This is a genomic window from Nonomuraea sp. NPDC050153 (genome assembly GCF_044460125.1).
Lineage (GTDB): Bacteria > Actinomycetota > Actinomycetes > Streptosporangiales > Streptosporangiaceae > Nonomuraea.
The window spans coordinates 341,860-398,863 of sequence record NZ_JBITJQ010000005.1 but is presented as its reverse complement, the minus strand read 5'-3'; the positions used below and the strand labels follow the sequence as shown (position 1 = coordinate 398,863).

Here is a 57,004-nt window from a genome sequence, read left to right as displayed (position 1 = left end):
ACCTTGAGCACGGCCGCCTGCTGCCCGGCCGTGACGGCCCGCAGGGTGTGGTAGCCGTGGCCGTTCGCCTTCCAGGTGGCGGCGAGCTTGTCCACGCGGTCGGCCACCTCGGCCGGGCTGTCGCCGAAGAACTCGACGAACAGCAGCGCCTCGGGGTCGCCGGACAGGATGTCGCCGAGCCCGGCGTAGTCCACACGCCGCCGGGACAGGTCGAGGATGGCCTTGTCGATCAGCTCCACCGAGGCGGCCTCGAAGGAGAGCGCGTCCGCGGTGGCCGCGATGGCCGACGGCGTCGAGGTGAAGTGGCCGACGGCGATGGCCTTGGACCGCGGCCGGTCCACCAGCCCGACGGTGGCCTCGGTCACCACGGCCAGCGTGCCCTCCGAGCCGACGACCAGCTTGGTGAGGTCGGGCAGGTCCTGGGCGGCCAGGTCCAGGCGGTAGCCGCCCGAGTGCCGCCAGAACCGCGGGAACCCGGACAGGTCCACCCCCTGGAGCGCCTGGGCCACGGCCGCGCCCAGGCGGGCGTCGGAGCGCAGGTCGGGCGTGGTGGCGTCGGCGAGCACCACCCGCAGCGACTCGACGTGGTCCACGGTGGACCCGTAGAGCACGGAGTGGCTGCCCGCCGAGTTGTTGCCGATCATGCCGCCGATCGTGGCCCGGTTGCTGGTCGAGGTGTCGGGCCCGAACATCAGCCCGTGCCTGCGGGCCGCCCGGTTGAGCTGGTCCTGCACGACGCCCGGCTGCACGCGGGCGGTCCGGCCGTCGATCTCCAGGATGCGGTTCATGTGCCGGGAGAAGTCGACGATCACCGCGGCCCCGACCGTCTGCCCGGCGAGGCTGGTGCCCGCCCCGCGCGGCAGCACCGGCGCCCCCAGCTCGCCGCAGGCCGCGACCAGCGCCTGGACGTCGCCGGCGTGCCGGGGGAAGGCGACGGCGAGCGGCTCGATGGCGTACATGCTGGCGTCGGAGGCGTACAGGTGCCTGGTGTACGGATCGTCCCTGACCTCCCCTTCGAGCAGCCGGGACAGGGTCCGGGCCAGGGTCATTCGGCCCCCTCCAGGTACGCCAGCGCCGCGCGCGTCCCGCCCTCCTTGATCGGCACGCCGGCCGCGCTCAGCCCCATCTCGACGCCGCTCAGCGTGCCCGCCAGCGTCAGGTCGTTGAAGTGGCCGAGGTGCCCGATCCGGAACACGCGCCCCGCGAGCCGCCCGAGCCCGGTGCCGAGCGACATGTCGTACCGGTCGAGGATGAGCTTCCTGACCGCGTCGGCGTCGTGCCCGTCCGGCATCACCACCGCGGTCAGCGAGCTCGAATGTTCCCGCTCGTCGGCGCAGAGCACCTCCAGCCCCCACGCCCGCACGGCGCGCCGCGTCGCCTCGGCGTGCCGGTCGTGGCGGCGGAAGACCTCGGCCGGCCCTTCCTCCTCCAGCAGCATGACCAGCGCCTCGCGCAGCCCGTAGAGCAGGTTGGTCGGCGGCGTGTACGGGTAGAAGCCGCCGCGGTTGGCCGCGATGATCGGCTCCCAGTCCCAGTACGAGCGGGGCAGCCGCCCCCGGTGGGCCAGCGCCTTCGGGCTGACCGCGTTGAGCCCGATGCCGGGCGGCAGCATGAGCCCCTTCTGCGAGCAGCCGACGGTCACGTCCACGCCCCATTCGTCGTGGCGGTAGTCCATCGAGCCCAGCGACGAGATCGTGTCCACCAGCAGCAGCGGGGAGTGCCCGGTCCGGTCGACGGCCGCGCGGATCTCCGGGACCCGGCTGCGCACGCCGGTCGAGGTCTCGTTGTGCACGACCATGACGGCGGCGTGCTCGGCGGTGAGGTGGCCGGCGACGGCGTCGGGGTCGGCGCCGTGCCGCCAGTCGCCGGGCACCAGGTCGACGACCAGCCCCAGCCGGGCGGCCATCTCGCACCACAGCGTGGAGAAGTGCCCGGTCTCGAACGCCAGCACCCGGTCACCGGGCGAGAGCGTGTTGACCAGCGCCGCCTCCCACGCGCCCGTCCCCGACGACGGGTAGACGATCACGTGGTGGCGGGTCCGGAAGACCGCCCTCAGCCGCTCCAGCACCTCGCCGGCCAGGCGGGCGAAGGCGGGGCCGCGATGATCGACGGTGGGCTGGGCGATGGCGCGCAGCACCCGGTCGGGAACGTTGGTCGGTCCTGGGATCTGCAGGAAATGACGGCCCACTGACGCTCCTCATGTACCGTGTCACGGCACGGCGTGCCGTGTTGCGGTTCACTAACATTAAAATCGGTCCGCAGAGGAGTCAATGGATGCAGAACGTGATCAACGCCCTCCGGGTGCTCGAAGAGGTCGCCGCCCGCCAGCCCGCCGGAGTCGGGGAGCTGGCCCGGGTGCTCGGCCTGCCCAAGAGCACGGTGCAGCGCTCGCTGCGGACGCTGCACGAGGCCGGGTGGATCAGGCCCGCCGCGGGCGAGATCACGCGCTGGCAGGTGACGAGCAAGGCGCTGCAGGTCGGCCGCAGGACGGAGCTGGGCCTGCGGGACGCGGCGATGCCGGTCATGGAGCAGCTGAGGCAGCGCACCGGGGAGACGATCCACCTGATGGTGCCGGAGGGCGACGCGGTCGTCCTGATCGAGCGGCTGGAGACCGACAAGCCGCTGCGCATCGTGCTGCCGCTCGGCATCAGGCTGCCGCTGCACGCCTCGGCCAACGGCAAGGCCGTGCTCGCGCACAGGTCCACCCCGCTGCCCGAGCTCGCCTCGTACACGGACACCACGATCACCGACCCCGAGGCGCTGGCCGCCGAGCTGGCGGCGGTCCGCGCGCGGGGTTACGCGGACAACCGCGGTGAGTGGCGCTCCGACATCGCGGCCGTCGCCGCCGCCGTGCTGGGCCCGGACGGCCCCGTCGCCAGCCTCAGCGTCTCCACCCCCGCCAGCCGCATGCCGGAGGAACTCCGCGAGGAGTACGGCAAGCTCGTCACCCGGGCGGCGCGCACTCTGACGGAGTCCCTGACCTGACGGTGGCCGAACGGCAACTTGTCAGCTGAGTGTCCAGAAACTTTCTGGAAATGTGGCACCGGATGCTGGCCTGACCCCTGCGGTGATCAGCCCGAATATAGCAGTTTGCACCCTCTTGACACGCCGAAACCCGGACCCTTAAGTTGCCGCAATATTAACGGGAATTCTTCGAAAGTTTCGGCAGCAGGCCGGCGATGAGCCGAAAGGGTGGCATGAGGGGCCAGGTACCAATCGACAAGTGGCGGGACGAGCGGCTGTCTGCCGCCGAGCGGGCCGAGGCGCTCATCCCGCTCATGACGCTGGAAGAGAAGGTCGCCCAGCTCGTCGGCGTCTGGGTCGGCGCCGACGCATCGGGGGGAGGCGTCGCCCCGCACCAGGCCGACATGGCGGGAGTGGAGTGGAGCGACGTCATCGCCCACGGGCTGGGCCAGCTGACCCGCCCGTTCGGCACCGCGCCGGTCGACCCCGTCGCCGGCGCTCGCTCGCTGGCCGCCTCGCAGGCCCAGATCGTGGCCGTCAGCAGGTTCGGGATCCCGGCCCAGGTCCACGAGGAGTGCCTGACCGGCTTCGCCGCCTGGCGGGCGACGGTGTACCCGGCGCCGCTGAGCTGGGGCGCCTCCTTCGACCCCGAGCTGATCGAGGAGGTGGCCGGGCGGATCGGCCGGTCCCTGCGGGCCGCCGGCGTCCACCAGGGCCTGGCCCCGGTCCTCGACGTCACCCGCGACTACCGCTGGGGCCGCACCGAGGAGACCATCGGCGAGGACCCCTACCTGGTCGGCACGGTCGGCGCGGCCTACGTGCGCGGGATCGAGGGCGCGGGCGTCGTCGCCACCCTGAAGCACTTCGCCGGCTACTCCGCCTCCAGGGGAGGCCGCAACCACGCGCCCGCCCACATGGGAGGCAGGGAACTGGCCGACGTGATCCTGCCGCCGTTCGAGATGGCCCTGCGCCTGGGCGGCGCCCGGTCGGTGATGAACTCCTACGCCGAGATCGACGGCCTTCCCGCCGCGGCGGACGAGGGCCTGCTGACCCGGCTGCTGCGCGAGGAATGGGGGTTCGCGGGCACGGTGGTCGCCGACTACTTCTCCATCCGGTTCCTGCACAAGCTGCACGGCGTCGCGGCGGAGGCCGCGGACGCGGCCGGGCTCGCGCTGCGGGCCGGGATCGACGTCGAGCTGCCCACGGTGGACACCTTCGGCGCCCCCCTGATCGAGGCCGTGAAGTCCGGGCAGGTCGACGAGGCGCTGGTCGACCGCGCGCTGGCCCGGGTGCTGGCGCAGAAGGCCGAGCTCGGGCTGCTCGACGAGGACTGGAAGCCCCTGCCCGGCGAGGCCGCCGACGTGCGGCTCGACGACGAGGAGAGCCAGGAGCTCGCCCTGCGCCTGGCACGCGAGTCGATCGTCCTGGTGCGGAACACCGGTGTCCTGCCCCTGGCCCCGGGCCGGCGGGTGGCGCTGGTGGGCCCGGTGGCCGACGACCCGATGGCGATGCTCGGCTGCTACGCCTTCCCCGCGCACGTGGGCCCGCATCCCGAGCACGGGCTCGGGCTCGACCTCCCGTCGCTGCGCGAGGCGCTCGGCGCGCTGATCCCCGATCTCACGTACGAGCCGGGCTGCGGCATCACCGGCGACGACACCTCCGGCTTCGCGGCGGCCGTCGCCGCGGCGGCGGAGAGCGACGTGTGCGTGCTCGCCGTCGGCGACCGGGCGGGGCTGTTCGGGCGCGGCACCTCCGGCGAGGGCTGCGACGCGACCGACCTGCGCCTGCCGGGCGTGCAGTCCGAGCTGGTCCGGGCGGTGCTCGCGACCGGCACCCCGGTGGTCCTGGTGCTGCTGGCCGGGCGGCCGTACGCGCTGGGCCCGGAGTTCGACGCGGCCGAGGCGGTCGTCCACGGCTTCTTCCCCGGCCAGCGGGGCGGCCAGGCGCTGGCGGAGGTGCTCACCGGCGCCGTCAACCCGTCCGGCCGCCTGCCGGTCAGCGTGCCGCGCGACGCCGGCGGCCTGCCCGCCACCTATCTGTCGCCGTGGCTGGGCCGCCGTACGGAGGTGTCGTCGGTGGACCCGACGCCCGCGTACCCGTTCGGGCACGGGCTGAGCTACACCACCTTCGCGTGGGAGCCACTCGACACCGGAGCCGCCGAGTGGCCGGTGGACGGCGAGGTCACCGTCGGGGTGAGCGTCCGCAACACCGGAGCGCGGGCCGGCGCCGAGGTCGTCCAGCTCTACCTGCACGACCCGGTCGCGCAGACCACCAGGCCGGTCGTGCGGCTGGTCGGCTACGCCCGCGTCCCGCTGGAGGCCGGGCAGGCCGCACGCGTGGAGTTCACCGTCCCGGCCGACGCCGCGTCGTTCACCGGCGTGCGCGGCCGGCGCATCGTCGAGCCCGGCGACGTCGAGCTGCGTTTCGGGCGCTCCAGCGGGGAGGCGACGACGGACGCTCCGGCGACCGTGCCGCTGCGCCTCACGGGCGCCGAGCGCGAGGTCGGGCACGACAGGCACCTGCTGGTCACGGCTCGTATCACTCGGGAAGGAGCGGGATGAGCACGACGTCGTTGGACGATCCGCCGCGGGGCGCGCGGGCGGAGAAACCGGCGCCCAGCCGGCGCAGGCGGGCCAAACCGGGCACGTGGCGGCACGCGATCCGCCGCGACTGGCAGCTGTACTCGCTGGCGATCCTGCCGCTGCTGTTCTTCGCGATCTTCCGGTACCTGCCGATGCTCGGCAACGTGATCGCCTTCCGCAAGTTCGAGCCCGGCGGCAGCATCTTCGGCGAGAGCTGGGTGGGCCTGCGGTACGTGAAGATGTTCCTGAACGACCCGTCGTTCTGGACCGTGTTCGCCAACACGCTCATCCTCGGCGCGCTGACCCTGCTGTTCTGCTTCCCGCTGCCGATCGTGCTGGCGCTGCTGCTCAACGAGGTGCGCAACCGGCGCCTGAAGCGGTTCCTGCAGTCGGTGTCCTACCTGCCGCACTTCCTGTCGATGGTCATCGTGGCCGGCATCGTCATGCAGATGACGGCCATCGACGGGCCGATCAACCAGATCGTGAAGACGTTCGGCGGGGAGCCCACCGCGTTCATCCAGAAACCGGAGTGGTTCCGCACGATCTTCGTCTCGTCGGAGGTCTGGCAGACCGTCGGCTGGGGGACCATCCTCTACCTGGCCGCGCTGACCACCATCGACGAGCAGCTCTACGAGGCGGCCCGGATGGACGGCGCCGGCCGGTGGCGGCAGATCTGGCACGTCACGCTGCCGGGCATCCGGCCGACGGCGATCACGCTGCTGATCCTCAACATCGGCACGTTCATGGCCGTGGGCTTCGAGAAGGTCCTGCTGCTGTACAACCCGCTGACGTATCCGACCGCCGACGTGATCTCCACCTACCTGTACCGCATGGGCGTCGAGTCCAGCAACCTGAGCTACGCCGCCGCGATCGGCCTGTTCGAGGCCCTGGTCGGAGTTGTGCTGATCCTCTCGGCGAACCTGATCTCCCGTCGCACAGTAGGGACGAGCCTGTGGTGACCGTCGAGAAGACCCGTGGCTACCGCGCGTTCCAGGTGGTCAACGCCGTCATCCTGACCGGCGTCGTGATCGTGACGCTGTATCCCTTCCTCAACATCCTCGCCCGCTCGCTCAGCGAGGAGCGCTACATCGTCGGCGGGCAGGTCAACCTCATCCCGCGCGGGTTCAACATCGAGACCTACAAGCTCGTGGTGTCGGACTCGATGTTCTGGACGAACTACGGCAACACGATTGTCTACACCGTCGTCGCCACGGCCATCTCCATGCTGCTGACGACGTGCTACGCGTACGTGCTGTCCAAGAAGAACCTCAAGGGCCGCACGTTCCTGATCTGGGTCGCCGTCTTCACCATGATCTTCTCCGGCGGCCTGATCCCCAACTACGTGCTGGTCAACGGCCTCGGGCTGACCAACTCCATCTGGGCCATCGTCCTGCCGAACGCCATCAGCGTCTTCAACCTCCTGGTCATGAAGGCGTTCTTCGAGGGCCTGCCGCACGAGCTGGAGGAGGCCGCCGCCATCGACGGCCTGAACACCTACGGCGTCCTGTGGCGGGTGGTGCTGCCGCTGTCGAAGGCGGTCCTCGCCACGATGGTGCTGTTCTACGCCGTCTCGTTCTGGAACTCGTGGTTCACGGCGTTCCTCTACCTGAACAAGACGGACCTGTTCCCGGTGACCATCTACCTGCGCAACCTCATCGCGGGCGCCACGGGCGCCGAGTCCGCGGGCGCGTCGCTCAGCGAGGCGTCGGCCGCGGCGGCCAACATCCAGTCGGTGACGATCATGCTTACCGTCCTTCCCATCCTGGCGGTCTACCCCTTCGTGCAGAGGTACTTCGTCTCGGGCGTCATGCTCGGCGCGGTCAAGGGCTGACCACTGTCCCCCCGAAAGGATCCCCCCATGCAGCACATCTCCCGCCGGCAGGCGCTCCTCGGGCTGGGTGCGCTCACTTTCGTCGTCGCCGGCTGCGGCGAGGACGAGGCCCCGAAGAAGGCCGCCGACGTGTCCGCGAACAAGGCGGGCTCGATGGCCGGCTATGGCGTCAACCAGCAGTTCAAGGCCACCGAGCCGGTCTCGTTCGACGTGCTCTACAACAACCACCCGTTCTACCCGGACAAGAGCGACTGGCTGTTCTGGCAGGAGCTGACCAAGCGGACCAACGTGACGGTCAAGCCGCTGGAGGTGCCGCTCAGCGACTACGAGAAGAAGCGCGGCCTGCTGGTGGGCTCCGGACAGGCCCCGCTCATCATCCCGAAGACCTACCACCCGGCCGAGGAGGCGTTCGTCTCCTCCGGCGCCATCCTGCCGGTCAGCGACTACTTCGACCTGATGCCGAACTTCAAGGACAAGGTCGCCAAGTGGAAGATGGAGCCGGAGCTGGACACGCTGCGCCAGGCCGACGGCCGCATCTACCTGCTGCCGGGGCTCCACGAGGAGGTCTGGGTCGACTACTCCCTGGCGGTGCGGACCGACATCCTGGAGAAGCACAAGCTGGCGGTCCCGAAGACCTGGGACGAGCTGTACGAGGTGCTCAAGGCGCTGAAGAAGGAGTACCCGGACCTCTACCCGATGACCGACCGGTTCGGCGTCCCCACGCCCGGCGGCAACCTGTTCAAGCTCGTCGCCCAGGCCTACGGCGCCAAGGGCGGCTGGGAGTACCAGCACGCGACCTTCGACACCACGGCCGGCAAGTTCGTCTACACCGGCGCGATGCCGCAGTACAAGCAGATGCTTGAGTACCTGGCCAAGCTGGTGAAGGAGAAGCTGCTCGACCCGGAGAGCTTCACCCAGCAGGACGAGCAGGCCAAGCAGAAGTTCAACTCCGGCAAGTCGTTCGTGATCAGCGCGAACGCGCAGTCGATCGTCAACGACTACCGCCCGACGCTGACCAAGCTCGTGCCGGGCGCGAAGGTCGCCAAGATCCCGGTGCCGATGGGCCCGGTCGGCGACTACAAGATCGGCACCCGGCTCGAGAACGGCGTCATGATCTCCAAGAAGGCGCTGGAGAACAAGAACTTCGTCGCCATGATGCAGTTCGTCGACTGGCTCTGGTACTCCGACCAGGGCGAGGAGTTCGCCAAGTGGGGCGTCGAGGGCACGACGTACAGCAAGGACGGCTCCGGCAAGTTCACGATCGCCAAGGACGTCGACTTCGTCGGCCTCAACCCCGGCGCGCCCAAGCACCTGCAGAAGGACTTCGGCTTCTCCAACGGCGTGTTCGCCTACGGCGGCACCACCAAGCTGCTGAACTCCACCTTCTCCGAGGAGGAGGTGGCCTTCCAGGACGTGATGAACGCCAGGAAGGCCTGGCCGGTCGAGCCGCCGCACCCGTTCAACGACGAGGAGCGCGAGCAGGCCACGCTGTGGGAGACGCCGCTGAAGGACTACGTCACCCAGCAGACGCTCAAGTTCGTGCTCGGCGAGCGTGACCTGGGCGAGTGGGACGCCTACGTCAAGGAGCTGGAGGCCAAGAACCTGACCTCCTACATGAACCTCGTCAACTCCGCCTACGAGCGGTTCAAGAAGGACCACGGCTGATGCGGGTGCCCGTCGCGGACGGGCGCGCGGAGCCGATGAGCGAGGTGTCGGCGCGGCGGCGGTTCGGCGAGGGGCCGCTCTCGCGGGCCGCCACGCTGATCTACAGCCTGCTGGTGGTCGAGGGCCTGTTCCTGGTCGCGACCGCCCCCGGCCTGGTCGCGCTGACCCTGCTCGGCGGCGACGCCGCCAACGTGCCGCTGGTGGCGGCCTGCGCGCTGCCGCTCGGCCCCGCGCTGTCCGCCGCCCTCTACGCGCTGCGTCACCGCGGCCGGGACCTGACGGACCTGCATCCGGCGGCGGCGTTCTGGCGCGGTTACCGGGCCAACGTGCGCGGCGTGCTGAAGATCTGGGTCCCGTGGCTCGCGGCGCTGGCCGTCGTGGGGACGAACCTGACGAACTTCGCCGCCGCCGGCGTCCCGGGGTGGTGGGCGGTGCTGCTCGTGCTCGTCGCGCTGGCGGCGATGTCGTGGGTCGCGAACGCCCTGGTGATCACGTCGTTGTTCGCGTTCCGGGCGGTGGACGTGGCGCGGCTGGCGTCGTACTTCCTCCTGCGCCACCCGAAGGCCGCCCTGGGCAACGCGTCCCTGCTGGTCGTCGCGGGCGGCGTCACGATGCTCGCCACCGAGCTGGCGCCCGCGCTGCTGGCCTCGGCGTTCGCCGCGGCGCTGCTGTGGCACAGCCGCCCGATGATCGCCGAGGTCGAGCGGGACTTCACCGCCTGAAGCGAAGCACCCGGCGCCCGCCGCAGGCGGGCGCCGGGAGCGCTTCAGTGGATGCGCCGTCCGCGCGCGTCGGGCACGCCCGACTTGCGGAAGAAGTAGGCGTTGATCTGGTCGCGCCACTCCTCGGCGCAACGGACCTGCTCGTCGAGCCGCTCCTTGACCCGGGCGTACACGTCCGGGGCCACCGCGCCGGTGTCGGCGAGCTTCTCCCAGAGCAGCCGGGTCTCGGCCGCCTCCTCGGCGCCCGCGAAGTGCGTGTCGTAGATGTGCTGGATGACCGTCGAGCCGCTGTGCAGCACGTGCCCGTACGGGACGTGGTGGAAGAACAGCAGCAGCTCGTCGGGGCAGTGGTCGAGCGATTCGTACAGGTCCGACCACGGCTGCGGATATTGGCCGGTGAAGCCGGTGCCGGTGGCGCGCGTGCGATCCACGCCCACGCCGTCGCGGTCGGCGAAATGGTAGGTGCCCCACGGCGTGTACTCGTACCCGTCCACGTCCGGGCCGTAGTGGTGGCCGGGGCGGACCATGAAGCCGACGCCGAGCGGCGCGGTGTAGCGCTCGTAGGTGCGCCACGACCCGTCCATCATGGCGTGCAGGGTGCTCCGCAGCGGCTCCCCGGGCCACGCGAACGTGAGGTCCATCCACTCGTCGAGGACGGCGGCCGGGTCGAGGCGCGGGTCCCAGGCGAGGCGGCCGAACGCGTACAGGTTGGCCTGGGCGAGCGGGTGGCCGGTCCAGTAGCGGTCGTCGCCCACGTTGGAGACCGCGACCAGGTCGCCGGCCTCGGCGACGTTCTCGAACGCGAGGATCTCGCCCCACATGGGGGCCAGGTAGCAGACGTGCCGCTGCTGGCCGGTGTACTCCTGCGTCACCTGCAGCTCCACCGCCAGCCGGGTGCCCCGCATGTCCAGGATCACCGGGGAGACCGGCTCGCGCGTCTGGAAGTCCATGGGGCCGTGCTTGACCTGGAGGATCGCGTTGTCGCGGAACCGGCCGTCGAGCGGGGCGAAGTGGTCGTGCGCGGCGCGGGCCCGGTCGGTCGAGCGGTCGCGCCAGTCCTGCCGGTGGTTGTAGACGAAGGCCCGCCAGTGCACGACCCCGCCGAAGGGGGCCAGGGCGTCGGCCAGCATGTTCGCGCCGTCGGCGTGGGTGCGCCCGTACGCGAACGGGCCCGGCTGGCCCTCCGAGTCGGCCTTCACCACGTACCCGCCGAAGTCGGGGATCATCGCGTAGACCCGCTCGGTGGTGCGCGCCCACCAGGCCCGCACGTCCTCGTCGAGCGGGTCGGCGGTGCCCAGGCCGCCGAGGGCGATCGGGGAGGCGAAGTTGACCGACAGGTGCACGCGGATCCCGTACGGGCGCAGCTCGGCCGCGATTGCGGCCACCTCGCCGAGCCGGTCGGTCAGCAGGTGGGCCTCGGTGGCGTGCACGTTCACGTTGTTGATCGCGACCGCGTTGACGCCGGAGGCGGCCAGCAGCCGCGCGTAGGCCCGCACCCGGGTCAGGTCCGCGCGCGGCGCGCCGTTGTCCCAGAAGATCGACCCGCCCGAGTAACCGCGCTCGACCTGGCCCATCACCGGGTGCACGTCGATGTTGTCCCAGTGGTCGAGCATGCGCCTGCGCATCGCGGGCCGGTGGTGCTCGGTCTCCCGGTCGGGCCCGAACGCGGCCTCGCCGAGCCGTACGACGTGGAAGAACCCGTAGAGCAGCCCGGCCGGGTCCCCGCCGGCCACGGTCGTCACGCCGTCCCGCCGCTCGATCGCGTACCCGTCCGCGCCCTCGGCCTCGTCCAGGCTCAGCACGAGGTCGTACGGGCCCGTGCCGCCGCCGCCGTACCGGGCGCCGGCCTGCGCGACCTCGTCCCGGATGGTCTCGGCGAGCGGCCCGTCGGCCCGCACGAGCGTACGGCGGGAACCGATCGCCCGGAACGCCTCCGGTGGCAGCCACGCGGCGTGGACGTCGGTCAGTTCAGGAATGGTCACGAGGCTCCTTCGGTAGGGCACCGAGGGATGAATCTATCGAAATGGTGCTGGTTGCGAGCGATCAGGGGTGTCGCTTGTCAGGCGCCGCGGGGGGCTGGCAGGCTCGCCGCGGCGAAGTGCGGCTCGGCGGGGGAACCGGGGGCATCCCGGCAGATCAGGGGGTTCGCGGGGATGCGTCTGATCGGTCGCCCGCCCCGGCGCGCGGGGCGGGCGACCGGATGTCTAGCGGACCTTCACCTGCGAGGCCGTGGTCCCTCCGCCGGGCGCCTCCCAGCCCGCCACCACCGCCGGGTTTCCGGCCAGGGCGCGGGTCAGGGGCACGGTGACGGTGGTGACGCCCTCGCGGGGCACCGTGACGACGCGGCTGCCCGCCGTCCCCTGGGCGTCGCGGACGAACAGGTGGGCCTTGCCGGCCGCGTTCGCCCGCAACCTCACCTTCACTCCGTCCTGGCCGGCGACGGCGGAGACGGCCCGGCCGCTGTCGGACTCCATGGCCGCCGGCCCGCCCGCGAGCGGGACGTGCACGCGGACCGCCTGCTCCAGCGACTGCGGGGAGTCCAGGCTGGACAGGGCGGTGTCGGGGATCACCGGGTCGGGGACCGGCCGGTCCGCGGGCGGCCGGTAGCCGGTCAGGGCGGCCACGCCCCACCGGTACGGGTCGCCCTGCACGCCGCCCCACGTCGACCAGCCGATCCGGGTCTGGCCGGTCTTGTCCTGGGTGTCGGAGTCGTACACGAGGATGTTCAGCCCGAGGTGATCGGGGTCGACGGAGCCGGGGAGGAGCTCCAGGGGGATCGACATCTCCACGGTGTATCCGCCCGAGGCGACCTTCGAGGCCACCCGCATGCCGGGCGCGGTCTGCTCACCGGGGCCCTGGCGGTTGTCGGCGTCCCGCAGGAAGCAGGGCGGGCCTTCCACGGTCGCCGGCAGCACCGCCGTCTTGAAGGTGGTCGAGGTGTTCTCGGAGGTGCCGCGCGGGTCGAGCGTGACCTCCACCGAGTCGGTACGCCAGTGCCGCTTGCAGTCGGCGGCGGCCAGCCGGGTGCCGAGCACGTCGTCCTGCACCTGCACCAGCAGGTAGAGGGTGTCGTCGTGCCAGGCGAGCCGGGCCGTGCCCGAGCAGTCGGCCGCCGACGAGCACGCCGTGCCCTCCCACAGGCGCGAGATGTCGAGGGCGGGCCCCGGATACTCGCCGTCGCCCGCCACGCCGTCCACGGTGGGCGTCGCCTGCGGGACGGCGGCTGTCGGCACCAGTTCGAGCGCCGGCCGGCTGACGACGGCGCCGTCCACGCTGATGGTGTAGGCGTAGTCGCCGCCCTGGTTGGACGTCTTCAGCGACGGGTCGGAGTTCGTGACGGTGAACGGCACCGTCGTCGAGGCCCCGGCGGCCAGGCCCTGGTAGGGCGCCTCCGCGCGGTCCGCGGTGAACCCGGCGGGCAGGTCCACGCGCACGGTCCCCGACCTGGCGGCGTCGCTGACGTTGGTCACCACGACGCCGACCTGCCGGGAGCCGCCGGAGGGCAGGGTGAGCACGGGGGTGACGATGCCGCGCAGCTGCGGCACGCCGACCTCGGAGGTCCACTTCTCGTACTGGGCGACCTGGGGGAGGAGCTGCTGGCCGGCCCGTACGGGCGGGCTGACCTCGACCTGCCGGTCGGTGTAGCCGCGGCCCCGCTCGGTGGTCAGCGTGGCGGAGACGCGCGCCCGCCCGGTGCCCGCGGCGGTGGCGGGGGTGCCCGTGGTGGGGGTGACGGTGAACGTGGCGGTCCCGGCGCGCCCGGCGGAGAGCCTGCCCAGCTCGCCCGAGCCGCTGACCTGCCAGCCCGCGGGCACGCCCAGCGTCACCGACGACCGGCCCAGCGGCTCACGGGACGGCGCGGTCGCGCTGACCTTGACGGTGAACGGCGTCCCTGGCCGGACGTCGAACGTGCTCGTGCGCAGCCCGAACAGGGTCCCCAGCGGGACCGTCCCGTTCGCCCTGGTCAGCGCCCCGTCGAGGATCGCCGTGGGCGCCGCCGCGGCCGCGCTGCCCGGCTCGGGGAACGGCACCCGCGAGTCCACCTGGGTGAAGAAGTCGCAGCCGAGCTGGGCGGGGTCCGAGGGCACGTCGGGGAAGACGGCCCAGCCCTGGGAGGCGTACGCGCGCTGGGCCTCGCGCTCGATCGCGGCCCACGTCCTGCCCTGGGCCTGGGAGGCGCGCCCGCCCCACACGCCGTACACGTTCTGGGCGGGGTTGTTCGGGCGGAAGGTGGAGGCGCAGGCCGGGCCGTTCTGGGAGGTGCCGCGCCCGCCGCCGAGCAGCAGCCGGGCCGGCGCGAAGGGGCGCAGCCCCTCGCGGGTGATCTGCTCGGGGAACACCTTGGGGTCGGCCGCCGCGTAGAACGCCTGCACGGCCAGCCGCGCCGCCTGCTGGTGGTTGCCGTGGTTGCCGGGGGAGGGCGCCGGGTCCATGGTCAGGATGACCTCGGGCCTGGTCTGGCGGACCACCCGCACGACCTTCTCCAGGGTGTCCGCGCCCCAGATCTGGTCGGTCAGCGGGGCGCTCACCGTGTAGTAGAAGTCGACGTCGTCGAGGTTGAACACCTCGCCCACGCCCGCCTTGCCGACCGCGGTCCGCTCCTCGGACTCGCGCAGCAGCCCGAGCGCCGGGCCCTCCTCGGGCCCGACCGCGTTGCCGCCGCCCTCGCCGCGGGTGACGGTGACGACGCCGGTGCGCACGCGGTGGTCCTCGTTCCACTGGCCGAGCGTGGACAGGCTGAACGCCTCGTCGTCCGGGTGGGCCCCGACGAACAGCGCGTCGAGGTCCACGGGAGCGCCGGAGGAGGCTGCCGAGGAGGCTGCGGAGGGGACGGCGGGTGAGAGGGCGAGCGCGACCGTGGCGGCCAGCACCAGTGACAGGCGTTTACGCATGGGACCTCCGGAACAGTTACTCGCGGACCGCCCCTTGGAGCAGCCCGCGGACGAAGTGGCGCTGGAGGAACAGGTAGAAGATCACGACCGGGGTCGCGACGATGACGGAGCCGGCGGCCAGCAGGGTGAAGCCGGAGGTGTACTGGCCCTGGAAGAAGGCCAGCCCCAGCGGCGCGGTCCGCAGCGACTCGCTGGTGACCATGATCAGCGGGATGAGGAACTCGTTCCACGTCCACATGAAGACCAGCACGGTCAGGGTGACGACGGCGGGCCGGGCCGGCGGCACCAGCACCTGCCACAGGATGCGCCACGTCGAGGCGCCGTCGATGCGGGCGGCCTCGACGATGGCCCGGTTGGAGGCCCGGAAGTAGGCCCGCATCCAGAACGTGCCGAACGCCACCGACAGCGCCACCTGCGGCAGCGCCACCGACCAGAACGTGTCGATCAGGCCGAGCGAGCGCAGGTCGAAGTAGAGCGGCACCGCGATGGCCTCGCTCGGCATCATGATCCCGAGCATGAACAGGTAGAACAGCACCGACTGGCCGCGGAAGCGCATGGTGCCGAACGCGTACCCGCTCAGGATCGACAGCACCACGCTCACGACCACGACGAACGACGACACCGCCAGGCTGGTGCGCAGGTACGTACCGAATCGCCCGATCTCCCACGCCGCCGCGAAGTTCCCCAGCCCGGACGTGCCGCCGCTGTCGGCGGGGCCGAGCGCGGCGGCCAGGATCGTCACGATGGGGAAGAGCGCGAAGGCGGCGAACACCGACAGGATCACGTAGTTGGCCACCCGCTCGCCCCGCGAGATCACGACACCCTCCTGTCGGCGAACCGGTTGATCCCGAACGAGATCACGAAGATGACCACGGTGAGCGTGACGCCGATGGCCGCGGCCGAGCCGATCTGGCTGAGCCCGAAGGCCCGGTGGTAGACCTCGTACGACGGCACCGACGTCGAGTCGCCGGGCCCGCCGCGCGTCGTGACGTAGACCAGGTCGAACGTGCGCAGCGCGGCGATCACGGTCAGCGTCAGCGCGACGGCGATCTCCCCGCGCACCGACGGCAGCGTGACCGCGAAGAACTCCCTGACCGCGCCCGCCCCGTCCAGCCGCGCCGCCTCGTACAGCTCGCCGGGGATGCGGCTCATGCCGGCCAGCAGCAGCACGGTCACCAGCCCGCTCTCGAACCACGTGCCCACCACCCCGACCGCGGGCAGCGCGAACGTGTAGTCGCCCAGCCAGCCCCGCGTCAGCGAGTCGAGCCCGAGCGCGCTCAGCAGCGTGTTGAGCGTGCCGTCGGGCGCGTAGACCCGCCGCCAGGCCACGGCCACCACGACCATGGCCACCACCTGCGGCAGGAACACGACGGTGCGGAAGAAGCCGAGGCCGCGCACCTTGGCGTGGTTGAGGATCGCGGCCAGCCCCAGCCCGATGACCAGCGGCGCGGCCGCGTAGAACACGACCAGCACCAGTGCGTGGCCGAAGGCCGCGCGCAGCCCCTCGTCGGCGACGATCGCGAGGTAGTTGTCCAGGCCGACCCAGCGGCCGAGCGACAGGCCGTCCCAGTCGTACAGCGACAACTGCACCGCGCGCCCGATCGGGTAGAGCAGGAACGCCGCGTAGACGGCGAACGCCGGCAGCAGGTAGAGGTAGGCGACGCGGCGCGGTTCCCCGGGAGGCCCCGCGCTCTTTGCTGCCCGGCTCACCCGTTGCTCTCGACGAAGGTCTTGTAGTCCTTCTCCAGCGTGGCCAGGAACTCCTGCGGGGTCTGCTTCTTGGCCAGCAGGTCCTGCAGCGCCGCGCCCAGCGTGTCGGCGAACGTCGGGGTGGCGTAGTCGAGGTACGGCACCAGCCCGTCCTTCGCCGTGACCGTGCCGAACGCGGTGAAGACGTCCTGCTGCGGCCCGGCCGGGACGCTCTGCTGCGCGGTGTCGGCGACGGGCAGGTTGCCGGTGGTGGTGAGCACCTTCATCGCGTCGGCGTTGGTGATGAAGTCGATGTAGGCCGCCGCCGCGTCCGGGTTGGGGCTCTTGGCGGTGATCGCGAACGGCAGCCCGGTCCCGCCGGTCGCGACGGGCGGCGCGCCGGCCGCGGCGCCCGGCGGCAGCAGGAAGCCCAGGTCCTGGCCCAGCGCCTTCTGCAGGTCGGCGAGCAGCCAGGTGCCCCCGATCAGGAAGACGCCCTCGCCCTTGCCGAACGCCTGCCAGGCCGGGTCGTAGCCCTGGCCGTTGAAGCCCTTGTTGAAGTAGCCCTTGTCGACCCAGCCGACGAGCTCCTCGGCGGCCTTGGTGTTCTCGGGCGTGTTCCACGAGGCGCCCTTGCGGCCGAAGGCCAGCGTGCTGATCTGGTCGGCGGGCACGCCGCGGCTCTGCACGGTGCCGAACACGTGGATGGCCGGCCACTTGTCGAGGTTGCCCAGCTGCATCGGCACCTCGCCGGCGGTCTTGGCCTTGGCCAGCGCGGCGTCGAAGTCGGCCCACGTCGCCGGCGGCTGCAGGCCGAGCTTGGTCAGCTTGGCCTTGTTGTAGAAGATGCCGACGACCTCGCCGACCTGCGGCAGGCCGTACAGGTTGCCCTCGCCGAAGATCTTGCCGTCGGCGCTGTAGCTGGAGTAGCGCAGCACCGACTGCGGGTAGCGCTTCTTCCACCCGTACGCCTCGGCGTAGGCGTCCAGCGGGCGCAGCTGCCCGGCCTTGACGAACGCGCCCATCGACGAGCGGCCGTTGTTGGCCTCCACGATGTCGGGCGGCTCGTTGCCGCTCAGGGCCAGGCGCAGGGTCGTGTTGAGGTCGTCGAAGGAGCGGCTCACCCTGTTGATCTTGATGTTCGGGTATTTCGCCTGGAAGGCGTCGTTGAGCTGCTTCATCTGGGCGGCCTGCCCGCCGCGTACCTCCTGGTCCCAGATCGTGAGGGTGACGTTGCCGAGCGCCGCGGCGTCGGTGCGCACGGCGGAGGCGGAGGGCTGCGCGGAGGTGGCTGAGGGCGGGGCGGAGGAGCCGGGGGCACACGCGGTCACGGCGAGGGCGCTGGCGGCGAGCACGGCGAGCGCTCGGAGTGGGGGGTTCATGGTGTTACTCCTTATGCGCGGGCACGCGAGGCGTGTCGGGGCCCTCGTCCTCGGGTGGGTTCGGCCGCGTGCTGGGAATCTTGGGGCCGACGTCGGCGTACCGGGCGATGGTGGCGGCCGCGCGGCGCACGGCGCCCACCGGGACGGCGGGCACCAGCTTGTCGAGGAAGGCGTAGCGGCGGGCCAGCGAGTTGCTGTAGGCGCCGCCGTGGTCGGCAGAGTCGCGTACCTCGTGCCACCAGTCGGCGATGTCGCCCCAGCCCGGTGCGGCGAGCGAGCCGCCGAACTGCTGCACCGCCAGCGCCGCGCACAGCTGCGCGAACGCCAGGCGGTCGGACAGCGGCCAGCGCGACAGCGTGCCGAGCACGAACCCCGCGCCGAACACGTCGCCGGCGCCGGTCGGGTCGAGCGCCGTCACCCGCGGAGCGGGCACGAACGCCTCCTCGCCGTTCACGGAGTCGATGGCCATGGCGCCGTTGGCCCCGTCGGTCACCACCGCCACGGGGACCTTGTCGGCGATCGAGTAGAGCGCGTCGCGCGGGGTGTCGGCGCCGGTGTAGGCCATCGCCTCGACCGCGTTGGGCATGAAGGCGTGGCAGAGCGCGAGCTGGTCCAGCAGGGAGGCCGACCAGGAGCCCGACGGGTCCCAGCCGACGTCGGCGAAGATGAGCGAGCCGTCGCGGCGCGCCAGCTCGGCCCAGTTGCACGGGCTGTCCGGCGAGTCGAGCGGATCGTCGGTGGACAGCGTCACGATCACCGCCTTGGACCGCGGCGGCTTGCCGATCATCTCCGCGGCCGGCAAGGGGGAGGGGTGGCCGTGCGTCACCATGCTGCGGTCGCGGTCCACCGCCATGGAGATCGTCACCGGCGAGTGCCAGTGCTCGAACCGCCGTGACCTGGACAGGTCCACCGACTCCTGCTCCTCCAGCGTGCGCCAGCAGAAGTCGCCGTAGTCGTCGTCGCCGAACGCGGCGGCCAGCGAGGTGCGCAGGCCCAGCCGGCTGGTCGCGATGGCGAGGTTGGCGATGCCGCCGGGGCACGAGCCCATGCCCTCGGCCCAGATCTCGGTTCCGGCCGCGGGCATGGCGGGCAGACCGGTGAAGATGATGTCCAGAAAGACCGTGCCCGCCAGGAAGACGTCGAACTGCGGCCCCTCCGGGGTGCGCTCGGCGGCGAGAGGGTCGTACGCCTGATTAGACACGGGAATGAGTCCTCCCCGACACACATCGAGATGTGGCGAATCTTGCACGTTTACTCGCGCACTTCAAGTCCTTCCCTGGGAGTTTTTGGTCAAAGCTGCTTACTTCTGCGCGATTTTGACTGATACACTCGCGCCGTGCTTCCGCGCCTCAGGCATGCCGAGATCATGCGCCGGGTCCGACTTTCGGGTGCCACCAGCGTGAGCGATCTCGCCAGCCAGCTCGGCGTGAGCCCGTCCACCATCCGCAGGGACCTCGAGGTGCTCGACCGCGACGGCACGCTGCGGCGCGTCCGCGGCGGCGCCCTGCTCCTGGATGGCGGGCTCCTGGACGGCGGGCTCCTCGGCGGCGGGGTCAGCGTCGACGCCGACGCCGACCGGCCGTTCGCCGAGGTGGCCGCGGTCGACGAGCAGGACAAGGAGGCGGTCGCGGTCCGCGCCGCCGAGCTGGTCCGCGACGGCGACGTGGTCCTGCTCGACATCGGCACGACGACGATGCGGCTGGCCCGGCGGCTGCGCGGGCGCCGCGTCACCGTGGTCACCTCCAGCCTCGCCGTGCTCGACGCGCTGCGCTCCGACCCCGAGGTCGAGCTGCTGCTGCTCGGCGGCATGGTGCGCCGGCCGTACCACTCGCTGGTCGGGGTGCTGACCGAGGCGGCGCTGAGCCAGGTGGTCGCCGACCGGGTGTTCCTGGGCGCCAGCGGCGTGCGTCCGGACGGGCAGCTCGTGGACACCACGCTCGCCGAGGTGCCGCTGAAGCGCGCCATGATCGCGGCGGCGGGGCAGGTGGTGCTGCTCGTCGACCGGCACAAGTTCCCGGGCACCGGCGCGCTGCGCGTGTGCGGGCCCGACGACATCGACGTGATCGTCACCAATGAGGGCGCCGACGAGGCGACGCTGCGCAACTGCGCCGCCGCCGGGGCCGAGGTCCTGCTCACGTGAAAGGGTATCGATGAGACTGGCCGTTCTCGGGGGCGGCGGCTTCCGGGTCCCGCTCGTGTACGGCGCGCTGCTGCGCGAGACCGCGAAGCCGCGCGTGGAGCAGGTGGTTCTCCACGACGTGTCGCAGGACCGGCTGGAGGCCGTCCGGCACGTGCTGGATCAGCTCGCCGCCGGGCACGACGACCCGCCGGAGATCCTGACCACCACCGACCTGGACACCGCGCTGCGCGACTCCGCGTTCGTCTTCTCCGCCATCCGGGTCGGCGGCCTGGCCGGGCGCACCGCCGACGAGCGGGTCGCGCTCGATCTGGGCCTGCTCGGCCAGGAGACGACCGGCCCCGGCGGCATCTCCTACGGCCTGCGCACCATCCCGGTCGCGGTCCACGTGGCCGAGCGGGTGGCCGCGCTCGCGCCCAAGGCGTGGGTCATCAACTTCACCAACCCCGCCGGCATGATCACCGAGGCCATGCGCCACGTGCTCGGCGAGCGCGTCATCGGCATCTGCGACTCGCCGATCGGCCTGATCCGCCGGGCCGCCGTCGCGCTCGGGCTCGACCCGGCGCGCGTGTCGCCCGACTACGTGGGCCTCAACCATCTCGGCTGGCTGCGCGGCCTCACCTACCAGGGGCGCGACGTGCTGCCCGGCCTGCTGGCCGACGACGCGGCGCTGCGGCAGGTCGAGGAGGCGCGCATCTTCGGCGCCGACTGGGTGCGCACGCTGGGCGCGCTGCCCAACGAATACCTGTACTACTACTACTTCACCCGGGAGTCCGTGGCCGCGATCTCCGGGCAGAGCCGCGGGGAGTCGTTGCTGCGGCAGCAGGACGACTTCTACACCGCCGTGCGGGCGCGTCCGGAGGAGGCGCTGGCGGAGTGGGTCAGGGCGCGCAGGCTGCGCGACGAGTCGTACATGGCCGAGGCCCGCGAGCCCACCGCCGCGGGCGCGCGCGACGCCGCCGACCTGGAGGCCGGCGGCTACGAGGGCATCGCCCTGGCGCTCATGGCCGCCATCGCCCGCGGCGAGCCCACGTCCATGATCCTCAACGTGCGCAACGGCGCCGCGGTGCCCGGCCTGCCCGCGGACGCCGTCGTCGAGATCCCGTGCGCGGTGGACGGGGCGGGCGTCCGGCCGCTGGCCACCCGCCCCTTGCCCGGCCGCTTCCTCGGCCTCGTGCAGCAGGTGAAGGCGGTGGAGCAGGCCGCCATCGAGGCCGCCACGTCCGGCTCGGCCCGGCTGGCGGTCGAGGCGTTCGCGCTGCACCCGCTGGTCGACTCGGTCGTGACGGCCCGCAAGCTGCTCGACGGCTACCGGGCGCGCATCCCCGAGCTGGCCGCCGTCATCCCGGGCTCCTCCGAAGGGGCGGGCTAGCCCGCCCAGCTCGCCGGGTCGGCCTCGGCGTACGTGGTCGCGATCCGCAGGCTGTCGTGGTACACGGACAGGTCGGACTGGCCCTCGGGCGGCACCTACACCGTGACCGCCCGCTCCGCTGACCAGCCGCGCGCGAGCCGGGGGTGGCCGCCTCAGGCCGCCAGGGTGCCGGCCGCCTCGAAGAGCCGCAGCTCGCGCCCGGGGCGGCACACCAGCTGCAGCCCCACCGGCAGGCCGTCCACCGTGCCCGCGGGCACGGTGAGCGCGGGCAGGCCCAGCACGTTCCACGGGCTGGTCATGGCCAGCAGGGCAGGCCGTACGGCGATCTTCCGGCCGTCCACCACCGTCTCGCGCTCCAGGAGCGGCGGGGCGGTGATCGGCACGGTGGGCAGCGCCAGCACGTCGTGCCGCTCGAACAGCGCCGCCGCGGTCTCGGCGAGCCGGGACCGCGCGGCCACGGCCTCGACGTACCGCCAGCCGGGCACCTCGGCGGCCACGCGCAGGCGATCGAGCAGCTCGGGGTCGAACAGCTCGGGCGCCCGCGCCAGCCGGGCGGCGTGCACGGCCGCGGCCTCGCAGCTCTGGATCACCGTGTACGTCTCGTGCAGCTCCTCGCCCAGCCCCGCCCGCAGCCGCACCTCCTCCAGCTTCGAGCGGCCCAGGCGGGACTCCGCGCTCGCGCGCACCGCGTCCGCCACGCGCGGATCCCCGGTGAACAGCCCGGACGGATCGAGCCAGGCCACCCGCGCGGCGCCGGTGTCCTCGCGCAACTGGGCCGAGGCCAGGCAGCGGTAGGCGAGCAGGCAGTCCCGGGCGTCACCGGCCAGGATGCCGACGTGGTCGAAGCTCCGCGACAGGGGGAACACGCCTTCGGCGGGGATCGCCCCGTATCCGGGCTTGAACCCGGCGATCCCGCACAGGGCCGCCGGGATGCGGACGGATCCGCCCGTGTCGGTGCCGAGCGCGAGCGGCACCAGGCCCGCCGCCACGGCCGCCGCGCTGCCGCCGCTGGAGCCGCCCGACATGCGCGCCGGGTCCCAGGGGTTGCGGGAGGGGCCGTTGGCCGAGCGGTCGCCCGTGGGGCCGTACGCGAACTCGTGGGTGGTCGTCTTGCCCACGATGACGGCGCCCGCGCGGCGCAGCCGGGTCACGGACTCGGCGTCCGCGCCCGCCACGTGCCCGGCGAAATGCCGCGAACCCATCGTCGCGGGCAGCCCCGCCACCTCGATGAGGTCCTTCACACCCACCGGCACGCCGTGCAGCAGGCCCCGGTCGGTGCCCGCGGCCAGCTCGGCGTCCGCTCGCCGCGCCGCCGCCAGCGCCCCGTCGGCGTCCACGGTGACGAACGCGCCGAGCGCGGGGTCCCGTTCGGCGATGGCCGCGAGCGCCTGTTCGACGAGCCCGGCGGAGGTGGTCCGGCCTTCGCGCAGGTCCTGGGCGAGGGTCGTGATGGTACGGCCGGTGAAGGGGCCGGGGGAGAGCGGCATGGGATCCTTTCGAACGGTCGTCGGCTGACGGATCCCACCCAACACCACATACTTCGGACATTCCATGCCGGGTCACCTCACACAGGGCTAAGATCGGCGGATGCCTCAGGCCCCGTCGCGAGCGCGCCGCGGGTGGCGCTGGGCGCGGACGGCCCTCGCCGTCGTGGTGAACGCGTGCGCGCTGGCCGGCGTCGTACGGCTGACCGTCCCCGCGGTGGCGGGCACGGCCGGCGAGCCACCGGGGGTGCGGCGGCAGCTGGCGTTCCTGCGCGCGGCCCTGGGCGCGGGCGCGGGCGACGAGGCGCAGGCGCTGTTCCCCGAGGGGTACTTCTTCGCGCACGTCCTGTACGGCCTCAGCTGGGTGGAGCTCGGTCTGCGCGAGCCCGCGGGTGAACGGTCGCGGGCGCTGCGCGAGGCGCGCTGGGCGCTGGAACGGCTGGACTCGCCCTCCGGGCAGGCCCCGTTCAGCCCCGGCCTCACCCCTCCCTACGGCGTCTTCTACCGGGGATGGTCCAACTGGCTGCGCGGCGGGACGCTGAGCCTGCAACCTGCGGGGCGGCGCGACCCGGCCGAGGCGCGCCGGTTCGCCGAGGACTCCGCCGCGATCGGGGCGGCGTTCGACGCCGGCGCCTCGCCGTACCTGGCGGCGTACCCGGGCCAGGCCTGGCCGGTGGACTCGACCGTGGCGGTCGCGTCGCTGCGGCTGCACGACGCGCTGCTCCCGCCCCGGTTCGGCGGGACCGTCGAACGGTGGCTGCGGGAGGTCGGGCGGCGGCTCGACCCGCGTACGGGGCTGCTGCCGCACCGCGCCGACCCCGGCGGCGAGCCGGCCGAGGTGGCGAGGGGCAGCTCGCAGAGCATGATCCAGCGGTTCCTGGTGGACGTGGATCCGGCCTTCGCCGCCGAGCAGTACGCGCGCTTCCGCGACCTGTACGTCGTCACCCCGCTCGGGCTCGGGCCGGCCGTGCGCGAGTACCCGGAGGGCATGGACGGCCCGGCCGACGTGGACTCCGGGCCGCTCCCGCTCGGGGTGAGCCTGTCGGCGACCGTGGTCACCCTCGGCGCGGCCCAGGCACACGGCGACGCGCCGCTGGCCTCGGCGCTGGCCGCCTACGGGGAGCTGGCCGGGCTGCCCGTCGACACCCCCTGGACCAAGCGGTACGCCTTCGGGCTGCTGCCTATCGGGGACGCGTTCCTGGCCTGGGCGAAGACGGCCCGGCCGTGGGTGTCGCGGCCGCCGGTCCCGCCGCCCGCGACCGTCTCGTGGTGGTGGCGGACGCCGCTGCTGGTGCTGCTCGCCGCATCCGCCGCCGCCCCCTGGCTCCCGGCCCTGCGCCGCCGCCTCCGTTCCCGGCGCCCGTGACCTCGCCGCCCCGTTCGTGGCTCAGGTTCCTGAGGGTTCCTGAGGTGACGAAGGACCGTGGCCCGGGCGGTGGTCCACCGCCCGGGCCACGGGTCCCTGGGAGGCCGGGCCTGGTGGTGGCTCGGCGGATGGTGTCGCGGCCGGTGAGCCGCGTCGGTGTACCGCGCCCGGCGGTGGGTGTGCCGGGTGTGGTGGGCGCCGCGCGCTCCGCGGGTGGGCGGCGTGCGCGACGGGCGCCTGCCCCGCACGGCGAGGGGATGGGCCGTGCACGGGCTGAGCTGAGCGGGCCGGGCCGGGATGGCCGGGCTGAGCAGGCTGGGCTGGGCCGGGATGACCGGGCCGGGTCAGCGGGCCGGGTCAGCGGGCGGTGCCGAGGCTGGCCGAGAGGCGGTGGGCCAGGCGGTCGAGCGAGAGGTTGATCAGGATGAAGATGGCCGCGATGAGGATCGCCGCGGGGATGGTGTTCTTGAAGTTGGCGGCGATGCCGTTCAACCCCCGGTTCACCAGCTCGTCGTAGCCCACGATGAGCCCCAGCGCCGAGTCCTTCAGCAGCACCACGAACTGGCTGACGATGGCCGGCATCATGACCCGGAACGCCTGCGGCAGCAGGACGAGCCGCATCACCTGCCCCTTGCGCATGCCTACCGCGTACGCCGCCTCGGACTGCCCCCGAGGCAGGCTCTGCACCCCGGCCCGGATGACCTCCGCGATCACCGAGCCGTTGTAGAGCGTGAGCCCGAAGACGACGGCGGCGAAGGCCGAGATGTTCACGCCGATGAGCATGTACGCGCCGAAGAAGGCGAAGAAGATCAGCAGCAGCAGCGGGACGGATCTGAAGAACTCCACCACCGCGGCCGCGGGCACCCTGATCCACCGGTGGTCGGACATGCGGGCGGTGGCGAAGACGAGGCCGAACAGGCCCGCCAGCACCACCCCCGCCACCGCCGCGCCGATGGTCCCGGCCAGCCCCGGCAGGATGAACGTGGTCCAGACGTCCCCGCGCAGCAGTGGCGTCCACTTGTCGGCCGCCCACTCGCCCTTGGCGTCGAAGCGCGCGTAGACCACGTACGCCAGCGCCAGCAGCACGAGCGCGACGACCCCCGCCAGCAGCCGGTTGCGCCGGATCCCGCGCGGGCCGGGCACCTCGTACAGGTTCGCGTAGCTCATCGCGCCACCGCCATCCGCCGCGACAGCCAGCCGAACAGCAGCCCCATCGGCAGGCACAGCAGCACGAACCCGGCGGCGAAGCCGAGGAAGATCTCAAGGACCTGGTCGCCGTACGTCTCGATCATCTCCCGCATCCGCACGGACGCCTCGCCCACGCCGACGACGAGTGCGATCGTGGTGTTCTTGGTCAGCGCGATCATGATGCTGCCCAGCGGCGCCACCACGGCGCGGAACGCCTGCGGCAGCGTGATCAGCCCTAGCGTCTTGGTGAAGCCCAGCCCGAGCGACCGGGCCGCCTCCGCCTGCCCGACCGGCACGGTGTTGAGCCCCGAGCGCAGGGCCTCACAGACGAACGCCGAGGTGTAGGCGGTCAGCCCGACGACGGCGAGCCAGAAGTTGTTGGTCGCGATGTCGTCCGACAGCTCGACACCGAGCTGGGCCCCGATGCCGAGGCCGGTGAACATCAGCACCAGGGTGAGCGGCGTGTTGCGCATCATGGTCACGTAGACGTTGGCGGCGCCCCGCAGGGAGGTCAGCGGGGACACCCGCATGGCGGTCAGCAGCGTCCCCAGCACGATGGAGCCGAGCGCGCTGACCGCCGTGAGGCGAATCGTCATCCAGAACGCGGCGAAGATCGTGTCGCGTTCGAACAGCAGCGCTTCCATGGATCAGTAGCGCTCCAGCTGCGGGGCCTGCGGGAGGGCGAAGCCCGAGGCGCCGACGCTGACCTGCAGCGCCTTCGTCCAGCTGCCGTCGGAGAACATCTTCTCCAGCGCGTCGTTGACCGCCTTGCGCCCGGCCGTGTCGTCCTTCTTCAGGCCGATGCCGTACTTCTCGGTGCTGAACGACTTGCCGACCACCTTGAGCTTGCCCTGGTGCTGGGCGGCGTAGCCGGCGAGGATGACGTTGTCGGTGGTGAGCGCGTCGAGCTGGCCGCCGAGGACGCGGTCCACGCACGCCGAGTACGTCCGCTCCTCCTGCAGCTGCACCTCCTTGGCGTACTCCGTCTTGACCTTCTGCGCCGGGGTCGAGCCGGCGACCGAGCAGAGCTTCTTGCCGTTCAGCGCCTCAGGCCCGGTCAGCTTCGTGTCGTCGGCCCTGACCAGCAGGTCCTGCCCGGCCACGAAGTACGGCCCGGCGAAGGACACCTTCTGCTTCCTGGCGTCGGTGATCGAGTACGTGGCGATCACCATGTCCACCTGGCCCTGCTCGATGAACGCCTCGCGGTTGGCCGACACGGTCTCCTTGAAGGTGATGTCCTTGGCCTCCACACCGAGCTGCTTGGCCACGTACTTGCCGACCTCGATGTCGAAGCCGGCGAAGCTGCCGTCAGGCGTGCGCAACCCCAGCCCCGGCTGGTCGGCCTTCACACCGATGACCAGCTTCTTGTCGTTCTTGGCCTTGTCCACAAGGGAGGCGTTGCTGGCCTCGGCGCTGCCGCAGGCCGTGGCGCCGGCAGCGAGCGCGATCACGGCGAACGTCGCATAAAGGGATCTGCCGAACATGACGGCTCCTTAGTGAGTGAGAATCTTGGCAAGGAAGGACTGGGCGCGCTCGCTGTTCGGGGCTCCGAAGAACGCGTCGGGGGTGTTCTGCTCGACGATCTCGCCCTCGGCCATGAAGACGACCCGGTCGGCCGCGCGCCGGGCGAAGCCCATCTCGTGGGTGACGACCACCATGGTCATGCCCTCGCGGGCCAGCGAGGTCATGACATCGAGCACCTCGTTGACCATCTCGGGGTCGAGCGCCGAGGTGGGCTCGTCGAAGAGGATCGCCTTGGGGTCCATGGCCAGGGCGCGGGCGATGGCCACCCGCTGCTGCTGCCCGCCGGAGAGCTGGGCGGGGAACTTGGCGGCCTGGCCGCCGATGCCGACCCGGTCGAGCAGTTCCTGGGCCTTGCGCACGGCCTCCGCCTTCGGCCGCTTCAGCACGTGGACCTGCCCGAGGACGACGTTGTCCAGGACGGTCTTGTGCGCGAAGAGGTTGAAGGACTGGAACACCATGCCCACCTCGGCGCGAAGTTTGGCCAGCGCCTTGCCCTCAGCGGGCAGCGGCGTCCCATCCAGGGTGATCGTGCCGGAGTCGATGGTCTCCAAGCGGTTGATCGCCCGGCACAGGGTCGACTTCCCGGCGCCGGACGGGCCGATGATCACGACGACCTCGCCCTGTCTGACGTTCAGGTTGACGTCCCTGAGCACATGATGGTCGCCGTAGCGCTTGTTGACCTGGTCCAGGACGATCAGGTCGGCCTCGGTCATGCGTCACGCTCCTTGTCTCGGTCAGCGATGGCGTAACCGTAGGAGTCGTATGTGTCACCGAAAGGCTTGTGCGCGTTCTGCTCAGTGATTGGCTGATCTGAATTCGATCAGGGCCGGTGGTCGCCTGGCCTGGAGGAGTCGGACGTCGCGCCGGAGACGCCGATGGTGTCCTTGTAGGCGCGGTCCCACTGCCCGTCGCGCAGCCAGCGGGCGATCAGCCCGTTGAGGTAGTCGCGGAAGGCGATGTCGTCCTTGCGCACGCCCATCCCGTACGGCTCGCGCCCGAACGGCTTGAGCACCAGCCGGAACTGGTCCGGATGCTGGTCGAGCAGGCCGAGCAGGATCGTGTCGTCGGTGCTGATCGCGTCGACGCGCCCGTTCGTGAGCGCGGGCACGCAGATGCTGTAGGCGTCGACGATCTCCAGGGTGGCCCGGGGCACCAGGGAACGCAGCCGCTCGACGGACGTCGAGCCCGTGGCGGTGCACACGGTCTTGCCGTTGAGGTCCGGCACGCCGTTGATGGTGGTGTCGGCGGCCCTGACGAGCAGGTCCTGCCCGGCGTAGTAGTACGGGTCGGTGAAGGCGACGAGCTTCGCGCGGACCGGGGTGATCGAGTACGTGGCGATGACGAGGTCCACCACGTTCTGGGAGATGAAGTTCTCGCGCTCGCGCGAGACGGTCTCGACGAAGCGGATGTTGCGCTCGCTGCCGGTGAGGTCCTTCGCGATGAGCCTGGCGATCTCCGCGTCGAAGCCGGTGATCCGCCCGCTGGTGGGATCCTTGAAGCCGAACATCGGCTGGTCGAACTTGGTGCCCACGACCAGGATGCCCCGATCCCTGATCCGCGCCATCGTGGAGCCCTCGGGGAAGGGGTTGCCGCCGCCGCACCCGGCGGCGGCCAGGCAGAACAGGACCGCGAGCAGCCCCCTGAGCGTTCTCATCGCACTCGGTACCGGTGCTGGGGACGCCCGGTCGGCCCGTACTTCGGCCGCCCTTCGAGCAGCCCGCGATCGGCCAGATGCTCCAGGTAGCGGCGGGCGGTGGCGCGGCTGACGCCGATCATCCCGGCCAGCTCGTTCGCCGACACGTCCTCCGGGACGGCGGCCAGCGCGTCCAGCACGGCCTGCTCGGTCGCCGCCGAGATGGACTTCGGCCGGGCGCCCTGGTCGAGGTGGAGCGTGCGGAAGATGCGGTCGATCTCCTGCTGCTCGGCGAACCGGTCGCCCGACTCCAGCTGCTCGGCCGTGGCCGCGTAGCGCAGCAGCGTCTGCTCCAACGTGCCCGCCCTCGTCGGCTTGACCAGGTAGTAGAGGGCGCCGCGCTGCATGGCCGCGCGTACCGTGGCCGACTCCTTGCGGCCCGAGATCACGATGATGTCGATGGGCGGCTGCTCGGGCCGGCGCAGCCGGTGCGCGACCTCCAGCCCCGGCAGGTCCGGCAGGTGCAGGTCGAGCAGCACGAGCCGGGGCGCGAAGCGGCCGGCGGCGGCCAGCGCGGCCTGCCCGGTGTGCGCGATCCCGACCACTCTGAACCCGAGTACTCTGTTCACCTGCGCGTGCAGGGCCGCCGTGACGACCGGGTCGTCGTCCACGATGAGAACGGTGATGTCCCGTGACTCAGGCACCGCCACTCCTCGTCCAGGTGCAGGTCTTACAAATTAGAGTGAGCTTAGGCGGCTTTTGTTACAAAAGCTCAAGTTTTGCGCGTTCTGCTCACCGTGATCCGCCGCAGATGCCCTCTTCCTCTTACTCTGTAGCCCAACCGACAGGGGGAGAGGACGGACGCCGGTGAGATGGGTGCTCGCGGTGACTGCCCTGTGGACGCTGCTCGGCCTGTTGCCCCTGGCGCTGCTGACCTCCTCCAGTATCTCCCTGTCCGAGGACACCGTGCGCGACGAGGTCGACGACCGGGTCAGGATCACCGCCTCGGTGAGCCGGGTCGTGGTGGAGCAGCAGATGGGCTCGCTGGAGCAGCTCGTCACCGCGTTCGCGCAGCGGCCCGCGGTGCGCGACACGGTGGGGCACGCCACACCCGCGGCCATGCGCGACCACCTCGGCGAGCTCAAGCAGCTGCGCGACGGCATCAGCGGGCTGATCCTGGTCTCCTCGGACGGGCGGATGCTCGGCGCGGAGCCGAAGACCGTGCTGCCCCAGGACATCGCCGCCGCCGACTGGTACCGCGCCGTGCGCGACCGGCGGGCGGCCCACATCTCCCAGGCGTACACGCCCACGATGGTCGACGTGTCCAGGGCCGTCGCGGTGGCCGCGCCGGTGCTGAGCGCCGACGGCAGGCGCATGCTCGGCATCCTCGCCGTCGTCTACAGCCTGGACGCCATCCAGGAGTTCGCCAAGGAGGCCGCCGAGGCGCAGGACATCCGGCTGCTGATCACCGACCGGGCCGGCGTGCTCGTCGCCGACCCCGGCAGGAAGCTGCTCGCGCTCACCTCGCTGCGTGAGGACCCGCGGGTGGACGCCGCGCTCGCCGGGCGCACCTGGAACGGCCCGTTCCAGGGCATCGACGGCACCGTGCTGTCGGCCTCCGAGCCGATCCCGGGCATCGGCTGGACGGTCACCGCCGAGGTGTCCGCCTCCGAGGCGCTGGCCTCGGCTGAGCGGCTCAGGACGAACGTCATGACCGTCGCGGCCCTGCTGGCGCTGCTCATCCTCATCGGCCTGGGCCTGCAGATCCACTCCACGCGCGGCCGCCGTCGCGCGCAGGCCACGCTGGCCAGGTACGCGGCCGAGCTGGCCGCGGCCAGGGACGAGGCGGTCAGCGCCTCCAGCGCGAAGTCCGAGTTCCTGGCCAAGATCAGCCATGAGATCCGCACCCCGATCAACGGCGTGCTCGGCATGAACTCCCTGCTCATGGGCACCCGCCTGGACGACGAGCAGCGCCACTACGCGAGCACGGCCCAGGAGTCGGCCCAGAACGTGCTGCGCCTGCTCGACGACTTCCTCGACCTGTCCAGGATCGAGGCGGGCCACCTCCAGGTCGACGCGGTGCCGTTCGACCTGCCCCGGCTGTGCGACGAGGTCGTCGCGCCGTTCGCGCCGCACGCGTACGAGCAGGGGCTCTGGCTCACCCTGCGGCTCGACGACGGCGTGCCCCGCCAGGTGGCGGGCGATCCGGCGCGGCTGCGCCAGATCCTCACGAACCTGGTGGGCAACGCGCTGAAGTTCACCGTCCAGGGCGGGGTCGACCTGCACGTCGCCCTGGAGGAGGGCGAGCCCGGCGACGCGCGGGCGGTGCTCAGGTTCGCGGTCGCCGACACCGGGATCGGGGTGGGGCCCGACGACCGGGAGCGGGTGTTCGGCGTCTTCCGGCAGGTCGACTCGCCGATCACGCGCAGGACCGGCGGCAGCGGCCTGGGGCTGGCCATCGGCCGGCAGCTCACCGAGCTCATGGGCGGGGAGATCGGGCTCGACAGCGTGGAGGGCGTGGGCAGCCGGTTCTGGGTGCGGCTGCCGGTGGACGTGCTCACCTGGTCGGAGCCGTCGGTCGAGGCCCTGCAGGGCAGGCGCGCGCTCGTCGCCGACCCGCGGCCCGAGGACCGCGCGCTGGCCGCGCGGTTCCTGGCGGGCGCGGGGCTCGACGTGGCGGAGACCGGCGACTCCGCCCTGGAGCTGCTGCGGGCCGCCGCGACGGGCGGGCGGCCGTACGACCTCGCGGTCGTCGCCCTCGACCTCGGCACCGAGGCCGAGTCGACCGCCCAGGTGATCCTCACGGACCCGCTGCTCCAGGCCACCAGCGTGGTCATGGTCGTCACGCCCGGCCGGGCGGGCTTCGCCTGGCCCGGCGCCGTGGGGGAGCGGGCCGTGCAGTCGATCACCCGGCCGCTGAGCCGCCGCCGCCTGCTGGCCGCCGTGGAGAACGCCCTGGTCACCGCCGAGTGCCCCGGCGAGCCGCGCGAAGGCGTGGAGCTCGCGGGCCGGGACGGCGGCGCGCGGATCCTGGTGGCGGAGGACGACGAGGTCAGCCGCCAGGTGGCGATGCTCGTGCTGCGTCAGGCGGGGCACGAGGTCGAGGTGGTCGACGACGGGGAGCAGGCCGTGCGCGCCGTGCTGACCGGGGGCTACGACCTGGTGTTCATGGACTGCCAGCTGCCCGTGCTCGACGGCCTGGCCGCGACCGAGGAGATCCGGCGGCGCGAGGACGCGCACACCCCGATCATCGCGATGACCGCGGCGGCGATGCCCGACGACCGGATCCGCTGCCTGGCGGCCGGGATGGACGACCACCTGGCCAAGCCCGTGGACTGGCCGCGCGTGCTCGCCAGCATCCCGGAGTGGGCCGCGTACTCCGGGCTCCCGCCCGAGCTGGCGGGCCTGTCGCCGGAGGCGCTCGCCGACGTGGCGGAGGCGTACCTGGCCACCGCGGCGCGGACGTTCGAGGAGCTGCGGCAGGCGGCGCAGGCCGGCGACGCGCCGGAGGTGGCCGCGCTCGCGCACCGGCTCAAGGGCAGCTGCGCGACGGTCGGGGCGGTCCGCGAGGCCGAGCTGTGCCGGCGCGTCGAGGACCGGGCGCGTACGGGCGCCGTCGATCGCGAGCCGCTCGACGAGCTGGGCGAACTTCTCAAAGTCACGCCGGCGTGGATGAACATTCCGTAGCCGCCTGTTAACACCTGTGATATTTGTCGACGTTAGTGTCGCACTGTTACTAATCGTGTTTGTTTGTAGTGATAGGAGGGGCGATGGCTGATTTGTCTGGTGAACCCAGTCCAACGACCACCCCTGGCCCGACGGCCGGCCCGACGTCCTCCCCGACGCCGACCTCTTCCCCGACGCCGACGTCCTCCCCGACCCCCACCCCCACGGGCTCACCGACCCCGACGGGCTCGCCGACCCCGACGCCCACCGGCTCGCCGACGCCGACCCCCACGCCGACCCCGACGCCGTCAGGGACGCCCACGCCCACGCCGACGCCCACGCCGACTCCGACGCCCACGCCGACGCCGACTCCGACGCCCACCCCGACCCCGTCGGGCACGCCCACCCCCACTCCCCCGCCCACCTGGTTCCCCACGCCGACGCCCACCTGGTCGGTCACCCCTCCGGAGCCGTACCCCACCCCCACGCCCACCCCCACCCCGCCCCGGCCCCCGAACGCCCCCGGCGACGGGTTGAAGATCGAGTGGAGCTCGATCCGCCGCCTGGCCACGCTCTTCGACAAGACCGGCGACGACGTCGTGGCGCTCTACGGCGGCTGCACCTCGCTGGCCGGCACCTCCGACCTGGTCGGCGGCGACGAGGACGGGCGCGCGTTCGCCGAGTGGTACAACGACGGCTACGACTCGCTCACCGACGCGTTGAGCCGCATCGCCGAGCGGAACTTCAGCGCGGCGGGCGACTTCCGCGACTTCGAGAAGTTCTGGGACTTCCTGGAGCAGGAGCTCATCGCCACGCTCCCCAAGATCCCCGACCTCCCCGAGCCGCCGATCCCGCAGGCTCCGCCGCGCAAGGAAGGCGCCTGATGTTCGACCCCTTCCAGGCACTGGCCTGGTTCGCCGGCGTGTACGTGCCCGTGGCCGACGTGAGCAACCTGCGGGAACGTGCCAAGGCGCTGCGCGCGCTGGCCACGTCCATCGGGAAGGTCGCCCACGAGACCGGCGTCGGCGTCGCCGAGTCGCGCAAGGCGAACGACAGCCGCTCCGTCGACCGCTTCGCCGACGTGTGGCCGAAGGAGCTCGCCCCCCGCTACACCGCGCTCCAGGAGGAGCTGCTGGACCTGGCGGCGGGCTGCGAGGAGTACGCCGACGCCGTGGAGGAGCACCGCGAGCAGCTGCGGATCATCGGCACGTACCTCGCCGCCATGGCCTTCACGATGATGTTCGGCTTCGTCTACCCGGCGGCCAGGGTCGCGGCCGAGCGGGCGTTCAAGTGGCTGGTGGCCAGGGCCAAGCTGGAGCGCACGATCTTCCAGAAGATCACCAAGATGATCCTGGAGATGCGGATGGGCAAGCGCCGCGTCGGCAACTACGTCGTCCGCGAGGGGCTCGACGCGCTGGCCGACTCCGTCCTTTGGACCGTGCTCAAGACCGGCGTGCACGCGGGCAGCTCGGCGGCCACGGGGCAGCCGATGGGCAACCTCGGGGAGTACGCCGCCAAGCACTTCGCCGCCGAGATGGCCTACAACGGCGGCATCAAGGCGCTGAACGACGTGCGCAGGTTCTTCCCCGCCACGAAGGTCACCGACACGCTGCTGGGCTCGGGCCCGACGGGCAAGTTCGTCCGCCGCACGATCTCGGCCGCCACCATCTACCCCCTGGTCGCCGGCGGCTCGATGACGACGCAGGGCGCCCTGCGCTCGGCGCTGGCGCACGCGCCCAGGGCCTTCATCTTCAAGCGTTGAGATCTTCGAGCGTTGAGCAAGTGAGGAACACGATGACGACACCCCCTACCGGAGACCCGGAGCTCGACCGCGCGCTGGCCGAGATGGCCGCGCGGACGGCCCAGTTCGAGGAGGTGAGCCGGCTGCTGGAGGAGACCCGGGGGCGCGGGGAGAGCGCCGGCGGGCAGGTCGTCGTCGAGCTCAAGCCCACCGGCTCGCTGGCCGCACTGCGCATCGACCCGCGGGCGATGCGGCTGGGCTCGCAGGCGCTGACGGACGCCATCGTGGAGGCCTTCCGGCAGGCGGAGGAGGACGTGACCGGCCAGTCGTTCGACCTTGCCAAGACCGTCTTCGACGCCTGACCGCCGCGCGGTTGGCGCGATATGGGGTGAATGGCAAGCTTGGTGCCGTGCGTGTGATGTTGCTCGGCCCGTTCGAGGTGCGTGACGGGGAGGGGCGCCGGGTCGAGATCTCCGGCGCCAGGTTGTGCGCGCTGGTGGCCAGGCTCGCGCTGGAGCCGGGCCGGGTCGTGTCGTTCGAGGTGCTCACCGCCGCCATCTGGGGCGAGCGCCCGCCGGCCGGCAGCGCCAACGCCCTGCAGTCGCTGGTCTCCCGCACCCGGCGGCTGGTCGGCCACGCCGCGATCGAGTCGCATCCGGCCGGCTACCGGCTCGCGATCGACGCCGACGACGTGGACGTCTCCCGGTTCGAGCGGCTGGCCGGCGCGGGGAGCCTCGCCGCGCTGCGCCAGGCCGAGGGGCTGTGGCGGGGGCCGGCGCTGGCGGACCTGGCCGGGCTGCCGTTCGCGGACAACGCCGCCGTACGGCTGGACGAGCTGCGCCTGTCCGCCGCCGAGGACCGGCTGGAGCTGGAGCTGGGCGCGGGCAACGACGTGCTGGCGGAGCTGGGCCCGCTGGCGGCCGCGCACCCGCTGCGCGAACGCCTGCAGGGCCTGCTCATGCGGGCCCTGTACGCGGCCGGCCGCCAGGCCGACGCGCTCGACGCCTACGAGCGGACCCGGCGGACGCTGTCGGAAGAGCTGGGCGTCGACCCGTCCGCCGGGCTGGCCGAGCTGCACCTGTCGATACTCCGCCACGACCCGCAGCACCAGGACCGCCGCCGCGCCCGCAGGTCGAACCTGCGCGCCCAGGTGACCAGCTTCGTCGGCCGCGAGCAGGAGCTGGCCCAGCTCGCCAAGGCGCTGGAGACCGGCCGGCTCGTCACCGTCGTCGGCCCCGGGGGCGCGGGCAAGACCAGGCTCGCCGTCGAGGTCGCGCAGCGCTCGGCCGACCTGGCGCCCGACGGCGTCTGGCTGGCCGAGCTGGCACCCGTCACCGACCCCCACGACGTCGCCAACGCGGTGCTCACGGCGGTCGGCGGCAGGGACGGCGCCTGGTCCGAGGCCGGGGAGGGCGGCGCCGCCGAGCGGCTGGCGGAGGTCTTCGCCCAGCAGAGCGCGCTGCTCCTGCTCGACAACTGCGAGCACGTCGTGTCGGCCGTCGCCGAGCTGGTGGACCGGCTGCTGGGCGCCTGCCCCGACCTGCGCGTCCTCGCCACCAGCCGGGAGTCGCTGGCCGTGGCGGGCGAGAGCCTCTACCCCATCCCGCCTCTGGAGTGGCCCGCCGGTGCGGCCGAGGACGCCCGCGGCTACTCCGCGGTCCGCCTCTTCGCCGAACGAGCCGTCTCGGTACGCCCCGACTTCACCCTGGACGAGACCACCGCCGGGGCGGTCGTCGAGATCTGCCGGCGGCTCGACGGCATGCCGCTGGCCATCGAGCTGGCCGCGGCCAGGATGCGCGCGCTGAGCGTGGAGCAGATCGCGGCCAAGCTCGACGACCGCTTCCGCCTGCTCAGCAGCGGCAGCCGGACGGCCCTGCCCCGGCACCGCACCCTGCAGGCGGTGGTCGACTGGAGCTGGGACCCGCTGCCGGGGGAGGAGCGGGAGCTGGCCATGACGCTGGCGGCGTTCCCCGGCGGGGCCACGCTGGAGGCGCTGGAGGCGGTCAGCGGGCTCGACCCGCTCGACGCGCTCACGGCGCTGGTGGACAAGTCCCTGGTCGAGCTGTCCGGCGGGCGCTACCGCATGCAGGAGACGGTCAGGTCGTACGGGATGGCCAGGCTGGCGGAGTCCGGGCAGGACGCGGCCGTGCGGGACGGGCACGTGCGCTATTTCCTGCGGCTCGCCGAGGCGGCCGACCCCGAGCTGCGCGGCGCCGGCCAGCTCGACTGGCTGGCCAGGCTGCGGGCCGAGCAGGACAACCTCCTGGCCGCACTGCGGTTCGCGGCCAACGCGGGGGACGCCGAACTGGGCGTGCGGCTGCTGGCCGCCCTCTGGTGGTTCTGGTTCCTGCAGGGCATGCGGGTCGAGAGCGTGCACTGGACGCGTGGCGTGCTCGACCTGCCGGGCGAGGTGCCGGAGCGGCTCCGGCCCGTACGGCTGGCGTTCCAGGGGCTCGTCCGCCAGCAGCTCGGCGACCCGGTGGCGGCCCAGCGGGCGGTCCAGGAGGCGCTGGACCTCGGCGACCGGCTGGGCGGCCCCGCCGGCGTGCCGCTGCTCTGCGCGCCGATGGTGCTGGGAGACCTGGTGCTGGCCGCACGGGCCGCCGAACGGTCGCTGCCGGGCCTCACCGGATGGGAACGGGCGTTCGCGCTGATGACGCTGTCCATGGCGGCCGAGAGCAAGGGGGACGTCAGCGGGGCGTTCACCCTCGCCGACGAGACGCGGCGGGAGATGGAGGCCCTCGGCGAGCGGTGGGGGCTGTCCTCCGCGCTGCGCGTGCTGGCCGAGCACCACGACCGCGAGGGTGATCTCACCGCCGGGATCGAGGCCAGGTCGCGGGCGCTGCGCCTGGCCGGTGAGCTGGGTGTCGTGGAGGACCAGGCCGCCATCCTGGCCAAGATCGCGATCTCGTACGCGCGGTCGGGCGAGCACGACCGGGCCCGGTCGTACATGGACGCGTGCTGGGACTGCGTGCAGCGGTTGCGGCGGCCGGAGGGCGTCGAGTACGTCCGGCTGTCGCACGTCGAGGTGCTGCTCCGGAGCGGCGCCCTGGAGGAGGCGCGGCGCGAGCTGCCGGCGCTCGAAGATCCGTCCTGCCCTCCCGAGGTGCGGGCCTGGGCCGCCTGCTTCCGCGCGATGGCCGCGCTGCTCGACGGCGACCGGCCGGGCGCGGGGCCGCCGCTGGACGCGGCGATGGAGCTGGGGGACCTGCCGATCCTGGCCGCCGCCGCGCACGTGCGGGCGGCCGCGCTGGCCGACGACGAGCCGGCGCGGGCGGCGTACCTGCTGGGGGCGGCGACCGCGCTGCTCGGGACGGAGGACCGCAGCGGGTTCGGCGACCTGCTGCGGCCCGCGGAGCGGGCGCGGGCGGCGCTGGGGGACGAGGGGTTCGCCGCGGCGTACGAGAGCGGCGCCGCGCTCACCCGCGACGCCGCGATCAGCGCCGTCCGGCCGGTGTAGCGGCCTTCGCGGGCGGTCAGCAGGAGCAGTCACAGCAGTCCAGATGCCGCAGGAAACAGCGGTCCTCGCAGGCCCGGCCCGCCTTTCTGCTCCACAATACGACCTCGCAGGATTCGTTGATGATCGAGGGAATCGTACGAGTTTTGGATCCGCAATGCCCGGCGGCACAGGCGAACCAGGCATTTCCGTGCGGTCCGCACCTGATTCGAGGCGGTACATTGTGCCGACCGGGCCGGAGGCGTCCCCGTTCGCCTCCGGCCTGGTCTTTTACGGTTTCCCGCCATCGAAGTCGGCGGCCCGCCCCCATACCCGCCGGGCCCGGCGCTGCCTAGCGTGGGGCGGCGTGATCAGTCTGAAGAGTTTGAGCAAGCGGTACGGCGACCGCCCGGCGGTCGACGACCTGACACTGGAGCTGAAACCGGGCACGGTGACCGGTTTCCTCGGCCCCAACGGGGCGGGCAAGTCGACCACGATGCGCCTGATCCTCGGCCTCGACCGGCCCACCTCCGGCACCGCGCTGATCGGCGGCGTGCCGTACCACCGGATCAGGGACCCGCTGCGCACGGTCGGCGCGCTCCTCGACGCCCGCGCGCTGCACCCGGGGCGCAGCTGCCACGCGCACCTGGTGGCGCTGGCCCGTGCCAACGGCATCCCCCGGCGGCGGGTGGGCGAGGTGCTGGAGACGGTCGGCATGGCCGCGGCGGCACGCAAGCGAGCCGGGGCGCTGTCGCTGGGCATGAGCCAGCGGCTCGGCATCGCGGCGGCACTGCTGGGGGATCCGGAGGTGCTGATGTTCGACGAACCGGTCAACGGGCTCGACCCGGACGGGGTGCGCTGGGTACGCGGGCTCATGCGCTCGCTGGCCGGGGAGGGCCGGACGGTGTTCGTCTCCAGCCACCTCATGACCGAGATGCAGCTCACCGCCGACCACCTCGTCGTGATCGGCAAGGGCCGGCTCATCGCGGACGCGCCGCTGTCCGACGTCATCGCGGGCAGCTCCCTGACGGCCGTGCTCGTCCGCACCCCGCACGCCGGCGATCTCGCGGTACGGCTGCGCGCCGCCGGGATCGCGGTGGACCGGCACGGCGAGAACGAGCTGGAGGCCACCGGCGCCACCCTCGAAACGGTCGGCGACCTGGCGTACGAGGCCGGGATCAGGCTGCACGGGCTGCGCGCCCGGGAGGCCTCGCTCGAACAGGCATACCAGGAGCTGACGGCGGGAAGCGTCGAGTACGGGGTGGGATCATGAGGACGTTGTGGCAGGCGATGGGGGCCGAGTGGGCGAAGCTGTGGTCGGTCAGGTCCACGTGGTGGTGCCTGGCCGGCGCCGCGGCGCTCATGGTGGTGACGGCGCTCACGCTGGGCGGCGCGAGCGCCACCGACGCCCTGCGTGAGGGGCGGACCGGCGTGCGGGTGACGGCGAGCGAGCCGGTGGTGTCGGCGACGTCGTTCGTCCAGTTCGCGCTGGTGGCGCTGGCGATGCTGGCGATCACCTCGGAATACTCGTCCGGGAGCATCCGGGCCACGTTGCAGGCCACGCCCGTCCGAGGGGTGGTGCTGGCGGCGAAAGCGCTGGTGGTGGCGCCGGTGATGGCCGTGACGGGCGTGCTGTCGGGGGCGGTGGCGACGGCGGTCGTCCAGGGGGTGCTGTCCGGCGACCTGTTCGGCGGGCTCGTCGTGTCGCCGATCGGCGAGGTCGTGCCGGACCTGCTCGGGGTCGGGGCGTTCTTCGCGCTGGTGTCGGTGATGACGCTCGGCGTCGGCGCGGCGATGCGCAGCGCGGCGGGCACGCTGACCGTGGTGTTCATGCTGCTCATGGGGCTGCCGTTGATGTTGTTGATGACGGGGAGCCAGGTGGCGCTGGACGCCTCGCTGCGGATGCCGACGTTCGCGGGGCTGGCGTTCATGGGGAGCGCGGACAACCTGGCCGGCGGGCCGATGCCGTACCCGGCGGGGGAGGGGCTGGCCTGGCTCCTCGCCTGGACGGCGGCGGCCCTGGCGGCGGGCCACGCGGTGCTGCGCCGCCGTGACGCCTAGCGCGGCGCGCATGGTCCGGGGGCGCATGGTCCGGGGGCGCATGGTCCGGGGGCGCGTGATCCGGGGGCGCGTGATTCGGGGGCTGGGCCTAGAATTCACGCCCGTGTCAGGCAGCAGGGCGGCGCGGGTGCTGGCCGGGGTCGTTCTCGGGATGGTCCTCGGCCTCGTCGAGCTGGCCTTCCTGTGCGTGGCGGGGCCCGCGTGCCTGGTCCCCGCCGCCCGGCCGGCCGCCGTACGGGGGCTGGACAGGCTCATGGCGCTGGAGCGGGCCAGGCTGTCCAGCTGGCTCGGGCACGAGGTGACGCGGCGGGACGGCGGGTTCGGGTTCCTCGCCGCGCGCGCCGTCCTGGGGGTCCTGGGCGGGTACCTGTGCGCGGCGGGCCTGTTCCTCAGCGGGCTCCTGCTGGCCGGCGGCCTGTGGGAGCTCGCATGGGGGCCGGCCCACCCGGTGCCGGTGAAGCTGCCCGGCGTCAGGATCGTCACCAGCAGCGGCGTGCTCGGCCTGACCGGCGGCGCCGCGCTGCTCGTCCTGGTCGCCCTCGCGGCCCTGGCCGTCGGATCGCTCGAACGGCGGCTGGCCGACCACTTCCTCGGCCCCGGCAGCCACGAGCTGATGCGCCGCCGGATCGCCGAGCTGACCGCCACCCGCTCCGGGATCGTCCGGGCCGTGGACGACGAGCGGCGCAGGATCGAACGCGACCTCCACGACGGCGTCCAGCAGCGCGGCGTCGCGCTCGCCATGCTGCTGGGCCGCGCCCGGCACAGCGCCGACGGGGGGAGGACCGCCGAACTGGTCGCCCAGGCTTACACCGAGTCGCGCCAGCTCCTCGACGAGCTGCGCAGCGTGGCCTGGCGCATCTACCCGACCGCGCTGGACGAGCTGGGGCTGCGCGCCGCGCTGGCGGGCGTCGCCGAGCGGTCGAGCGTGCCGGTGACCGTGCACGACGGGCTGGCCGGGCGGCCGGTGTCGGAGGTGGAGACCGCGCTCTACTTCGTGGCCCGCGAGGCGATCACCAACGCGGTCAAGCACGCCGGGGCGCGTGACATCCTGGTCGTGCTGACGGAGGACGAGCGGACGGTGGGCGTGGCGATCTCGGACGACGGCACGGGCGGGGCCGACCCGTCGGGCGGCGGGTTGTCGGGGCTGGCGCGGCGCGTGCTGGCGCTCGACGGGGAGTTCACCGTCCGGAGCCCGCCTGGCGGCCCCACCAAGATCGCCGCCATGCTCCCGAAGATCCCGCCCGGCGACCCCTCCGGAGCGGCGTCCGGCGGCTCTCCCGGGACGTCTCGGGGCTCTTCCTGGACGTCCGGGGACGCGCTGTCCGGGGGCATCTCCAGGACGTCCGAGGACGTCTCTGAGGAGCGGCCTAGCGGGCCCGGGGCGTCGCCGAGCGGGCCCGGACCCGGGTCGGGGGCGGGCGCGTGCGGGTGATCCTGGCCGACGACTCCGTGCTGCTGCGCGAAGGGCTCACCCGGCTGCTCGACGACGCCGGCCACGAGGTGGTCGCCGCCGTCGGCGACGCCCCCGCGCTGCTCGCCGCCGTCGAGCGGCACCACCCCGACGTGGCCGTGATCGACGTACGCATGCCGCCCGGCCACAAGGACGAGGGGCTGCGGGCGGCCCTGGAGATCCGCGAACGCCACCCCGGCGTCGGCGTGCTGGTCCTGTCGCAGTACGTCGAGCAGCACTACGCGGCCAGACTCCTGGCCGGCTCCACGCGGGGCCTCGGCTACCTCCTCAAGGACCGGGTCTCGGAGGTGGCCGACTTCCTCGACTCGCTCGAACGCGTACGCGCCGGCGGGGCCGCGTTCGACCCCGAGGTGGTGCGGCAGCTCATGGCCCGCACCACCCACGCCGACCCGCTGAGCGGCCTGAGCCCGCGCGAGGGCGAGGTGCTGCGGCACCTCGCCCAGGGCTTCGTGAACGCGGCCATCGCCGAGCGCCTGCACGTCTCGCTCAGCACGGTCGAGAAGCACGTCAACGCCATCGTGGAGAAGCTCGACCTGCCCCGCGACCCCGACTACAGCCGCCGCGTCCTGGCCATCCTCCGCTACCTGGACACGTGAGACCCGGGCGGCGCGCGGGCCTCACGCCCGCCGGGTGAACGGCGAGTCGATCGTGCCCCCGGACATCAGCCGCTCCAGGGTCTCCCGGATGGCCTGGGAGTCGTTCAGGTGCGGGAACGGCTCCCCGCCGGGGACGTCCACCCCCAGGAACCGGCAGAGCGGCTCCCACCCTTCGCGCACGTCGAACACCAGCAGCCGTTCGGCGGGCAGGCTCTCCTTGACCGTGGCGACGTGCCGCTCGAACACCGCGACCGCCTCGTCCTCGTCCGGCAGCCCCTCCCTCAGGCTGCTCCTGCCCTCGAACACGGACGAGGTGATCAGGTCCATCACCGGGCTGAGCCGCATCAGCCCGCCGAAGACGGCCGCCGCCGCCTCGGGCAGGTCCTCCGGGAGCTCCCGCCCCGGGCCGATGGAGACGAGCGTCTGCATGCTGCGGTACCAGGCGTGCGGGTCGCGGACGGTCAGGACGACCTTCGCGTCCGGGTACGCCTCCGCCTGCTCCTTCCAGAAGAAGGACGCCGGCCAGTCCTGGGCCGAGCGGAAGCCGTCGAAGACGTGTTCCCAGTCCACCTGCGCGCCTTCGGCCAGGGGCAGCCATCTGTCGACGCGGGACGGGTCGCTCATGATCGTGAACATGTGGTGGCACGGTCCGAACCCGAGCCGTTCGAGTGCCGCTTTCATCGAGCTGGTTCCGGTACGCGGGAATCCCGCGCCGATCACCGTGAGCACATTGCCTCCATGGGGTGTTGGCCGGCTGTTTACGATGTTGACTCATGCGAGTCAACGACGCGCCGAAACGTGACAGGGGTTTACTCGACGCGGTGTCGGCCGGGTGCCGCTAGATTCCGATGCATGGCTGAGACCCAGCGCCGCCCGGTGCCCCGCAACGATGGCGGTGAGCTGGACACCGCGATGGCTTTCCTGTCGTTCGCCAGGGACTGCGTGATGAAGAAGACCGACGGCCTGACCGAGGAGCAGTTGCGCCGGGTCCTGGTGGAGTCGGGGACCACGTTGCTGGGCCTGGTCCATCACCTGACTCTCGCCGAACGGCTTTGGTTCGGACATCACGTTGCCGGCCGGGAGTCGGACGATCCCGGGGACGTCGGCATGGAGGTGCCGGCCGGTCGCACGTCCGAGCAGGTCCTGGCCGACTACCGCACGGCGATCGCGGCCAGCGACGCCGCGATCCGGTCCGCCGGCGACCTGGCGGAGCCTGTCGCGATAGCGGTCGCGGGCACGTTCCACTCGGTTCGGTGGGTCGTCGCTCACATGACCAGCGAGACCGTCCGGCATGCCGGCCATGCCGACATCCTGCGGGAACAGATCGACGGCACGACCGGACGGTAGCGGCCGGGGCATCGGGAGTCGCGCCTAAACTCCCCGTAACAGGCGAGGCGATCGGGCGAAACATAAATTCCCTAATCTCCGGACATGGCGGACATCTTCGACGCGTACGTCATGGCCGAAACATGGGACGAGATGTTCGAGCGGGTGAGCGTCCCCCGACCGCAGTACCAGGCGCTGTTCGCCGCCCTCCAGCCGCTCGGGGCACACGAGCTGCGATCAAGGGCGGATCAGCTCGCCAGGATGTTCACCGACCGGGGAGTCACCTTCGACTACGCGGGCGTCGAGCGGCCCTTCCCGCTCGACCTGATCCCAAGAGTGATCGACGCCGCCGAGTGGGACCTGGTGACGCGCGGCGTGCGCCAGCGGATCCGCGCGCTGGAGGCGTTCCTCGACGACGTGTACGGCAGGCGCCAGGTCTTCCACGACGGCGTGGTTCCCTGGCGGCTGCTGCACTCCAGCCCCCACTACCACCGGGAGGCGCACGGCTGGCGCCCGCCCAACGGCGTGCGCGTGCACGTCGGCGGCACCGACCTGATCCGCGACGAGCGGGGCGCGTTGCACGTGCTGGAGGACAACGTCCGCACGCCCAGCGGCGTGAGCTACGTGCTGGAGAACCGGCTCGCCATGACCCGCACGCTCCCCACCCTCTTCTCGGAGCAGTCCGTGCGCCCGGTCGAGGAGTATCCGGCGAGGTTGCTGGCCGCGCTACGCGCCGCCGCGCCCGCCGGCGTGTCCGACCCGACCGTGGTCCTGCTGACTCCCGGCGTCTACAACGCCGCCTACTTCGAGCACGCGCTGCTGGCCCGCCTCATGGGGGTGGAGCTGGTCGAGGGTCGCGACCTGGTCTGCGAGGGCAATCGCCTCTACATGATCACCACGTACGGCCGCCGCCCCGTCCACGTCGTCTACCGCCGGGTGGACGACGACTTTCTCGACCCGCTGCACTTCCGCGGCGACTCCGTGCTCGGCTGCCCCGGCCTGGTGAACGCGGCCCGCAGGGGCAACGTCACGATCGCCAACGGCGTGGGCAACGGGGTGGCCGACGACAAGCTCGTCTACACGTACGTGCCCGACCTGATCGGCTACTACCTGGGCGAGAGGCCGCTGCTGCCGAACGTGGAGACGTACCGGCTGGACGATCCCGACGTGCGCGCGGACGTGCTGGCCCGGGCCGGCGAGCTGGTGCTGAAGCCGGTGGACGGGGCGGGCGGCAAGGGCATCGTGATCGGGCCCGTGGCCACGGACGAGCAGCTGGCGGCGGTGCGGCGGGCCGTACGCGCCGATCCGCGCGGGTGGATCGCCCAGCGGCCGGTGCGGCTGTCCACCTCGCCCACCCTGATCGGCGAGTCGCCCGTGCCGCGCCACATCGACCTGCGGCCGTTCGCCGTGAACGACGGCGACGACGTGTGGCTGCTGCCCGGCGGGCTGACCCGGGTGGCCCTGCCGGAGGGCGAGCTGGTGGTCAACTCCAGCAGGGGCGGCGGCTCCAAGGACACGTGGGTGCTCGGTGAGGCTCCCGCGCCGGCTGTCCCGGCCGCCGTCGCGCCGCCCGCCGCGCAGTGGAGCCCGAGCCGGACGGCCGCCTGGGAGGACGAACAATGACTTCTTCGGAGGTGTTGCCGTGACGAGGCCACTGCTGAGCCGAATCGCCGAGACGCTCTACTGGATCGGCAGGTACGTCGAGCGCGCCGACGACACGGCCCGGCTCCTCGACGTGTCCGTGCACCGCATGCTCGACGAACCCGAGACGTGCCGCTCCATTTTCGCGGTCCTCGGCCTGAGCCCCGTCGCCTCCGTGAGCGCGCCCGCCGTGATCCGGCGCCTGGCCTACGACCTGGACGAGCCGGCCTCGATCGCGGCCTCCATCCGGTCGGCCCGCGACAGCGCCAGGGGTGTGCGCGAGGTGCTGGCCAGCGAGGTGTGGCAGTGCCTGAACGTCACCTGGCACCAGCTGTCCCGGCTGGAGTCGCGGCCGCCGCACGCGTACCTGTCGTTCGTACGGGAGCGGGCCGCCCTGTTCTTCGGGCTCGCGGACACGTCCATGAGCAGGGACGACTGCTGGCGCTTCATCGTGCTCGGCCGCAGCCTCGAACGCGTCGACATGACCACCAGGCTCCTCGCCGTCCACCTGACCAGCGACTGGCGGCTGTTGCTGCAGGCCAGTGGTGCGGACGAGTCGTTCACCAGGACGCACGGGGCGAAGGACGGCGAGGTCCTGGAGTTCCTGCTGCTGGACCGGCTGTTCCCGCGCTCGGTCGTCTACTCGCTGCTGACCGCCGAGAAGTGCCTGCAGGCGCTGGCCCCCGACACGGCCAGGGCCGGGGTGGCCGACTCGGCGCAGGCGGCCATCGGACGGGTGCGGGCGGGGCTGGAGTACACCGACCTGGACGAGCTGAGCGACCGGCTGCCCGAACTGCTCGGCACCCTCCAGGAGGCGTGCGCGGCGGCGGGCGAGGCGATAACGCGGCGGTTCTTCCAGCACAGGGAGGCGATGGCATGGGTTGGCGCCTGAAGGTCTCCCACGTGACGCGGGTGGAGTACGACGGGGAGGCGCACTCGTCCTACAACGAGGTGCGGATGACGCCCGCGCACCACGTCCTGTCCAGCCGCGTCGTGGTGAGCCCGGCCACGACCGTCCAGACGTACGAGGATTACTGGGGGACGACGGTCACGTCGTTCGACGTGATGGAGCCGCACCGGTCGCTGACCGTCGAAGCCGTCAGCAGAGTGGAGACGTCCGGGCCGCGGCGGCCCCGGATGTCCGTCACGGAGCCGGATCCCTCGATGTGCGAGCTGCTCCGGCGCACCCCCAAGACGGCCGTGAACGAGGAACTGGAAGAGCTGGCCAGGACGCAGGCGCTCGGCCGCGACCCGCACGAGAGCGCCGAGGCGATCTGCGAGGTGGTGGCGGCGCGGGTGGAGTACATGCCGGGCTCGACCGGCGTGCGCACCTCCGCACAGGAGGCGTGGGACCTCGGGCAGGGTGTCTGCCAGGACATGGCGCACCTGACCGCCGGGCTGCTACGGGCCGCCGGGCTGCCCGCCCGCTACGTCTCCGGGTACCTGCACCCGCGGCCGAGCGCGGAGATCGGGGAGCCGGTGGAGGGGCAGAGCCACGCGTGGGTGGAGTACTGGGCGGGGGAGTGGCTGCCGCTCGACCCCACCAACCGGTCACCCGTCGGCGAGTCGCACGTGGCGGTGGCCAGGGGGCGGGACTATTCGGACGTGCCGCCGCTCAAAGGCGTCTACCAGGGGTCGCCGGAGAGTCACCAGGAGATCACGGTGACCGTCACCCGCCTGCCCCGCTAGATGCCTTTGAGCGGCGGGTCAGGAGGACGGCGAGGGCCGCCAGCGTCAGCCAGGCCGACGTGAGGCCGATCAGCCAGGCCCAGCCCGCGTGCGCGTACACGACGCTGCCCACCGTGCCGCCCACGCCGCTGCCCAGGTAGTAGCACAGGGTGTAGACGCCGGCCGCGCGGCCGCGGGCGTGCGGGGCCGCGTCGGCGGCGACCCAGGCGGTGGCCATGGCGTGCGCCGCGAAGAACCCGGCGGTCAGTACGGCGAACCCGGTCGCGATCAGCGGCAGCGACGTGTGCGCGGTGAGCACGAAGCCCACCGTCGTCACGGCAAGGGCCGCGACCAGCGCCCTCGTCCAGCCCAGCCGCTCCGCCAGGCGACCGGCGGCGGCCGAGGAGGCGGTACCCATGGCGTAGGAGAGGAAGACGAGGGAGGCGGCGGCGGGGGCGAGCGACAGGGGAGGGGCGGCCAGGCGGAACCCGGCGGCGTTGTAGAGCGCGACGAACGACCCCGTGCCCAGAATCCCGACGGCGAGCGGCCCGATCATGCCCACCCCGAGCCGAGCCCTCCGGGCAGGCCCGGCATCGGACGATCCGGCCGCCGGCGCTCCAGATCCGCCCTCCAGGGTTCCAGATCCGGCCGCCGGGGCTCCAGGTCTGGGCGCCGGGGTCTCTGATCGGGGGCGCGGGGTCGCGTCGTGCGGGAGCGTGAGGACCGCGAACAGCGCGCACAGCAGGGACAACCCCGCCACCGCCAGCAGCGCCCCGTGCCAGCCCATCGGCTCGGCGGCGAATCCGGCGCCGAGGCGTCCCAGCATCCCGCCGACCGAGTTCCCCGCGATCATCGCCCCCACCGCGCCGGGCAGCCGCGCCGTACCGACCGCGTCGGCCAGGTACGCCGCCGCCACCCCGGCGAACCCCGCGACCGCCACCCCCTGGACCGCCCGCATCACCAGCAGCACGGAGAAGGACGGGGCCAGCGGCAGCAGCAGCCCGATGATCGTGGAGGCCGTCACGGACCAGACGATCACCCTCCGCCGTCCCACCAGGCCGGCCAGCCACGCCAGCGGCAGCACGGCCACGGCCAGCGCCCCGGTGGCCACCCCCATGGCCAGCGAGGCGCCGCCGGGATCCAGCCGGAACGCGGCGGCGAGCTGCGGCAGCACGGGCTGCGGCGCGTACAGGAGGGCGAACGTCGACACCCCGGCCGCGGCCATGGCCGCACTTACCCGCCGTGTGTCCAGAACCGGAGGAGCCTCGAGAACCACCACACCTGCAAAGCTAAGCAAGGCTAATAAATACGTCTAATGCGGAAATAGGTGATAATTCATACTGTGGTGGATGAATCTGGTGAGAGGCTGCCGGCCGCCGAGTCCGACGAGAGGCTGGCGGCCCGGCTGGCGCCCGCGCTCGCCCTGCTGGCCGCCGTGGGCGAGACGGGGCACGTGACGCGCGCCGCCGAGTTGCTCGGCATCCCGCAGCCCACGGCCAGCCGCCGCCTGGCCGCCCTCGCGGACCTGGTCGGCGCCCCGCTCGTCGTACCCGCCGGCCGCGGCATCCGCCTCACCCGGGCGGGCTGCACCCTGGCCGCCGCCTCCTCCCGCGCCCTCACCACGATGGCCGCCGCCGCCCGCGAGGTGCGCGAGGAGATCGACCCGGCCTCGGGCCGCGTCGTCCTGGGCTTCCTCCACCTCCTGGGCCGCACCCTCGTGCCGTCCCTCATCGGCGGCTTCCGCGAGCGCCACCCGGACATCCGCTTCAGCCTGGTCCAGGGCTCGCGCCACGACATGATCGAGGAGCTCCGCGCGGGCCGGATCGACCTGGTGTTCGTCGCCCCCATGCCGGTGGACGCCCCGGACCTGGCCGGTGTTCGCCTCGCCGACCAGGAGCTGGTCCTGTCCGTGCCCCCGTCCCACCGCCTCGCGGGGCGGGCGCGGGTGCGGGTGGACGAGCTGGCGGGGGAGGAGCTGGTGACTTTGGAGCCGGGGTACGGCCTGCGCCAGATCACCGACGAGCTGTGCGCGGCGGCGGGGTTCGTGCCGAGGATCGCGTTCGAGGGCCAGGAGACCGAGACCGTGCGCGGTCTGGTGGCGGCCGGACTCGGCGTCGCCGTCCTGCCCCGCTCCGCCCACCCCGCGACGGACGCGACCGCGGCCCCCTCGGGCGTGGTGGAGATCCCGCTGTCTCCCGCGCTGTACCGGACCATCGGGGTGAGCTGGCTCCAGGACGCGCGCCTGCCCCCGGCCGTACGGGCCTTCCGGGACCACGCCCGAGCGGGCACCACCGACCTGGGCCCGGGCTTCCGCCCCGCCACTTCGTGAACCCGTCACACTGGTGGCCATGATTCACGATGGCGATGCCGGTGTGCCGGGTTCGTTGGCGAGGGTGCTCGCGGACGTGACCGCCGAGCGGGTGGCTCAGGACGTGCGGTGGGGCATGCAGCTCCTGCCCGACGGGACCGGACACGACGGGACGGCGGCCGACTGCGACCGGGCCAGGTCCGAGACGGAGGCGGCGGCCGGGGCCGGGGCGCTGACCTGGCGGCACGTCCTGGCCGAGGAGGTGCTGGAGGCGTTCGCCGAGTCGGACCCTGAGCGGTTGCGCGCCGAGCTGATCCAGGTGGCCGCCGTCGCGGTCAAATGGGCCCAGGCCGTCGACCGCCGATCGCCCCTCGACGGTCAGGCGCCGCCGAGGGAACGCTTCCGGGCGATCGTCGACGTGCACGTGCTCCTCCTCCGCGGCTGCGAGGTGCTGCTCGGCAGGCGCGCCGGCACCGGTTACGGCGACGGGCTGTGGCACCTGCCCTCCGGCCACCTCGAAGCGGGAGAGTCGGCGACCGAGGCCGCCGTCAGGGAGGCAGGCGAGGAGGTCGGGGTGGCGATCGACCCGGCCGACCTGAGGTTCGTCCACGTCATGCACCGGGCCCCGGAACGGGTCGGCCTCTTCTTCGCCGCCGACACGTGGACCGGCGAGCCGTACAACGCCGAACCGCACAAATGCTCGGAGATCGCCTGGTGGCCCCTGGACGGCCTGCCGCACGACATGGTCGGCTATCCGGCGGCGGCCATCGCGAACGTGCTCGGCAGCGTGCCCTTCGCCCTGCACGAATGGTCTACACATCGATGATGGGACGCGTGAAGAGGGGAGCCGATCGAGGCTCGCGCTGACGGCCGGCCCGGCCTGCCGGGCCTGCGACCTGACCTCGAACGCACTACATGACCTTGACGTTGGCAATGGCCCCTGTTGAACTTGGAGGTACGGCTGGAGGAGGAGGGCCCGGGATGTCCATCGACTACTCCGAGCGCATACCCAACAACGTCGACCTCGCGGAGGACCGCCGGCTGCGGCGGGCGCTGGAATCGTGGCAGCCGCGCTTCCTGCGGTGGTGGTCGGAGATGGGGCCCGCGCTGCCCACCCGGGACGTCTACCTCCGCACGGCCGTCGCGGTCGGCCGCGAGGGCTGGGCCCATTTCGATCATGTGGCGCTGCCGGACTACCGCTGGGGCATCTTCCTCGCCGAACGCGACACCGACCGGCGCATCGCGTTCGGGCAGAACAAGGGCCGGCCGGTCTGGCAGCAGGTCCCCGGCGAGCACCGGGCCGACCTGATGCGCCTCATCGTCATCCAGGGCGACACCGAGCCCGCCTCGGTCGAGCAGCAGCGGCGGCTCGGCCTCACCGCCCCTTCCCTGTACGACCTGCGCAACCTCTTCCAGGTGAACGTGGAGGAGGGACGGCACCTGTGGGCCATGGTCTACCTGCTGCACGCCTATTTCGGCCGGTCCGGGCGGGACGAGGCCGAGGCGCTGCTGCTGCGCAACTCGGGCAGCGAGGACTCTCCACGCATCCTGGGCGCCTTCAACGAGGAGACGCCGGACTGGCTGTCGTTCTACATGTTCACGTACTTCACCGACCGGGACGGGAAGTACCAGCTGGGCACGCTGAAGGAGTCGGCGTTCGACCCGCTGAGCCGTACCTGCGAGTTCATGCTCAAGGAGGAGGCCCACCACATGTTCGTGGGGACCACGGGCGTGGACCGAGTGGTGGAGCGCACGGCGCAGCTGATGCGCGAGCACGACACCGACGACATCTGGGAGCACGGCGGCATCCCGCTCGACGTCCTCCAGAAGTACATCAACTTCCACTACAGCGTCAGCCTCGACCTCTTCGGCGGCGAGACCTCCACCAACGTGGCCAACTACTTCACCGCCGGGCTCAAGGGGCGGTGGCAGGAGGAACGGCGCAAGGACGACCACCTGCTGACCGAGGCGGTCGCCCTCGTGCCGCGGGTCGAGGGAGGGCGGCCGGCCGACGTCGAGCTGCCCGCGCTCACCGCGCTCAACGCCGACCTGCGCGGCGAGTACAGCGCCGACTGCGGCACCGGCGTCAACCGGTGGAACCGGATCCTCGCCGGCCACGGTCTCGGCGCGGATCTCTACCTGCCGCACGTCGGGTTCAACCGCCAGGTGGGCCTGTTCAGGGGGCACCACATCTCGCCGCACGGGCGCGTTCTCGACCGGCCGGCCTGGGAGGCGTCCCGCGATCTGTGGCTGCCGACGGCCGCGGACAAGGCGCGCGTCCAGGCGCTGATGCGGCCCGTCCACGAACCCGGGAAGATCGCGGCCTGGGTGGCGCCGCCCCGCAACGGCACCAACGGCCGGCCGCTCGACTACGAGTACGTGCACCTGTGACGCCCTGATCCTGCGGCCTGATCCTGCGGCCCGATCTGGCGGTCCGATCCGGCGGCGGGCGCGTCCGGAGCCGATCTCATGGGGAGCGGCGGCGTGACCTGGCCCACAGGGTGTTATCTTGCCTGCGTGGCGGGCTTGGATGGGGACGGGCTGACGGAGGCCTTCCTGCGCGAGCCGCGGCGCTATACCAGCCACCAGGTGGCCTACATGGCAGGGGTGCCGGTCTACCGCGCGCGGCGCTACTGGCGTGCCCTCGGGTTCGCGAACGTGGCCGACGACGCGGTCGAGTTCACCGACTCCGACGTGGAGGCGCTCAGGACGTTGCTCGGGCTGGTCAGCTCGGGCATCTACGACGAGGAGCACATGCTGCTGGTCGCGCGCTCGCTCGGCAGCGCGACGGCCCGGCTGGCCGAGTCGCAGGCCGAGCTGGGCGTCGAGGAGCTCGACCAGTCGGGCGTGCCGCTGTCCGAGCGGCCGCGCGCCTGGCGCCGGCGGGCCGAGCGGGTGGTGCCCGACCTCGCGCGCCTGCTCGTCTACGCCTGGCAGCGCCAGCTCGCCGCCGCCGCGGGGCGCATCGCCGAGCAGGACATGAGCGCCGTACGCCTGGCCGTCGGCTTCGCCGACCTGGTCGCGTTCACCCGGCTGAGCAGGCAGATCACGGGGAGCGAGCTGTCCAGGCTGATCGACAGGTTCGAGGGGCGCTCGGCCGACATCGTGACCTCCACCGGCGGGCGGGTGATCAAGACGCTGGGCGACTCCGTGCTGTTCGTGGCCGACCAGTCGCACGTCGTGGCCGAGATCGCGCTGCGGCTGGTGGAGACGCACGCGAAGATCAAGGACATGCCGGAGCTGCGGGTGGGGCTGGCGGCGGGGCCGGTGATCTGGCGCATGGGGGACGTGTTCGGCACCACGGTCAACCTGGCCAGCCGGCTCACGGCGCTGTCGCTGCCGGGGACCATCCTGGCGGATCCGCAGTTCGCCGAGGAGCTGGAGGGGGACCGGGCCTTCCGGCTGCGCGCCGTCAACCGGCTCTCGGTCCGCGGCCTCGGCGAACTGGCCCCGTTCACGGTCACCCGCGCCGGCTCCTGACCCACCGTCCCGGCCCGCACCGGCACCTCCGCCAACGTCCAACTCCTGGCGGCTCCTGCGCTCCCACGAACGCCCGGCCCGCCTGCGCGCCGCACGGGGTGGCGCGACAGGGGCGGGCGGCGTAGGCGGGCGTGCCCGGCTGGGGGCAAAGCCGCTGCCGGTGTGGGCAACCTGGGGTCGCGGTCGATGCGTCACTACCGTCAGCAGGCTCTCATGAGAGGCGTATCAAGTTGGCGGATAGGGCGATATTTCAGGACTTCGTGCTGGCGAGGTCGGATCGGCTGTTACGCACGGCGTACCTGCTGACCCACGACCGGGCCACCGCGGAGGACCTGCTGCAGGAGGCGCTGGCCAAGGCGTGGTTCGCCTGGGCGGGCATCGACGAGCCCGAGGCGTACGTGCGCCGGGTCCTGGTGACCACGTACACGTCCTGGTGGCGCCGCAGGTGGCGCAGAGAATTGCCCAGCGGGGACCTGCCGGAAGAGCCCGCGCACGACGACGCGGGCAGGCGCGAGGAGCTGTGGCAGGCGGTCGGGCGCCTGCCCGCCAGACAGCGCGCGGTGATCGTGCTGCGCTTCTACGAGGACCTGCCGGTGGCCGAGGTGGCCGCGATCCTGGGCTGCCAGGAGGGCACGGTCAAGAGCCAGACCGCCAAGGCGCTGGCCAAGCTGCGAGTGGACGAGTCGATCGTGAAGGAGCTGCACCGATGACCGTGCAAGACCTGCGTGACGTCCTGCGCGAGCGGGCCGAGGCCCCCTCGCAGGCGAACCCGTACCGGCACGAGCAGGTCAGCTCCCGCATCCGCAGGACTCGCCTGCGCAGGCGGGCGACGGCGGGCGTGGGAGCGATGGCGGCCGTGGTGGTGGCGAGCGCCGTGGTGGGCGTCCACCTTCTCCCCGGTACGGCGCCCGGCGTGATCTCCGCGGCCCGGGTCGAACAGGACATGCCCCCCGGGCTGCCCGAGAAGGTCACCGCCGGCGACGGCACCGAGTACCGTCGCCTGGCCATCGGCACCATTAGGAAGGAGGGCGCGAAGAAGGTCTCGGTCACGGTGCCGGTCTCCGGCAAGCCGCTGGACGTGGCCGTGAGGTGTGACGGCGAGACCGGCGGCGGCACGCCCCGCGTCTCCGTGAACGGGCACGACGACCCCGGGGCCCGGCTCATGCCGTGCGGGAAGGGGATGCAGCTGCGCCCGCTGTCCGTGGTCCAGCGTGGCGCCACGGAGGCTACGGTCACGTTCGACACGACCAGCAGCCGCTGGGGCTGCGTCCAGCGGAAGAAGGACGGGCCGTGCGTGCCGATCAAGCCCAAGTCGGCCACCTGGCACGTGGCCGTCTACGAGTGGACGCCGCCCGCCGAGCCGGTTGAGCCCGAGCCGATCAGGGCCTTCCCCGCCCGGTTGGGCGGGTGGAAGTTGGCCCGTTCGGCGACGGGCGTCTGGGATCGGGACCGGACCTTCACCTTCGTGGTCAGGAGCGCGAGCGGCAAGATCGGCCTCGACCAGCTCTGCACAGGTGAGCTGGCCGCACGGATGTGGTTCAAGGTCCGGATCGACGGCAAGGAGTCGCCGACGGCCACCGGCTGCGGCACCTGGAAGAGCGGTGATTACCCCATGGCCATGACCGAGTTCGCCGTTCCCAAGGGCAGCCGGGTGACGATCACCGGGGGAATGGGCTTCTGGGGCGCGTACACCAACCGCCCGGTGCGATGGTCGGTGGGCGTGTACGTAAAGTAGCTCGCGTGACGGAACGCGCAGCCTTCGAGGGCAGGCTGGTGGACGCCGACGCGCGCCTCATGTGGCAGGCGCGCTACGGCCACTTCACCGCCATGCAGGTCAGGGATCGCCGGGTGCGGGGGCTCGACCTGCACGTCGCCCGGCTGGAAGCGGCCAACGCCGAGCTGTTCGGCGTCCCGGTTGACCGGGGCGCCGTGCTCGCCTCCATCGGGGCCGTGCTCGGCGACGACCTGCGGGACGCGAGCGTACGCGTGTCCGTGGTGGAGTACGCCGACGGCCCCCGCGTCATCGCCACCGCCGTCCCGCCCCACGAGCCGCCCGCCGGCCCGGTGAGCGTCAAGTCGGTCGTCGGCCAGCGCTACCTGCCGCACATCAAGCAGGCGTCCGGCATGATGCAGGCCCACATCGGGCGGCAGGCCGGGCGCGAGGGCTTCGACGAGGCGCTGCTCACCACTGCCGACGGCCTGATCAGCGAGGGCTCGATCACCAACGTGGGCGGCTTCGCCGGCGGGCGCCTGGTCTGGCCGGACGCGCCGATGCTGCGCGGCATCACGATGCAGCTGCTGGAGCGGATGGACGCCCCGCAGGAGCGGCGGCCGTTGAAGGTCGCCGACCTGCAGAGCTTCGACCAGGTCTTCCTCTGCAACTCCTGGGGCGTCTGGCCGGTCGGCGGGGTGGACGGCATCCCGCTGCCCCAGGACGACACGCTGATGGCGCGCGTTCACAAGCATTACGACCGTATTGCGTGGGATCCTCTGGACTGACCCCTTTGTCGGGTACGATCGCCGATCATCGTTCTGCGATCGCAAGGGAAGTCCGCATGACGACTCGCCGGCACGCCATTGGTGATCTCCTCCGCCGCTCCGCCGCCCGCCACCCGGCCAAGACCGCCATCGTCTTCGGTGACCTGCGGCAGAGCTACGCCGACCTCGATCTCGCGGTGAACCGCACGGCCAACGCCCTGGCCGCGCGCGGCGTCGGCAAGGGTGACCGGTTCGCCGTCTTCAGCCACAACAACCACGCGTTCGTGGTGGCGTACTTCGCGCTGGCGCGGCTGGGTGCGATCTCCGTGCCGATCAACTTCATGCTGGGCACGGCGGAGGTCGCGTACATCCTGGAGCACTCCGGCGCGACCGGGATGCTCGTGGAGGAGGCGTTGCTGCCGGTCGCCGCGGCGGCGGCCGGGCCGGAGGTCCGGGTGCGCGGCGTGATCGGGGCGGCCGGCGGCTGGGAGTCGTTCGCGGAGTGGGCGGCCTTCGACGACGCGTCGGAGCCGCAGGCGGAGATCGCCGACGACGACCCGATCCAGCTCATGTACACCAGCGGCACCGAGTCCCGGCCCAAGGGCGCCACGCTGTCGAGCCGCAGCCTGATCGCCCAGTACGTCACCTGCGTCGTGGACGGCGAGATGAGCCGGCACGACGTCGAGATCCACGCCCTCCCGCTCTATCACTGCGCCCAGCTGCACTGCTTCCTGACACCCGGCCTCTACCTCGGCGCCACCAACATCATCCTGCCCGGCGCCACCCCCGCCGCCATCCTGGCCACGATCGAGGGCGAGCGCGCCACCAAGCTCTTCTGCCCGCCCACCGTCTGGATCGGCCTGCTGCGCCACCCCGACTTCGACCGCCGCGACCTGTCGTCCCTGCGCAAGGGCTACTACGGCGCCTCGATCATGCCCGTCGAGGTGCTGAAGGAGATCGCCGCCCGCCTGCCGGACGTCCGCCTGTTCAACTTCTACGGCCAGACGGAGATGGCCCCGGTCGCCACCATCCTCGGCCCGGACGAGCAGCTCACCCGCCTCGGCTCGGCCGGCAGACCCGCTCTCAACGTCGAGACCAGGATCGTCGACGACCAGGACAGGCCCGTGCCGCCCGGCGTGGTCGGCGAGATCGTCCACCGCAGCCCGCACGCCATGCTCGGCTACTGGAACGACCCGGACAAGACCGCGGAGGCGTTCAGGGGCGGCTGGTTCCACAGCGGCGACCTCGGCGTCATGGACGCCGACGGCTACCTGTCCGTGGTGGACAGGAAGAAGGACATGATCAAGTCGGGTGGCGAGAACGTCGCGAGCCGCGAGGTGGAGGAGGCCATCTACGAGCATCCGGCGGTGGCGGAGGCGGCCGTGTTCGGGGTGCCGGACGAGCGCTGGATCGAGGCGGTCACGGCCGCGGTGGTGCTGCGCGAAGGGGGCGGGGTGGCGGAGAACGAGCTGATCGCGTTCCTGCGGGAGCGGCTGGCGGCGTTCAAGACGCCCAAGCGGGTGGTGTTCGTGGACGCCCTGCCCAAGAACGCCTCCGGCAAGGTGCTCAAGCGGGAGCTGCGCGACGCGTTCTGAGCGCGCGGTCCCGAGCCGGCGTCAGCTCGGCGATTTGCGGGCATTCACTCTCGGTGACGACCTCCCCTTCAGAACCTGGGGCGGCGCTCCTCCGTCTCGACCGAGAGAGGCCGCATGCCGAGTTTGCCCGAGATCGTGCACCGTACGTTCTTCCGGACGCTGTCCCTGCTGTCTCCGGCGGGCCAGGCGGTGCTCCTGCGCTACGTCTTCGACTGGCGCCACCGGACCCCTGACCCGTGGAAACTCGCCACGGACAGTTACGAACAGCAGAAATACCGGACCACGCTCAAGCACCTGCCCGCCCGGCCGTACCGGCGGATCATCGACGTCGGGTGCAGCGAGGGCGTGTTCACGCACGTGCTCGCGGTGACGTACCCGGACGCGGAGATCATCGGGGTGGACGTGTCGGAGCGGGCGCTGGCGCGGGCGCGCGAGCGGGTGCCGCAGGACGGGCGGGTGCGCTTCATCCGCGCGGACATCCTCACCCACCGCTCCGACCAGCGCTTCGACCTGGTGTTCTGCTCCGAGACCCTCTACTACCTGGGTCGCCACGAGCGCCTGCGGCAGGCGTCGGCGCAGCTCAGCGAGCTGCTGGTGCCCGACGGGGTGCTCGTGGCGGTCCACCCGTGGCCCGAGGCCGGCCGGCTGCACCACTACCTGGACTCGCACGCGGCGCTCTCGCGCCTGACCGAGCAGGTCTACACGGCCACGTCGCGCCCGTTCGCCGTCACCGTCTACGGCACCAGGCCGGCCGCGTCGCCTTCCTGACGGCCGGCCTTGCCCAGGAGGTCGGCGGCGATCCGGCGGATCACCACCCGCTGGATCTTGCCCGTCGCCGTCTTCGGCAGCTCGTCCAGCACCAGGACCTCGCGCGGCCGCTTGAAGGAGGCCAGGCCCTCCCGGCAGAAGCCGACGAGCTCGCCGGCGTCCACGGTGCGGCCCGGCGCGGACACCACGCAGGCGACCGGCTTCTCCAGGCCGTCCTCGTCGATGTAGGCCACGACGGCGCACTCGCCCACCGACTCGTGCTGGAGCAGCCGGGCCTCGACCTCCATCGGCGACACCCAGATGCCACCCGCCTTGATCATGTCGTTGGAGCGGCCGAG

General features: G+C 72.4%; 50 protein-coding genes (2 of these 50 running past the window's edge). 31 read left to right on the top strand and 19 right to left on the bottom strand.

Annotation, left to right across the window (positions count from 1 at the left end; translation table 11 throughout):
* Positions 1–1,049 carry the start of an FAD-binding and (Fe-S)-binding domain-containing protein gene (locus ACIBQ1_RS16655; protein ID WP_397278296.1) on the bottom strand. The gene continues 1,723 nt to the left of window position 1, outside the view, so only the first 1,049 of its 2,772 coding nucleotides appear in the window; its start codon is at positions 1,047–1,049; its stop codon lies off the left edge, out of view.
* Positions 1,046–2,188, bottom strand: coding sequence for a pyridoxal-phosphate-dependent aminotransferase family protein (locus ACIBQ1_RS16650; protein WP_397278294.1), 1,143 nt, complete (start codon positions 2,186–2,188; stop codon positions 1,046–1,048). The genes ACIBQ1_RS16655 and ACIBQ1_RS16650 overlap by 4 nt, the downstream gene beginning before the upstream one ends.
* Before the next feature lie 86 nt (positions 2,189–2,274).
* Here ACIBQ1_RS16650 and ACIBQ1_RS16645 point away from each other — a divergent pair, with 86 nt between their 5' ends.
* The 6 genes from ACIBQ1_RS16645 to ACIBQ1_RS16620 all read left to right on the top strand — a co-directional run bounded on the left by ACIBQ1_RS16645 (position 2,275) and on the right by ACIBQ1_RS16620 (position 9,764).
* The gene (locus ACIBQ1_RS16645) at positions 2,275–2,985 is read left to right on the top strand and encodes an IclR family transcriptional regulator (RefSeq protein WP_397278292.1); all 711 of its coding nucleotides are present in this window, start codon (positions 2,275–2,277) and stop codon (positions 2,983–2,985) included.
* 212 nt (positions 2,986–3,197) lie between these two features.
* On the top strand, positions 3,198–5,525 hold the full coding sequence (locus ACIBQ1_RS16640; RefSeq protein WP_397278290.1) for a glycoside hydrolase family 3 N-terminal domain-containing protein: 2,328 nt from the start codon (positions 3,198–3,200) through the stop codon (positions 5,523–5,525).
* On the top strand, positions 5,522–6,505 hold the full coding sequence (locus ACIBQ1_RS16635; protein WP_397278288.1) for an ABC transporter permease: 984 nt from the start codon (positions 5,522–5,524) through the stop codon (positions 6,503–6,505). Before ACIBQ1_RS16640 ends, ACIBQ1_RS16635 begins: the two co-directional genes overlap by 4 nt.
* Complete coding sequence (locus ACIBQ1_RS16630) at positions 6,502–7,377, top strand: carbohydrate ABC transporter permease (RefSeq protein ID WP_397278287.1); 876 nt, start codon at positions 6,502–6,504, stop codon at positions 7,375–7,377. The genes ACIBQ1_RS16635 and ACIBQ1_RS16630 overlap by 4 nt, the downstream gene beginning before the upstream one ends.
* Before the next feature lie 27 nt (positions 7,378–7,404).
* Complete coding sequence (locus ACIBQ1_RS16625) at positions 7,405–9,042, top strand: extracellular solute-binding protein (RefSeq protein WP_397278285.1); 1,638 nt, start codon at positions 7,405–7,407, stop codon at positions 9,040–9,042.
* Positions 9,042–9,764 carry a hypothetical protein gene (locus tag ACIBQ1_RS16620; RefSeq protein WP_397278283.1) on the top strand — a complete coding sequence of 241 codons (723 nt, stop codon included), beginning with the start codon at positions 9,042–9,044 and terminating at the stop codon, positions 9,762–9,764. Before ACIBQ1_RS16625 ends, ACIBQ1_RS16620 begins: the two co-directional genes overlap by 1 nt.
* Before the next feature lie 44 nt (positions 9,765–9,808).
* Here ACIBQ1_RS16620 and ACIBQ1_RS16615 read toward each other — a convergent pair whose 3' ends face one another.
* The 6 genes from ACIBQ1_RS16615 to ACIBQ1_RS16590 form a co-directional block, all read right to left on the bottom strand.
* On the bottom strand, positions 9,809–11,746 hold the full coding sequence (locus ACIBQ1_RS16615) for an alpha-glucuronidase (protein WP_397278282.1): 1,938 nt from the start codon (positions 11,744–11,746) through the stop codon (positions 9,809–9,811).
* A 222-nt stretch (positions 11,747–11,968) separates the two neighbouring features.
* Entirely contained in the window at positions 11,969–14,656 is a 2,688-nt protein-coding gene (locus ACIBQ1_RS16610) for a sugar-binding protein (protein ID WP_397278280.1), read from the bottom strand.
* Between the two features lie 16 nt (positions 14,657–14,672).
* Positions 14,673–15,473: a carbohydrate ABC transporter permease gene (locus ACIBQ1_RS16605; protein WP_397278278.1), complete on the bottom strand. Its 801-nt coding sequence runs from the start codon at positions 15,471–15,473 to the stop codon at positions 14,673–14,675.
* Complete coding sequence (locus ACIBQ1_RS16600; RefSeq protein WP_397278276.1) at positions 15,470–16,366, bottom strand: carbohydrate ABC transporter permease; 897 nt, start codon at positions 16,364–16,366, stop codon at positions 15,470–15,472. The genes ACIBQ1_RS16605 and ACIBQ1_RS16600 overlap by 4 nt, the downstream gene beginning before the upstream one ends.
* The gene (locus tag ACIBQ1_RS16595) at positions 16,363–17,727 is read right to left on the bottom strand and encodes an ABC transporter substrate-binding protein (protein ID WP_397278274.1); all 1,365 of its coding nucleotides are present in this window, start codon (positions 17,725–17,727) and stop codon (positions 16,363–16,365) included. The genes ACIBQ1_RS16600 and ACIBQ1_RS16595 overlap by 4 nt, the downstream gene beginning before the upstream one ends.
* A gap of 4 nt (positions 17,728–17,731) precedes the next feature.
* The gene (locus tag ACIBQ1_RS16590) at positions 17,732–18,928 is read right to left on the bottom strand and encodes a carbohydrate kinase family protein (RefSeq protein WP_397278273.1); all 1,197 of its coding nucleotides are present in this window, start codon (positions 18,926–18,928) and stop codon (positions 17,732–17,734) included.
* 135 nt (positions 18,929–19,063) lie between these two features.
* Here ACIBQ1_RS16590 and ACIBQ1_RS16585 point away from each other — a divergent pair, with 135 nt between their 5' ends.
* Together ACIBQ1_RS16585 and ACIBQ1_RS16580 are read left to right on the top strand one after the other, a co-directional pair.
* Positions 19,064–19,867 (top strand): DeoR/GlpR family DNA-binding transcription regulator, encoded by an 804-nt coding sequence (locus tag ACIBQ1_RS16585; RefSeq protein WP_397278271.1) that lies wholly within the window; start codon positions 19,064–19,066, stop codon positions 19,865–19,867.
* A 10-nt stretch (positions 19,868–19,877) separates the two neighbouring features.
* A complete protein-coding gene (locus ACIBQ1_RS16580) occupies positions 19,878–21,236 on the top strand; it encodes a 6-phospho-beta-glucosidase (RefSeq protein ID WP_397278269.1) in 1,359 nt (452 codons plus the stop codon).
* A gap of 152 nt (positions 21,237–21,388) precedes the next feature.
* Here the strand turns inward: ACIBQ1_RS16580 and ACIBQ1_RS16575 are convergent, their stop codons facing one another.
* Positions 21,389–22,723, bottom strand: a complete 1,335-nt coding sequence (locus ACIBQ1_RS16575; RefSeq protein WP_397278267.1) for an amidase — start codon at positions 22,721–22,723, stop codon at positions 21,389–21,391.
* Positions 22,724–22,823: 100 nt separating this feature from the next.
* Here ACIBQ1_RS16575 and ACIBQ1_RS16570 point away from each other — a divergent pair, with 100 nt between their 5' ends.
* Positions 22,824–24,086 (top strand): hypothetical protein, encoded by a 1,263-nt coding sequence (locus tag ACIBQ1_RS16570; protein WP_397278265.1) that lies wholly within the window; start codon positions 22,824–22,826, stop codon positions 24,084–24,086.
* A gap of 357 nt (positions 24,087–24,443) precedes the next feature.
* Here the strand turns inward: ACIBQ1_RS16570 and ACIBQ1_RS16565 are convergent, their stop codons facing one another.
* The 6 genes from ACIBQ1_RS16565 to ACIBQ1_RS16540 all read right to left on the bottom strand — a co-directional run bounded on the left by ACIBQ1_RS16565 (position 24,444) and on the right by ACIBQ1_RS16540 (position 29,135).
* Complete coding sequence (locus tag ACIBQ1_RS16565; RefSeq protein ID WP_397278263.1) at positions 24,444–25,253, bottom strand: amino acid ABC transporter permease; 810 nt, start codon at positions 25,251–25,253, stop codon at positions 24,444–24,446.
* On the bottom strand, positions 25,250–25,918 hold the full coding sequence (locus ACIBQ1_RS16560; protein ID WP_397278261.1) for an amino acid ABC transporter permease: 669 nt from the start codon (positions 25,916–25,918) through the stop codon (positions 25,250–25,252). Before ACIBQ1_RS16560 ends, ACIBQ1_RS16565 begins: the two co-directional genes overlap by 4 nt.
* Positions 25,919–25,921: 3 nt before the next feature.
* The gene (locus tag ACIBQ1_RS16555; RefSeq protein ID WP_397278260.1) at positions 25,922–26,758 is read right to left on the bottom strand and encodes a glutamate ABC transporter substrate-binding protein; all 837 of its coding nucleotides are present in this window, start codon (positions 26,756–26,758) and stop codon (positions 25,922–25,924) included.
* 9 nt (positions 26,759–26,767) lie between these two features.
* Complete coding sequence (locus ACIBQ1_RS16550) at positions 26,768–27,511, bottom strand: amino acid ABC transporter ATP-binding protein (protein ID WP_364750794.1); 744 nt, start codon at positions 27,509–27,511, stop codon at positions 26,768–26,770.
* 107 nt (positions 27,512–27,618) lie between these two features.
* A complete protein-coding gene (locus ACIBQ1_RS16545) occupies positions 27,619–28,452 on the bottom strand; it encodes a glutamate ABC transporter substrate-binding protein (RefSeq protein WP_397278259.1) in 834 nt (277 codons plus the stop codon).
* Positions 28,449–29,135, bottom strand: a complete 687-nt coding sequence (locus tag ACIBQ1_RS16540; RefSeq protein ID WP_397278257.1) for a response regulator — start codon at positions 29,133–29,135, stop codon at positions 28,449–28,451. Before ACIBQ1_RS16540 ends, ACIBQ1_RS16545 begins: the two co-directional genes overlap by 4 nt.
* A 163-nt stretch (positions 29,136–29,298) precedes the next feature.
* Here ACIBQ1_RS16540 and ACIBQ1_RS16535 point away from each other — a divergent pair, with 163 nt between their 5' ends.
* Positions 29,299–32,118, top strand: coding sequence for a response regulator (locus ACIBQ1_RS16535; protein WP_397278255.1), 2,820 nt, complete (start codon positions 29,299–29,301; stop codon positions 32,116–32,118).
* 49 nt (positions 32,119–32,167) lie between these two features.
* Here ACIBQ1_RS16535 and ACIBQ1_RS16530 read toward each other — a convergent pair whose 3' ends face one another.
* On the bottom strand, positions 32,168–32,668 hold the full coding sequence (locus ACIBQ1_RS16530) for a hypothetical protein (RefSeq protein WP_397278253.1): 501 nt from the start codon (positions 32,666–32,668) through the stop codon (positions 32,168–32,170).
* On the opposite strand from ACIBQ1_RS16530, the gene ACIBQ1_RS16525 reads away from it, so the two are divergent.
* The 8 genes from ACIBQ1_RS16525 to ACIBQ1_RS16490 all read left to right on the top strand — a co-directional run bounded on the left by ACIBQ1_RS16525 (position 32,631) and on the right by ACIBQ1_RS16490 (position 41,402).
* Complete coding sequence (locus ACIBQ1_RS16525) at positions 32,631–32,981, top strand: hypothetical protein (RefSeq protein WP_397278252.1); 351 nt, start codon at positions 32,631–32,633, stop codon at positions 32,979–32,981. The genes ACIBQ1_RS16530 and ACIBQ1_RS16525 overlap by 38 nt on opposite strands.
* Positions 32,981–33,859 (top strand): hypothetical protein, encoded by an 879-nt coding sequence (locus ACIBQ1_RS16520; RefSeq protein WP_397278250.1) that lies wholly within the window; start codon positions 32,981–32,983, stop codon positions 33,857–33,859. The genes ACIBQ1_RS16525 and ACIBQ1_RS16520 overlap by 1 nt, the downstream gene beginning before the upstream one ends.
* A 32-nt stretch (positions 33,860–33,891) precedes the next feature.
* A complete protein-coding gene (locus ACIBQ1_RS16515; RefSeq protein WP_397278248.1) occupies positions 33,892–34,200 on the top strand; it encodes a YbaB/EbfC family nucleoid-associated protein in 309 nt (102 codons plus the stop codon).
* Positions 34,201–34,256: 56 nt separating this feature from the next.
* Positions 34,257–37,298, top strand: a complete 3,042-nt coding sequence (locus tag ACIBQ1_RS16510; protein ID WP_397278437.1) for a BTAD domain-containing putative transcriptional regulator — start codon at positions 34,257–34,259, stop codon at positions 37,296–37,298.
* Between the two features lie 343 nt (positions 37,299–37,641).
* Complete coding sequence (locus ACIBQ1_RS16505) at positions 37,642–38,547, top strand: ATP-binding cassette domain-containing protein (RefSeq protein WP_397278246.1); 906 nt, start codon at positions 37,642–37,644, stop codon at positions 38,545–38,547.
* Positions 38,544–39,335, top strand: a complete 792-nt coding sequence (locus ACIBQ1_RS16500) for an ABC transporter permease (RefSeq protein ID WP_397278245.1) — start codon at positions 38,544–38,546, stop codon at positions 39,333–39,335. The genes ACIBQ1_RS16505 and ACIBQ1_RS16500 overlap by 4 nt, the downstream gene beginning before the upstream one ends.
* Positions 39,336–39,438: 103 nt before the next feature.
* Positions 39,439–40,767 (top strand): sensor histidine kinase, encoded by a 1,329-nt coding sequence (locus ACIBQ1_RS16495; protein ID WP_397278243.1) that lies wholly within the window; start codon positions 39,439–39,441, stop codon positions 40,765–40,767.
* A complete protein-coding gene (locus ACIBQ1_RS16490; RefSeq protein WP_397278241.1) occupies positions 40,758–41,402 on the top strand; it encodes a response regulator in 645 nt (214 codons plus the stop codon). Before ACIBQ1_RS16495 ends, ACIBQ1_RS16490 begins: the two co-directional genes overlap by 10 nt.
* Positions 41,403–41,423: 21 nt before the next feature.
* Here the strand turns inward: ACIBQ1_RS16490 and ACIBQ1_RS16485 are convergent, their stop codons facing one another.
* Positions 41,424–42,131: a sulfotransferase family protein gene (locus tag ACIBQ1_RS16485; protein ID WP_397278239.1), complete on the bottom strand. Its 708-nt coding sequence runs from the start codon at positions 42,129–42,131 to the stop codon at positions 41,424–41,426.
* A 123-nt stretch (positions 42,132–42,254) separates the two neighbouring features.
* On the opposite strand from ACIBQ1_RS16485, the gene ACIBQ1_RS16480 reads away from it, so the two are divergent.
* From ACIBQ1_RS16480 to ACIBQ1_RS16465, 4 genes are all read left to right on the top strand, one after another.
* Complete coding sequence (locus tag ACIBQ1_RS16480; RefSeq protein ID WP_397278237.1) at positions 42,255–42,749, top strand: DinB family protein; 495 nt, start codon at positions 42,255–42,257, stop codon at positions 42,747–42,749.
* Between the two features lie 84 nt (positions 42,750–42,833).
* The gene (locus ACIBQ1_RS16475; RefSeq protein WP_397278235.1) at positions 42,834–44,351 is read left to right on the top strand and encodes a circularly permuted type 2 ATP-grasp protein; all 1,518 of its coding nucleotides are present in this window, start codon (positions 42,834–42,836) and stop codon (positions 44,349–44,351) included.
* A 19-nt stretch (positions 44,352–44,370) separates the two neighbouring features.
* A complete protein-coding gene (locus ACIBQ1_RS16470; protein ID WP_397278233.1) occupies positions 44,371–45,261 on the top strand; it encodes an alpha-E domain-containing protein in 891 nt (296 codons plus the stop codon).
* The gene (locus ACIBQ1_RS16465; RefSeq protein ID WP_397278231.1) at positions 45,246–46,058 is read left to right on the top strand and encodes a transglutaminase domain-containing protein; all 813 of its coding nucleotides are present in this window, start codon (positions 45,246–45,248) and stop codon (positions 46,056–46,058) included. The genes ACIBQ1_RS16470 and ACIBQ1_RS16465 overlap by 16 nt, the downstream gene beginning before the upstream one ends.
* Here ACIBQ1_RS16465 and ACIBQ1_RS16460 read toward each other — a convergent pair.
* Complete coding sequence (locus ACIBQ1_RS16460) at positions 46,039–47,262, bottom strand: MFS transporter (RefSeq protein WP_397278229.1); 1,224 nt, start codon at positions 47,260–47,262, stop codon at positions 46,039–46,041. The genes ACIBQ1_RS16465 and ACIBQ1_RS16460 overlap by 20 nt on opposite strands.
* Positions 47,263–47,379: 117 nt before the next feature.
* On the opposite strand from ACIBQ1_RS16460, the gene ACIBQ1_RS16455 reads away from it, so the two are divergent.
* From ACIBQ1_RS16455 to ACIBQ1_RS16415, 9 genes are all read left to right on the top strand, one after another.
* On the top strand, positions 47,380–48,366 hold the full coding sequence (locus ACIBQ1_RS16455; RefSeq protein ID WP_397278227.1) for a LysR substrate-binding domain-containing protein: 987 nt from the start codon (positions 47,380–47,382) through the stop codon (positions 48,364–48,366).
* Positions 48,367–48,385: 19 nt separating this feature from the next.
* The gene (locus ACIBQ1_RS16450; protein ID WP_397278225.1) at positions 48,386–49,171 is read left to right on the top strand and encodes an NUDIX domain-containing protein; all 786 of its coding nucleotides are present in this window, start codon (positions 48,386–48,388) and stop codon (positions 49,169–49,171) included.
* 155 nt (positions 49,172–49,326) lie between these two features.
* Complete coding sequence (gene boxB / locus ACIBQ1_RS16445; protein WP_397278223.1) at positions 49,327–50,736, top strand: benzoyl-CoA 2,3-epoxidase subunit BoxB; 1,410 nt, start codon at positions 49,327–49,329, stop codon at positions 50,734–50,736.
* 126 nt (positions 50,737–50,862) lie between these two features.
* Positions 50,863–51,825: an adenylate/guanylate cyclase domain-containing protein gene (locus ACIBQ1_RS16440; RefSeq protein WP_397278221.1), complete on the top strand. Its 963-nt coding sequence runs from the start codon at positions 50,863–50,865 to the stop codon at positions 51,823–51,825.
* 230 nt (positions 51,826–52,055) lie between these two features.
* The gene (locus ACIBQ1_RS16435) at positions 52,056–52,535 is read left to right on the top strand and encodes a SigE family RNA polymerase sigma factor (protein ID WP_397278219.1); all 480 of its coding nucleotides are present in this window, start codon (positions 52,056–52,058) and stop codon (positions 52,533–52,535) included.
* Entirely contained in the window at positions 52,532–53,560 is a 1,029-nt protein-coding gene (locus tag ACIBQ1_RS16430; RefSeq protein ID WP_397278217.1) for a hypothetical protein, read from the top strand. The genes ACIBQ1_RS16435 and ACIBQ1_RS16430 overlap by 4 nt, the downstream gene beginning before the upstream one ends.
* A gap of 5 nt (positions 53,561–53,565) precedes the next feature.
* Positions 53,566–54,324: an aminotransferase class IV gene (locus ACIBQ1_RS16425; protein WP_397278215.1), complete on the top strand. Its 759-nt coding sequence runs from the start codon at positions 53,566–53,568 to the stop codon at positions 54,322–54,324.
* 56 nt (positions 54,325–54,380) lie between these two features.
* The gene (locus ACIBQ1_RS16420) at positions 54,381–55,898 is read left to right on the top strand and encodes an acyl-CoA synthetase (protein WP_397278213.1); all 1,518 of its coding nucleotides are present in this window, start codon (positions 54,381–54,383) and stop codon (positions 55,896–55,898) included.
* 114 nt (positions 55,899–56,012) lie between these two features.
* Positions 56,013–56,666: a class I SAM-dependent methyltransferase gene (locus ACIBQ1_RS16415; protein ID WP_397278211.1), complete on the top strand. Its 654-nt coding sequence runs from the start codon at positions 56,013–56,015 to the stop codon at positions 56,664–56,666.
* Here the strand turns inward: ACIBQ1_RS16415 and ACIBQ1_RS16410 are convergent.
* Positions 56,633–57,004 carry the 3' end of a benzoate-CoA ligase family protein gene (locus ACIBQ1_RS16410; protein ID WP_397278209.1) on the bottom strand. It continues 1,230 nt past the right edge of the window, so the window shows 372 of its 1,602 coding nt (coding positions 1,231–1,602); its start codon lies beyond the right edge, outside the window; its stop codon occupies positions 56,633–56,635. The genes ACIBQ1_RS16415 and ACIBQ1_RS16410 overlap by 34 nt on opposite strands.

What these genes read in the sequence shown, in the direction of transcription:
- ACIBQ1_RS16645 (WP_397278292.1), top strand. Translation starts at nt 2,275, where the DNA reads ATGCAGAACGTGATCAACGCCCTCCGGGTGCTCGAAGAGGTCGCCGCC.
- ACIBQ1_RS16640 (WP_397278290.1), top strand. Translation starts at nt 3,198, where the DNA reads ATGAGGGGCCAGGTACCAATCGACAAGTGGCGGGACGAGCGGCTGTCT.
- ACIBQ1_RS16635 (WP_397278288.1), top strand. Translation starts at nt 5,522, where the DNA reads ATGAGCACGACGTCGTTGGACGATCCGCCGCGGGGCGCGCGGGCGGAG.
- ACIBQ1_RS16625 (WP_397278285.1), top strand. Translation starts at nt 7,405, where the DNA reads ATGCAGCACATCTCCCGCCGGCAGGCGCTCCTCGGGCTGGGTGCGCTC.
- ACIBQ1_RS16620 (WP_397278283.1), top strand. Translation starts at nt 9,042, where the DNA reads ATGCGGGTGCCCGTCGCGGACGGGCGCGCGGAGCCGATGAGCGAGGTG.
- ACIBQ1_RS16610 (WP_397278280.1), bottom strand. Translation starts at nt 14,656, where the DNA reads ATGCGTAAACGCCTGTCACTGGTGCTGGCCGCCACGGTCGCGCTCGCC.
- ACIBQ1_RS16595 (WP_397278274.1), bottom strand. Translation starts at nt 17,727, where the DNA reads ATGAACCCCCCACTCCGAGCGCTCGCCGTGCTCGCCGCCAGCGCCCTC.
- ACIBQ1_RS16580 (WP_397278269.1), top strand. Translation starts at nt 19,878, where the DNA reads ATGAGACTGGCCGTTCTCGGGGGCGGCGGCTTCCGGGTCCCGCTCGTG.
- ACIBQ1_RS16575 (WP_397278267.1), bottom strand. Translation starts at nt 22,723, where the DNA reads ATGCCGCTCTCCCCCGGCCCCTTCACCGGCCGTACCATCACGACCCTC.
- ACIBQ1_RS16570 (WP_397278265.1), top strand. Translation starts at nt 22,824, where the DNA reads ATGCCTCAGGCCCCGTCGCGAGCGCGCCGCGGGTGGCGCTGGGCGCGG.
- ACIBQ1_RS16565 (WP_397278263.1), bottom strand. Translation starts at nt 25,253, where the DNA reads ATGAGCTACGCGAACCTGTACGAGGTGCCCGGCCCGCGCGGGATCCGG.
- ACIBQ1_RS16560 (WP_397278261.1), bottom strand. Translation starts at nt 25,918, where the DNA reads ATGGAAGCGCTGCTGTTCGAACGCGACACGATCTTCGCCGCGTTCTGG.
- ACIBQ1_RS16555 (WP_397278260.1), bottom strand. Translation starts at nt 26,758, where the DNA reads ATGTTCGGCAGATCCCTTTATGCGACGTTCGCCGTGATCGCGCTCGCT.
- ACIBQ1_RS16550 (WP_364750794.1), bottom strand. Translation starts at nt 27,511, where the DNA reads ATGACCGAGGCCGACCTGATCGTCCTGGACCAGGTCAACAAGCGCTAC.
- ACIBQ1_RS16545 (WP_397278259.1), bottom strand. Translation starts at nt 28,452, where the DNA reads ATGAGAACGCTCAGGGGGCTGCTCGCGGTCCTGTTCTGCCTGGCCGCC.
- ACIBQ1_RS16520 (WP_397278250.1), top strand. Translation starts at nt 32,981, where the DNA reads ATGTTCGACCCCTTCCAGGCACTGGCCTGGTTCGCCGGCGTGTACGTG.
- ACIBQ1_RS16515 (WP_397278248.1), top strand. Translation starts at nt 33,892, where the DNA reads ATGACGACACCCCCTACCGGAGACCCGGAGCTCGACCGCGCGCTGGCC.
- ACIBQ1_RS16510 (WP_397278437.1), top strand. Translation starts at nt 34,257, where the DNA reads ATGTTGCTCGGCCCGTTCGAGGTGCGTGACGGGGAGGGGCGCCGGGTC.
- ACIBQ1_RS16500 (WP_397278245.1), top strand. Translation starts at nt 38,544, where the DNA reads ATGAGGACGTTGTGGCAGGCGATGGGGGCCGAGTGGGCGAAGCTGTGG.
- ACIBQ1_RS16480 (WP_397278237.1), top strand. Translation starts at nt 42,255, where the DNA reads ATGGCTGAGACCCAGCGCCGCCCGGTGCCCCGCAACGATGGCGGTGAG.
- ACIBQ1_RS16475 (WP_397278235.1), top strand. Translation starts at nt 42,834, where the DNA reads ATGGCGGACATCTTCGACGCGTACGTCATGGCCGAAACATGGGACGAG.
- ACIBQ1_RS16465 (WP_397278231.1), top strand. Translation starts at nt 45,246, where the DNA reads ATGGGTTGGCGCCTGAAGGTCTCCCACGTGACGCGGGTGGAGTACGAC.
- ACIBQ1_RS16460 (WP_397278229.1), bottom strand. Translation starts at nt 47,262, where the DNA reads ATGGCCGCGGCCGGGGTGTCGACGTTCGCCCTCCTGTACGCGCCGCAG.
- ACIBQ1_RS16450 (WP_397278225.1), top strand. Translation starts at nt 48,386, where the DNA reads ATGATTCACGATGGCGATGCCGGTGTGCCGGGTTCGTTGGCGAGGGTG.
- boxB (WP_397278223.1), top strand. Translation starts at nt 49,327, where the DNA reads ATGTCCATCGACTACTCCGAGCGCATACCCAACAACGTCGACCTCGCG.
- ACIBQ1_RS16430 (WP_397278217.1), top strand. Translation starts at nt 52,532, where the DNA reads ATGACCGTGCAAGACCTGCGTGACGTCCTGCGCGAGCGGGCCGAGGCC.
- ACIBQ1_RS16420 (WP_397278213.1), top strand. Translation starts at nt 54,381, where the DNA reads ATGACGACTCGCCGGCACGCCATTGGTGATCTCCTCCGCCGCTCCGCC.
- ACIBQ1_RS16415 (WP_397278211.1), top strand. Translation starts at nt 56,013, where the DNA reads ATGCCGAGTTTGCCCGAGATCGTGCACCGTACGTTCTTCCGGACGCTG.